The following is a 56,403-nucleotide window of genomic DNA, read 5'->3' as shown; positions in this document are numbered from 1 at the left end:
CATCGGTCACGGCGCCGGGCGTATTGGTGACCTCCACCCCCGCACCCCGGGCCGCCTCGACATCGATATGGTTGTATCCGACGCCGAAATTCGCCAACAGCCGGCACCGCGGCGCCTGCACCTCGGCAAAGATCCCGGCCCCATAGGCATCCCCCAAAGTCGGCACCACCACGTCAAATTCCCGCAGGCTGGCGACCATCTCGGCCGGGCTCATCGGGGCGGTGTTCTGGCGGATCTCGACGTTGAAGGCAGCCCGCGCCCGCGCCTCGACCACCGCCGTCATCGGTCGGGCAATCAACACCCGCAGTTCCTGATCCTGTGTCATCAGTGCATCCGCCCCCCCAACGGCACCGGCGCCAGAACCGCCTCATCCGGACCGATCAGAACGATCTCACCCGTCTCGTCCGGCAGACCCAGAACCAGCACCTCTGACATGAACCGCCCGATCTGGCGCGGCGGAAAGTTCACCACCGCCATCACCTGCTTGCCGACCAGGCTCTCGGGCGTGTAATGAGCCGTCACCTGCGCCGAGGTCTTTTTCTCGCCAATCTCCGCGCCGAAATCGATCCACATCTTGATCGCCGGCTTGCGGGCCTCGGGATAGGGTTCCGCGCGCAGGACGGTGCCCACCCGCACGTCCACCTTCAGGAAGTCGTCAAAACTGATCTCAGCCACGGGATAACTCCTCCGAGCGTCTGGCCGCAGCGGCGACGGCCCGTTTCAAAAGCGGCGCAAAGCCCGCGGCCTCATCCATCAAGACCTCCAGCGCCGCCTGCGTGGTGCCATTGGGGCTGGTGACATTGACCCGCAGCTGCGCCGGGCTGTCCTCTGCGGTCTCGGCCAGCGCACCGGCTCCGGCAACGGTTGCCTTGGCCAGCTGCATCGCCAGATCCTCCGACAGGCCCTGCGCCACACCCGCCGCCGCCAGCGCCTCGATCAGATGAAACACATAGGCCGGACCGGAGCCGCTGACGCCCGTCACCGCATCCATCTGCGCCTCATGGTCGAGCCGAACGGTCTGGCCGACCGCCTGCATCAGCGCCTCGGCCTGTGCCATATGCTCCGGCGTCGCCTCTGCGTTGCCGATCAGCGCGGTGATCCCGCGCCCGACCGCCGCCGGCGTGTTCGGCATCGCCCGGATCACCGGCGTACCGGCGCCGATCAGACGTTCATAGGTTGCAATCGACGTGCCTGCCGCGACCGAGATGAACAGGGTAGAGCCGCCGCCATGGGACTTCAGCGTCGGCAGCGCCTCCTCCATCACCTGCGGCTTCACCGCCACCAGCACGATGGCAGGCTGCTCCGGCATCGCGGCGTTGAGATGAACCCCGGTCGCACGGAGCCAGTCAGAGGGGTTCGGATCCATCACCCAGACCGCCTCGCGCGGCACTCCGCGCTCCAGCCAGCCCGCCAGCATGGCCGATCCCATCTTGCCGCAGCCCAAAAGCACCAGCCCCCGCGCCGCGATCTGTTCCATAGTCATGATTTCCCCCATCTGTTGCGGTCTGTGCCGTCCTGATGGGGCCCAGACTTACGCGCGGCCATAGGCCTCTGCAATGGCGACCTGCATGGCCTCCGCTGCGGAACGCTCGCCCCAGACCATCAGCTGGATCGCCGGGTAGTAGCGTTCGCAGCTGCTGACGGCGGCCTGCACCATCGCATCCACCTGTTCCGGGCTGGCCATCTGGCCGCCCGACAGCACCAGGCCGTATTTGAACAACATCAGCTTGTGCTCGGCCCAATAGCTGAACGCCCCGGCCCAGCACTGATCGTTCATCAGGTTGACCAGCTCATAGAGTTTTTGCACCTTGGCCTCTGGCGGCTCCATCTCGAAGCTGCAGACCATACGCAGGGTCTCGTCATAGTCTGACCACGCAAGGGTCAGGGAGTAGGTCCGCCACTGCCCCTCGACGGCCATCGCGATCTGGTCGTCCGCGATACGGTCGAAATCCCAGTCATGAAACGATGCCAGGTTCTCGACAATGTCGATGGGGTGAATGTCGTCCTGCAGGTGATGCTCGGAAAGTGCCATGATGCCACCTCTCTGGTCTCTAGCTTTGGGACCCGCAGATGGCCCCTATTGCTAGCTATAGGATCTAAGAACCGGGGGAGATCCCCGCTCCTATACTAAATATGGTGCTTAGGTCTGGCGCCGGAGGCAACCCTTTATTTGGGGACAACTGCAATAAGTTGTGGATGACTTGAAATTCTATGCAAAATGTCGATATTTCGATGAGCTGGCGATGGGCTGACATGAGGGCGTTACCAAAAGACGTCAGACTATGGTCTGCCCCTGTCCCCAGCCAGCCCTTTTGCCAGCCGCTGACCCCGCTTCTGCGCGGGAGAATCTGCCGCTGATTTCCGCCCTGAGCGCAGCCGTCGCGACATGGTCCGGGACATGGTCCGGGCGCTCTTCACCCGCTGGCGACTCAGCTGATTTCGGTGCAGCATCAGCCACGGCTTTGCCACGCATCCCGTCGCCCAGCAGCCGCACGCGCGCATGCTGACGGCCGGACAGATTGCCTGCCTCTTTGCCTGTCTCTGCGGTGAGAAAGAGAGACCGTCAGCGCCTGCCCCGAGGTCTCGGCTGCGGCTGTCGCGCAGCATGGGTTTGCGGGCGGCCATCATCTGGCGAGGAACGATCACGGGATGGTGGCACGCCTGACGGAGCTGGCCCGGGGCGCGCGCTCAGGCGGACCACCCCGCGCCCCACAGACATCCGGCCTCACAGACATCCGACAGACGACGAAACGAGACCGGCCACGAAACGACACTAGACGCTAAACGAGGCTGGTCGCTAAACCAGCCCTCCAACTCGGCAACACCTGAACGCGGCAGCCCCAACCGAGCCGGGCCAGTCCCAATGGGGCCACCCCCATCGGCCAGTCCCCTCAACCCCCGCTGTCCGCCTCGGGATCCGGACGGAGACTGAGGGGGCCGTCAGCTTCCTTCTGATTACTTCTGCGCGGCCTCAAGGGCATCGAGGCGTGTCTTCAGCACCTCGTTTTCTTCGCGCGCCTTCTGGGCCATGGCCCGCACCGCGTCGAATTCCTCGCGCGTGACGAAATCGCGGTCCGCCAGCCAGCGGTCGATGACCCCTTTCATCGCGGTCTCGGCTTCGTCTTTCGCCCCCTGCGCCACGCCCATCGCGTTCGTCATGAGCTGCGAAATATCGTCCATAATCTTGTTGCGGGTCTGCATGGCCATCTCCCGTTGCATGTCTTACCTCTGTGAGGCTCATCCCTTATATGGGGGCAGAGGACGCAAACGGCAAGCCGTTGACAGGACTTGCCCAAAACAGGCACAGAGACCCCCATGCAGGCGCAGATGATCCCCTTCCCGAACCTATCGCCCGAGATTTTCTCGATATCCCTCTTCGGGACGGAATTTGCGCTGCGCTGGTATGCGCTGGCCTATATCGTCGGCATCCTGATCGCCTGGGCCCTGGCGACGCGGGCGGTGAAATCACCGGCGCTCTGGCCCGCTGCGACGCCCCCGATGGCGCCGCGTCAGGTCGAGGATCTGCTGACCTGGATCATCCTCGGCGTGATCCTTGGCGGGCGGCTGGGCTATGTGCTGTTCTACCAACCGGCGGTCTATCTCGAGAATCCGGCGCAGATCCTGCGCGTCTGGGAAGGCGGCATGGCCTTTCACGGCGGCTTGCTCGGCGTGATCGTCGCCGCCTGGGCCTATGCCCGTGCGCAGGGGATCGACCGGCTGGCGATGGCCGATCTGGTGGCCCATGCGGTCGCTCCGGGATTGCTGCTCGGGCGGCTGGCCAATTTCGTCAATGCCGAACTCTGGGGCCGGGCCACGGACCTGCCCTGGGGCGTTGCCTTTCCGGGCGCGACCGCGCAATCCTGCGGTCAGGCTCTGGGCGAGATCTGCGCCCGCCACCCAAGCCAGCTCTACGAGGCGGCGCTGGAGGGGCTGCTGCTCGGTGCGCTGATCCTGTGGATGGTCTATCGCCGTGCGGCCTTTCAGGCCCCCGGCCGCATCCTCGGCACCTTCCTCGCGGGCTATGGCATCGCGCGCTTCACGGTGGAGTTCTTCCGCCAGCCCGATGCGCAGTTCATCACGGACGGCAATCCATTGGGGCTGGCCTGGCAGATTGGCGGCTATGGCCTCACGCAGGGGCAGGCCCTGTCGGTGCCGATGATCGCCCTCGGCCTGTGGTTCGCCCTGCGCGCCCGCCGCAGCCTGCCTGCACAGGTGGCCCCATGACCCTCAAGGCCTCCCTCAAACGCCGGATCCTGCTGGACGGGCCGATCAGCATCGCGGACTACATGTCCGACTGCCTGCTGCACCCGGAGTTCGGCTACTATACCACCGGCACCCCCATCGGCACCGAGGGCGATTTCATCACCGCGCCGGAAATCAGCCAGATGTTTGGCGAGCTGCTCGGCCTTGCGCTGGTGCAGGCCTGGCTGGATCAGGGCAGCCCGGCCCCCTTCACGCTGGCCGAACTCGGTCCCGGGCGCGGCACGCTGATGAGCGACCTGCTGCGTGCCACCGCCTCTGTGCCGGGGTTTCACACAGCAATGGATCTGGTGCTGATCGAGGCCTCTCCCCGCCTGCGCGCCCGGCAGGCAGAGGCCCTCTCCGCCCATGCCCCCCGCTGGCTGCCCTCGGTCGAGGACCTGCCGCAACAGCCGCTCTATCTGGTGGCCAACGAATTCTTCGACGCCCTGCCGATCCGCCAGTTCCAGCGCGCGGGCGAAGGCTGGCGCGAGCGCCGTGTCGGGTGGGATGACGCGGGCAACACCCTGATGTTCGGCCTCGGCGCCGAGGTGCAGCAACCCGCATTGGCCCACCGGCTGCAGGACACGCGCGAAGGCGATCTGGTCGAGACCTGCGAGGTTGCCTGCGTCGTGACCGAGGCGATCGCCCAGCGCATTGCCGACCATGGCGGCACGGCGCTGCTGGTGGATTATGGCGACTGGCGCTCCCTTGGCGACACGCTGCAGGCCCTGCGCGCCCAGGCCCCCGCCGATCCGCTGCAAGATCCCGGACAGGCCGATCTGACCGCACATGTGGACTTCGAGGCCCTCGCCCTGGCGGCGCGCGCCGCAGGCTGCGCCCATACCCGGCTCAGCCCGCAGGGGGTCGTGCTGGAACGGCTCGGCATCACCGAACGCGCCCGGACCCTGGCGGCTCCTCTCGACGGAGATCCGCTTGCCGCGCTGATCGCCGCACATCGGCGGTTGACGCACCCCGAGGAAATGGGAAACCTGTTCAAAGTGCTCGGCCTCTATCCCGCCCAGAGCGCGCCCCCTGCAGGACTGGAACCATGACGCTTGAAATTGTCACCTCCGACCTCCTGAACCCGGTGAAACACGGGTTCTTCACCCGCAAGGGCGGCGCCTCCTCCGGCATCTTTCACGGCCTGAATTGCGGCGTCGGCTCCTCTGACCAGCGCGAGGCGGTTTTGCTGAACCGCACGCGGGTGGCCGCCGCCATGGACGCCGCGCCAGAGGCCCTGATCGGCATCCATCAGGTGCATTCCGCCACGGTTCATGTGGTGGAAACCGCGCCCTCAGACCCCGCCGCCCCGCGCCCACAGGCCGATGCGCTGGTGACGTCCACACCGGGGCTGGTGCTCTCGGTGCTGACCGCCGACTGCCAGCCGGTGCTGTTTGCCGACCCCGCCGCCGGGGTCATCGGCGCGGCCCATGCCGGCTGGCGCGGGACGCTCGACGGGGTGCTCGAAGCCACCATCGAGGCGATGCTCTCTCTCGGCGCCACCCGCGAGGGGATGCGCGCCGTGATCGGCCCCAGTATCTCACAGCGCGCTTATGAGGTCGGCCCGGACTTCTTTGACGACTTCATGATGCAGGATACCGTGAACGCGCGGTTCTTTGCGCAGGGCGAAGGCGACCGGATGATGTTCGACCTGCCGGCCCTCGGTCTCAGCCGTCTGCGCGCGGCCGGCATCAGCCAGAGCGAATGGACCCGGCACTGCACCTACAGCACCCCGGACCTGTTCTATTCCTATCGCCGAACCACCCACGCCAGAGAGGCCGACTACGGGCGTCTGATCTCCTGCATCCGGCTCTGAGTCGCCCCGCCTGCCGCAGGTCTCAGCAGGCTGACGACACAGGTCCTGCGCAAGGCAGGGGTGACCCAGACGGCACAGGTGGTACAGGTGGCACAGGTTCAAAAGGCTAGTCGCCCGCTTTATGGCAGTGGCGCAGTTTTCTGCCATATTCCGCGCGAGACCCCGCCGCGCCGACGCGCGGCCGTGACCCAAACCAGCCCCTCAACAGCCCTGTTTTCAACGCCTTTTCAAGCGGCTGCAGAGCGCGTCGCATTTTAGCATCTTTTTTCACGCTTTCCCGCGGTGTTTCCACCCGTTTGTCATATTCAGACCTCAATGCTCCGCGAAAAATGAATGTATGAAAAATTAATCCGCCGATCCGGTACTCATCCGGCACTCAAACGGCACTCAGGAGCCTCGATATGCCGTCACGGTCACGTTGCGTGACATTTCCTGCACCCCGCAGCGCGCGAAACGCGGCAGCGGCTTCGCGACAGGACGACCGGCGGGGCCGCCGTCTCATCGGCAGCCGGGACAGGACAGCACGCGCAGATCACCCGGTGGGGGCCGGGGTCTGGGCATAGCCAAAAAGGGCAAGGGACGATGACACTACCTCAATCGTTGCAGCGCGCTGCCGCAAATATCGCCGACACCACGCCGCTTCTGCGGGAGCAGCCCTCGGCGCGTGGCACACCGAAACCACAGCTGCGCCGGTATGAGGTCTGCAGCCTGCTTCCCAACGGCAGCCTGGCCGAAACCCGCCATATTGCCCCGGCGCTGCCGCTGTTCGAACAGGCCTATACCGCCTTCACGCGCGGCTCTCTGGTGGAGACGGACTACGGCCCGGTGGCGATCGAGGACCTGCACCCCGGCGACCGGCTGCTGACCATAGGCGGCTCCTTCGAGACGCTGCTGTGGAAAGGCATGACGACGGTGATTCCCGGGCGCAAGGCCGCCACAGGGTCGCGCCTGTCGCTGACCAGCTTCATGGCCGACAGTCTCGGCATGGACCGGCCTCGGTCCTGTGTGGTGACCGGCCCCTCTGCCCGGCTGCTGCGCACGCCCGCGCATCTGCGCCACGCCGAGGGCAACTGCGGCCTGCTGACGCCGGTGCAGGAATTTCTCGATGGTATGAATATCGTGGAAACCGCGCCGCCGGCGCCGGTGGACATGTACCACCTGTGTCTGGCGCGCCATGCGGTGATCCGTGTGGGCGGGCTCGATCTGGAGACCTATCATCCGGGACCGGATGCGCTCCGTCTGGTGAGCTACCCGATCAAGACGTTGTTCCTGAACATGTTTCCGCACGCGGACTCGATTTCAAAATTCGGCCCGCTCGCCTTTGATCGCGCCCGCGAGATGCAGGCGTAATCGCCGCCCATTCTGCCTGCTGTGCCTGTGCTGGCTGCTAGGCCCGTGCCGACCCGCCTGGGCTGAGCCGACTAGTCCGCCCAGCCCTGCCCAGTCTTGACCTGCCCAGTCTTCACCTGCCCAGTCTTGACCTGCCCCGCCAGCGCAGCCACAGCCTCAGGCGTTGCGCGCCAGGCGCTCTTCCAGCACGTCAAAGGGAACGCCCGGCTCATCCTTTGCACCCCGGATCACCAGCGAGGTCTTGACGCTGGCCACATTCGGGGTCGTCAGCAAGGCGCCGGTCAGAAAGCTCTGGAAGGTCGACAGGTCGGGCGCCACGCATTTGAGGATGAAATCCACCTCACCGTTCAGCATGTGACATTCGCGAACCAGCGGCCAGCCGCGGCATTTCTCTTCAAAGGCCGACAGTTCCGTCTCCGCCTGGCTTTCCAGCCCGACCATGGCAAAGACCTGCACCTCAAACCCCAGCTCGCGGTCATTCACATCCGCATGATAGCCACGGATCAGCCCCGCCTCCTCCAGCGCGCGAACGCGGCGCAGACAGGGGGGCGCGGAAATACCGACCCGCTTGGCCAGTTCAACGTTTGTCATGCGCCCATCGGCCTGCAGTTCCGACAGAATCATGCGGTCAATCGGGTCTAGGCGTGTGGTGACCATTTCGGTTCTTTCTCTTGAGGTTGGTAATTCTTATAGCAGCGACGCGTCATTGCGCAATATTATTTCATGAACTCGCAACAATCATGTGTCGTGCCGGCTCCTTGGCGCGTAATCGTGATGCACCGGGGGGCAGACGGGCTTGCAGCGGACGCAAGAACGAGGGGCTTTAAGCAGGCGCGCGACGCAGTTATATGCAGTCTCCGACGGCGGCAAGACCGCAAGACCACAGCACCTGGGGAAATCACATGAGCGAAACGCGCCACACAAAGGTCCTGATCATCGGCTCCGGGCCCGCGGGCTATACCGCCGGCGTCTATGCCAGCCGGGCCATGCTGGAACCGATCCTGGTTCAGGGCATCGAGCCGGGCGGCCAGCTGACCACCACCACCGAGGTGGAGAACTGGCCCGGTCATACCGAAATCCAGGGCCCCGATCTGATGGTCAACATGGAGGCCCACGCCCGCGCCATGGGCACCGAGATCATCGGGGATATCATCACCTCGCTCGATACCTCCGTACGCCCCTTCGTGGCGACCGGCGACAGCGGCGCCACCTACACCGCCGATGCGGTGATTCTCGCCACCGGGGCCCGCGCCAAATGGCTCGGCCTGCCGAGCGAGGAGAAATTCAAGGGCTTTGGCGTCTCCGCCTGCGCCACCTGTGACGGTTTCTTCTATCGCGGACAGGAAATCGTGGTGATCGGTGGCGGCAATACCGCCGTCGAAGAGGCGCTGTTTCTCACCAATTTCGCCTCCAAGGTGACCCTGATCCACCGTCGCGACACGCTGCGCGCCGAAAAGATCCTGATCGACCGGCTGATGAAGAACCCCAAGATCGAACCGCTGTGGTTCCATGAACTGGACGAGGTGGTGGGCACCGAAAACCCGCTCGGCGTCGAGGGCGTGCGCGTCCGCCACACCAAAACCGGCGAGATCACCGAGATCCCGGCCAAGGGCGTCTTTGTCGCCATCGGCCATGCCCCCGCCACCGAACTGGTCAAGGACGTGCTGGAGACCCACAACGGCGGCTACGTCACCGTGAAACCCGGCTCGACCGAGACTTCGATCCCCGGCATTTTTGCCGCGGGTGACCTGACCGACCACAAATACCGCCAGGCGGTGACCTCGGCCGGCATGGGCTGCATGGCCGCGCTCGACGCCGAACGGTTCCTCGCCGAACAGGACGACTGATCAGGTCATCAGGGGCACAGGTGAGGCCACAGGCCCAGTCACAAGTCGGGCCACAGGTCGGGCCAGAAGTCGGGTCACAGGTCGGATCACACGCCGGCCAAACGGATTGAAAGAACTGCATGGGAAATGCCCCGCGCGGGGCATTTTCCAAACACCATCGCCGGTTTTCCCTGCTGAAGGTCGGTGTATGGCTGCTGTTTGCACCGTTTCCTCCTCTGTATCCTCTCCTGCGTCCCCCCCTGCGCGCCACCGCCCTTGACCGGCAGGGCGCGGAGCCGTCACTCTGGCGCGACGGGACTGCCCGGTGCGCCGGGTCACCGAGCGGATGACCGGGCCGCGTCGAACGCCAAACCGAACCGGAACAGGACAGGGAAAACACCACCGTGGCGCAGGCACTCTGGCAGGGCAACTGGATCCACCGCAGCCGTCTGGCCTCCGGGCTGGTGCTGTTCACCTTTGCCCTCTTCCACTTCCTCAATATCGCCGCCGGGCTGGTATCGCCCGAGCTGCTCGAATCGGTCCAGCATGCGCGCAAGGCGGTCACCTCCAACCCGCCGGGTCAAATCGTGCTTTATGGCGCGTTTGTGGTACATGGGGGTCTGGCGCTCTGGCAGGTGGCGATGCGGCGCACCCTGCGGATGGCCTTCAGCCAATGGCTGCAGATGGTGCTCGGCATCCTGATCCCGGTGCAGCTGATCCAGCATGTGGTGAACACGAATTACGCCGACCGGGTGTTTGACGTCGAGGACGAGATGTCCTCCGTGATCCTGATGCTCTGGAGCTCACCGGAGGCGTTGCAGCAATACCTGCTGCTGCTGGTGGTCTGGGTCCATGGCTGCATCGGTCTGCATATGTGGCTGCGGCTGGCCCGTTGGTGGCGGCCGCTGGTGCCCTATATGATCGGGCTTGCGGTGCTGATCCCCAGCCTCGCCCTCGCCGGTTTCGTGACCGAAGGCCGCCGCATGTGGTCCCTCTTCGCCGAAGACGGATTAGCGGCCCAGATCATGGAAGATTACAACTGGCCCGACGCCACCGAGATGGCGCATCTGGCCGCCCTGTCGCGCACCTCGCTCTGGGTGTTCGCGGGATTGCTGGCCTTTGCCCTCAGCCTCTACTACCTGCGCCGCCTGATCCAGCGCAGCCGCTCGGTCCGGGTCACCTATGTGGACGGCCCCCAGATCACCGCGGACCGCGGCCTCACCCTGCTGGAAATGTCGCAGATGAAGGCGATCCCGCATCCGTCGCTCTGCGGGGGCAAGGGGCGATGCACCACCTGCCGTGTCGCGGTGCTCGCCGGGCTGGAGGATCTGCCCGCCCCCAGCTCTGCCGAGGCCCGCAGCCTGATGGCGGTCAATGCCGCCGACAATGTGCGCCTCGCCTGCCAGATCCGCCCCACCGCCGCACTCACCGTGAAGCGCGTCTATTCGCCAAAGGGGCGCCGCCGGGTCCACTCTGCCCAGGGCGAGGAAAAGACCATCGCCATCCTGTTTCTCGACATCCGGGGGTTCACCGCGCGGTCGGCCGGGCTGCTGCCCTATGATGTGGTCTTTCTGCTCAACCGGTTCTTTGACGCGATCGTGCCCGAGGTCACCCGCGCCGGCGGCACCGTCGACAAATACATGGGCGATGGCATGCTCGCCCTGTTTGAAACCCACGACCCGGCGTCCTCGGCCCGTTCGGCACTGGCGGCTGCGGCCAATATCGGCGTGGCGCTGGCCCGCTTCAACCGGGTGCTGGCCTCCGAGGGAGAAGAGCCGGTCCGCATCGGCATGGGACTTCATGCGGGCACGGTCGTGCTGGGTGAAATCGGCACCGTCGATAATGCGCCGCGCACCCTGATCGGATCGGCCGTCAACGCCGCCAGCCGTCTCGAAGCCATGACCAAGGAGCTGGGCGTGGAGCTTCTCGTCTCGCGCGAGGTTTTCGACACCGCCGGGCTGCCGGATCTGGCGGTGAGGTTTGAAACCTTCGAATTGCGCGGGGTCGACGAGCCAGTGGATGCCCTGCCGCTGCCCCGCGCCTCCAGTCTCGACGCGGTGGCCGGACCCCTGACTGATCCCCCTGACTGATCCCTCTGACTGATCCCTCTGACTGACCTCGAAGGCCGGTACCAAAACCTAGCCCCGAAGACACTAGAGCGATGGGTCCCCGTTGGCCCGGAATTGCCCCGAATTGGTGAATGTTGTTCTGCCTGCGGCCAATTTCGCACAACCATCGGTTACCTTGCGGCTAAACCAGCCCATAGCTTCCTTTTTCTGCAGTGCGGCTAGACATGTGTCCTGTTGAGCGGGTATTTCCGCCCAAGCTCTGCGATTGCGGGCGCGACGCCAGACGAGAGAGACCTCTATATGACTATGTTGAAAAATTTGGCTCCGATTTCGGAGCTCTATGTATCCTATGACTCTGCTCAGAAATTGAAGGTGGAAGCCGGCGACCTGACCAGTCACGATCTGTCTCCGCGCCAGATTTGCGATCTGGAGCTGCTGATGAACGGCGGCTTCAACCCGCTCAAGGGCTTCCTCAGCGAAGAAGATTATAACGGTGTGGTCGACAATATGCGCCTCGCCGACGGCCAGCTTTGGCCGATGCCGATCACATTGGACGTGACCGAGGATTTTGCCGCCTCGATCGAGATCGGCCAGGATATTGCCCTGCGCGATCAGGAGGGCGTCATTCTCGCCACCATGACCGTGACCGACCGCTGGGAGCCAAACAAATCCCACGAGGCCGAACAGGTCTTTGGCGCCGACGATCTGGCGCATCCGGCGGTGAACTACCTGCATCATACCGCGGGCAAGATCTACCTCGGCGGCCCGGTGACCGGCATCCAGCAGCCGGTGCACTATGATTTCCGCGCCCGCCGCGACACCCCGAACGAACTGCGCGCCTACTTCCGCAAACTCGGCTGGCGCAAGGTCGTGGCCTTTCAGACCCGCAACCCGCTGCACCGGGCCCATCAGGAACTGACTTTCCGCGCCGCGCGTGAAGCCCAGGCCAACCTGCTGATCCACCCGGTTGTGGGCCTGACCAAACCGGGCGACGTCGACCACTTCACCCGCGTGCGCTGCTACGAGGCGGTGCTGGACAAATACCCGGCCGCCACCACCTCCATGAGCCTGCTGAACCTTGCGATGCGCATGGCAGGCCCGCGCGAGGCGGTCTGGCACGGGCTGATCCGCAAGAACCACGGTTGCACCCATTTCATCGTCGGTCGCGACCACGCAGGCCCCGGCAAGAACTCTGCCGGCGAGGACTTCTACGGCCCCTATGACGCGCAGGACCTGTTCCGCGAGCATCAGGAGGAAATGGGCATCGAAATGGTCGATTTCAAACACATGGTCTATGTGCAGGAACGCGCCCAATACGAACCCGCCGATGAAATCGCTGACAAGGATGACGTCACCATCCTCAACATATCCGGCACTGAATTGCGCCGTCGTCTGGCCGAAGGGTTGGATATTCCGGAATGGTTCTCCTTTCCCGAAGTGGTGGCCGAGCTGCGCAAGACCAAGCCGCCGCGCTCGCAGCAGGGGTTCACCGTCTTTTTCACCGGGTTTTCCGGCTCCGGCAAATCCACCATCGCCAACGCCCTCATGGTCAAGCTGATGGAGATGGGCGGCCGCCCGGTGACGCTGCTGGACGGGGATATCGTGCGCAAGAACCTCAGCTCGGAGCTGGGCTTCTCCAAAGAGCACCGTGATCTCAACATCAAACGCATCGGCTATGTGGCCTCCGAGATCACCAAGAACGGTGGCATTGCGATCTGTGCACCGATCGCGCCCTATGCCGCGACCCGCCGTCACGTCCGCGAAGAGATCGAGCAGTTCGGCGCCTTTGTCGAAGTGCATGTCGCAACCACGCTCGAAGAATGCGAGCGCCGCGACCGCAAGGGTCTCTACAAGCTCGCCCGCGAAGGCAAGATCAAGGAATTTACCGGCATTTCAGATCCCTACGACGTGCCGGAGAACCCCGAACTGAGCGTGGAGACCGAAAATGTCGAAGTCGACAACTGCGCGCATCAGGTGCTGCTGAAGCTGGAAAGCATGGGCCTGATCAGCGCCAGCTGATCCCCCGTCAAGGCCGCCGCATGGCCCTGAACACCAACGGTACACACAAACGGTCCGCCCCCTGGCGGGCCGTTTTTCGTTTGCCCCAGAGATCAGAGCCGCGTTCAGGCGAGATACCGATCAGTCTTCGGGCCAGCGTCCGGGCCAGTGTTCGGGCCAGCGTCCGGGCCGAGCTTCAGGCGAGACGCTCCAGCTGCTCCGGCAGGTCGACCGTGCCACGCATCATGACATACCCCTTGCCCCCGACCCGCACGCCAGAGATCGCATCGGCAGGGCCAACCCGGCTCACCTCCGCCTGTCCCGGCCGCCCCATCAGATGGCCCTGTTCGGCGGTAAAGCGGGATTTCTGCATCAGGCCGTGGCGCCACAAATAGGCAGCCATCGCCCCCGTTGCCGAGCCGGTAAAGGCATCCTCCGGCGGGCTTGGCGGCATCAGCAGCAGTCGCGAAAACGTATCTCCCGTCGCGCTCATGCCCTGCAGCGTCACCAGAAACGGCTCCATCATATCGGTGCCCTCACTTCCAAGCGCGCGGCCGAGATCCGCCATCGCCGCGCCATCCAGCCGCGCGGCCCTCAGCGCCGCGTGATCCCGCAGGACGGTGATGCAAAACGGCAGCCCCGTGGACACCATCTGCGGCGGGGCCACAATCGCCGCGGGCGGCAGTGTGATGGCCCGTGCCACCAAATCCACAGCGGGCATGGGACCGAACTCGGGCGCCACCTGCTGCATGACGATCCGGTCCCCCTCCAGATCCACCGGCACGATCCCCGCGCCGGTCTCCAGCGTGATCCGGTCGCCCGCGATCATGCCCCTGTCGCGCATCGCCGCGACCGTTGCAATCGTGGGATGGCCGGCAAAGGGGATCTCGCGACTGGCCAGATAATAGCGCACCCGGATGTCGGCGACCTCCGACGGCCCCGTGAAGGTACACTCCACCAGAGAGGTCTCGCGCACATAGGCACAGGCCACCGCCTCCGGCAGATCCGCACCGCCATGCACCACCGCACAGCCGTTGCCGCCAAAGGGTCTGTCGGTAAAGGCATCGACCCAATCAAATTGAAATTCCGCCATCCTGCGCGCTCCCTGCCAGTGGATGTGTCAGCCTCTGCACAGGCAATCACCTGCGCCCAGGCGGGTCCAGCGATAGCTCCTGTGCCGATACAAAGTTGACGCAGACCCGGGGCGGGCAAGAAGCACAAAACCCCGCGCCTCTGATCAGAGGGCGGGGTCGGGTTCCGTGCATCTGGCATTGGCGGGCGCTTTTGTGCAGCGGCCTTGTTCCACAGATCTGCGTCCACTGACCTGTGTCACGGTCTGGAGATCGCAGGACCGAAACCGGGCGGATGCCGCTGGCCGTCGCGTGCCGGTCTAGTGAACGGGAACCGGCGCGTAGTCGTGCTGGCGCGCCAGCACGAAGGCCATGTGGCGATCCGCCACGAGGGCAAGCTGTTCGCCCGCCTCATCGTGCACGGCATAGAGCTGCTTGCGGCCGGGTACAGTGGCCTGCACCGTCTCTGGCAGATCGGCAACCTCCACGGTTTTCACGTAAACGGTCCGTCCGCCGGTTTCTGCGAAATCTACTGGTGTCTGCATGATTTACCCCTTTCTTATGTTGATTGTCTGGACAACGGTTTCTGGTCGCGAACGGGTCAGATCCACGTGCAGCAACCCGTTTTCCATCACCGCTTCGCCCACTTCGACGCCATCGGCCAGTACGAACATGCGCTGGAACTGACGCGCGGCAATGCCACGGTGCAAGAAGATGCGCCCATCGGAGTCGTCGCTCTGACGCCCGCGAATCACCAACTGCCGGTCTTCGATCGTGATGGCGAGATCCTGTTCCGCAAATCCGGCCACGGCCAGCGTGATGCGATAGGAATCATCGGATGTCTGTTCGATATTATATGGGGGATAGCCTTCATTGCCGGATTTGGCAGAGCGCTCCAGCAAGCGTTCGAGCTGTTCAAAGCCCAACATATGCGGATATGCGCCCAAGGTAAGTTTCGACACTGTTTTCTCGTCCTTAATTCGAAAGCGACGTTTTCTTTCGGTCCCATTCAGGCAACCGCTGTGTTATAGGATATGGGATGTATTTGCCGTTTCACAAGTCCCAGGTTCAGCTTTCCGAACAAAGGTGCCTCTGGCGCCCCTATCTGACTGAGCCTACTGCCCCTATCGTTTCACTGTCCTTAACAAGAGTCGCAAATGAACAAGCGGTCTGATTTGTCGATGGCCACCGACGACGTGCTGAAAGTCGAGCTGGAAGTCTTTCGCAGAGAACACAGGGACCTCGACGAGGCGATCCAGGCGCTCGAGGAAAAGGGCACAGCCGATCCGCTGACCATCCGGCGCCTAAAAAAGCAAAAGCTGAACCTCAAGGACAAGATCTCCCTGATTGAGGATCGGCTGCTGCCGGACATCATCGCCTAGGGCGCATCCCGGTCGCCCGGGTGGTAAAATGCAAACGCGGACGCATTGCCATTTGGGTCATTTTCGCTAAGGTGCGCGCTCCTTCCACAGAGAGGCGTAGAGATGGCCGAAATCAAAGTAGGGATCATCATGGGAAGCCAGTCCGACTGGCCCACGATGAAGGAGGCCGCCACGATTCTGGACGAGCTGGGCGTCGCTTACGAGACCCGAATCGTCTCGGCCCACCGCACCCCCGACCGGCTGTGGGACTACGGCAGGACCGCAGCAGAACGCGGCCTGCATGTGATCATCGCAGGCGCCGGCGGGGCCGCCCATCTGCCGGGCATGATGGCCTCAAAGACCCGTATTCCGGTGGTCGGGGTGCCGGTCCAGACCCGCGCCCTCTCCGGGGTCGACAGTCTCTATTCCATTGTCCAGATGCCCAAGGGCTTTCCCGTCGCAACCATGGCCATCGGAGCGGCCGGAGCCGCCAATGCGGGCCTCATGGCTGCAGGCATCCTCGCCGTCAGCGATCCCGATCTGGCCCTGCGCCTCGACACCTGGCGCGCCGCCCTCGCCGCGTCCATCCCGGAGTCCCCATCCGATGACTGATCTCGCCCCGCCCCTGGCCCCCGGTGCCACCATCGGCATTCTCGGCGGCGGCCAACTGGGGCGCATGCTCTCGGTTGCGGCCTCCCGCCTCGGCTTTCGGACCCACATCTTTGACCCGTCGGTGGCCCCGCCCGCAGGCCATGTGGCCGATCAGGTCACCACCGCCGGATATGAGGACGAGGCCGCCCTGCGCGCCTTTGCCGCGAGCGTCGACATCATCACCTATGAGTTCGAGAATATCCCCACCAGCGCGCTGGATGTGCTCGAAGCGCTGAAACCGATCCGCCCCGGCCGCGAGGCGCTGCGGATCTCGCAGGACCGCCTGACCGAGAAAACCTTCCTGCAGGATCTCGGCCTCGCCACCGCCCCCTTTGCCGAGGTCAGCGACGCCGCCAGCTTGGACGCCGCGCTCGAACAGGTCGGCACGCCCTCGATCCTGAAGACCCGCCGGTTCGGCTATGACGGCAAGGGCCAGGCCCGGCTGATGACCCCCGACGAAGCCCCCGAGGCCCTCGCAGCCATGCAGGGCGCCCCCGCGCTTCTCGAAGGGTTCGTGGCCTTTTCCCATGAGGTCTCGGTGATTGCCGCCCGCAGTCTCGATGGCAAGGTCGCCTGCTACGACCCCGGTGAGAATGTCCACCTCGAAGGCATCCTGCATACCACGACGGTGCCCGCCAACCTCAATACCGGACAGAGCATGGATGCGGTGTTGATGGCCGGCAAGATCCTGAACGCGCTGGACTATGTCGGAGTGCTTGGGGTCGAGATCTTTGTCACCGGCCACGGTCTGGTGGTCAATGAGATCGCGCCGCGCGTGCATAATTCCGGCCATTGGACGCAACAGGGCTGCGCGATCGATCAGTTCGAACAGCACATCCGCGCCATCGCCGGCTGGACGCTGGGGAACGGGCAGCGCTATGCGGATGTGGTGATGGAGAACCTCATCGGCGACGACATCGCGCGCCTTGGCGATCTGGCCCGCGAGCCCGATTGCGCCATTCACCTCTATGGCAAATCCGAAGCCAAGCCCGGGCGCAAGATGGGTCATGTGAACAGGCTGGTGCGCACAGAGGGCCGCGACGGCTGGTAGCGCGCGCCCGTTCTGTCGACCCGTCCGTTCGACCCGTCCGTTCGCGCCTGGCGGTTCGCCTCCTGTCCGTTCGCCGCAAGGCGGATGGACCGCGCCGCAAGGAGGGCCCGCAGGGCCTGACGCGCGGCGCACGCCCGCCCGCTGCAAGCGCATGCCTGCCCGCCGCAGGTGCCCCACCCTGGATCACATCCCTGCTCAGGCCAGAAACCGCGCCGCTGTCGCTCAGGCGAGAAACCGCGCCGCGACAGGGCCACTCATATAGCTCACCCGACCGCCCGACAGCGTGGCAGCCACCTGATCCTGCGCATCCAGAATCACCAGATCCGCACGTTGCCCCGTCCTCAGATCGCCCCGATCCGCAAGCCCCAGCACCCGGGCCGGGCCAGAGGACACCAGCCCCCAGGCGGCCTCCAACGGCACAACGCCGGTGCGCGCCAGCATCAACGCTGCCCGGCGCGGGCTCGGGTAGTGATAGTCTGACGCCAGCGCATCACACAGCCCCATCGCGATCAGCTCGATCGCCGAGGCATTGCCCTTGTGGGATCCCCCCCGCACCACATTGGGCGATCCGAGGATGATATCATCCCCCCCGGCCCGCGCGGCCTCTGCCGCCTCCGGGGTTTCGGGAAACTCGGAAATCGTCGCCCCCCGCGCCCGCCAGGCGGCACGGTCCGCCGCCGTCCGGTCATCGTGGCTGCCAAGGCGCACACCGGCCGCGCGCAGCTGCGCACAAAGCCCATCCAATGCCCCCGGCACCTCGCCCCGGCGCGCATGCAGCTCCAGCAACATCTCGAAATGCCGCTCTGGGTTGCGCCCGGCCTTCAGCGCCTGTCCGGTCAGACGCGGCGGCTTTTTCCCCTCCGCCAGCTTGTCATGCGGCAGATGATCGTTGAACACCACATAGGGCACGCCGCACTCCGCGATCTCCGCCGCCAGCCCCTCATAGGCCTCCAGCAGATGGATTTCGAACCGCAGCTGCGGCAGCAGATCGGTGACCAGTTGATGCCGCACCCCGGCGATCCCCGCAAACACCTGCCGGGCAAAGTCCGGCCCGCGCAAGCCCCCCTCCCAGGAACAGAACTGCGCCAGAACCCCGGTGGTGATGCCATTGGCGGCCAGTTCGGCCTCGGTGGCGCGGATCCCTTCCGCCATCTGCTTCATCGCCCCCCGGCGCGGGGCCACATGGCGCTCGAAGCCGTCACCGTGCAGATCGACAATACCCGGCAGGATGCGATAGCCGCGCAGGTCCACCTCACGGCCACCAGCCGCGTCCTGCAATACGCCCTCTGCAAGGCACAGCAGGCCCCCACGCTCCACCCCGCCGGGCCGCAGCACATCCGCACCGGTCAGCCGCAGTTCCACCCTTCCCCCGGCGTCCCGGTCTCTGTCCATTGTCGCTACTCCGCTCCGTTCAGTCCGCTGTCCCAATCCCGCCCCAACAGCCCGTCCAGCCACCCCAGCGAGGTGTCAAACCGCCCGGTTTCGAGGAATTGCACAACCTGAGCAATGACCCGCGGGTTGTTCATCATATAGGTATGCGTCACCGGCAGGATCAGCTGTGATGTCATGCCCTCGACCCGGGTGCTCTCGACCGAGACCTTGCCGTCGTCCTTGCCAGGGATCAGCGCCGAGAACACCGGGTTCAGCGATTGGCTGCCCGCGATGATGCCAACCGGGTAATCCACCGGCGGCAGGCGATTCGGCAGGCTGGACGGGCCGGTGCCCAGCTCCTGCCCCGCCGGTCCATGCAGCAGATCAAAGACCGCCCAGTCGCCCATTTCATCGACCAGCTCGCTGCCGCTGTTCGGCGGCGACAGCATCACCACCCGCCCCAGCGTCACCGGCCGCGTATGGGCCAGCCAGTATCGCACCAGAATGCCGCCCATGGAATGGGTCACCAGATGCACCGGCGTCTGGGTGCAGGCGTCAAAGGCCCGCGGCATCACCGCATTGGCCAGACGCTCCACCGTGTGTTCGGTGGACGGGTAGCCGGGGCGGACCACCTCGTAGCCGCGCGCCGTCAGCGCCTCTTCCATCAGCAGAAAAGAGGTCTCTGTCCGCGCCAGCCCGTGCAACAGGATAACACAGCCCGAGCCCGCCGCCGCCGCCATCGGCAACAGCGCAACGAGGATCGGGATCAGGAACCGGGCGAACGCAATAGATGTCATGGAGCAGCACATAAGCGCTGCATGCGGCCGCGAAAAGCCCCCGCGTATAGTCAGCTGCTGCGGATTTTGCGCGGCGGACACAGGATCACCACGGCAATCCCGCCCAGAACCGCCACCGTTCCCAACAGCAGCCGCGCGCCGACCGGCTCCCCCAGGATCACCGTGCCCGCCAGAATCGCGATCACCGGCACGCTCAGCTGCACCGTGGCTGCCACCGGGCCGGGGATCTGCGGCAGCACCCGATACCAAAGGGCATAGCCCAGCCCCGAGGTGCCCGCCCCCGACACCACCGCCAGCAGGCAGCCCAGCGGCGTCACCACCGCAGCGCCGCCGAACCACCAGACGGCCGGCAGGATCATCCCCGTCGCGAGGGCAAAATTCACCGCGCTTGCGGCGACCGGCCTCTGTGCGCCGCGGCCCACCAGGCTATAGATGCCCCAGCCCAGCCCGGCGGCCCCCATCCACAGCACCGCCCAGAGCGGGGCCTCCACCGCGCCGCCGGGCCAGACCACATAGGCCAGCCCGGACAGCGCCAGCGCCGCGCCCAGGATCTGCAGCGGCGCCGCCGGCTGACGGCGGATCAGCCCCCAGCCGAACATCGACACCTGCACGACCCCAAACAGCACCAGCGCCCCGAGCCCCGCGTCCAGCGCCACATAGGCCACCGAAAACCCCACCATATAGAGAGTCAGCGCCGCCCCCCCGGCCAGCGACCGCCGCCAGCTTTCGGCCAGAGGCTGCCTCTGCAGCAGGCACAACAGCCCCAGCATCACCGCCCCGGACGCCAGCCGCAGGAGGCCGAAACCGGTGGCATCCATATGCCCCGGACCAATCGCCCAGCGACCAAGGATGGAATTCGCCGCAAAGGCGATCATGACGACAACAGTGAGAGCAATCAGGCGCATAGGGTCTCTTCTTTGCGAATTCCGAGCCGCCTTTGCGTTGACATGAGGGCCAGGCAGCAGCCGCCAGACAGCAGGCCTGCCGCCCCAAGTCAAGGCACGACCCGTCACAACCGGGTGCGCGCTGCGGTCAGGGCCGCGCCAGCCCTGACCGCGCCCCTAGTAGAACGGCGGAGGATACCAATGCGGCGGCTCCACCCGCTCATAGGCGCAGGGCAAGCCGATATCGGCGCGAATATGGGCGCTCAGCCCGACGCCGACAGTGCCCAGCGGTTCGTCCCGCCTGCCCCGCCTGCCCCGCCTGTCCCGCGCTGCCCGGCGGATCGTCACCAGCCGCAGGGCGAGCCCCAGACGCCGGAGCAGGCTGAGATTGCGGAAATGCTCCTCGGCCACGAGACGGGCGAGAGCGGGATTGGCCAGAGCGGGATTGATCGGCAAGACGCCGGCTGTGGATGAAATCTGTGTCATATCGTTTGTCCGCCCGGCCTGGGCGGTCCCTTGTAATATGGATCGGAACGAACGACAGACGGGCGCCCCCGGGGTGGTCTGATGCGACCGGATGGAGGTCGGAAATCAAGGCCCCACCCGCAGGGCGCGAAACGCGACCGACACAGGTGAAAGCAGTCACCCGATCGCAAAAGAGGCGCAGGGGAACCAGTCTGTCAGGTTTGGAAAATGTGTATCAGCCGGAGCATGCACAGCAGGCAGGCCCCAAGCACGAGCGATCAGCGCTGCGACGGATCGGCAAGGTCGGTCGTCAGCCGGTAATGGCGTAAACCGGACCCGCGTTGAAGCAGCCTAGATATGAGATGCCTGCAGCAGGGCGCAGGGCCCCCGATTGCACCGCATCCACTCGTACGGCGACGGAGCGCATTGAATTCTGAAACTTGGTCATCTTTGCCTCCATCTACCCTTGGTTGAACACATAAATTTCGTAACACAGGGGTACAAAAAACCAGAAGAAAAAAATTGTGCCCATACAAAGCGGGCCGGTCCTAAGCCTGCCCCCCTGATCCGAGGACGCAACGGACTGCCCCGCCGGCGGGAAACCGGCGGAGCAATCGGACACATCAGACAGGTCCCCTCAGAGGGAACAGGCCAGTGTAAAGAACAGGTCAGTGTAAATCAGGCCGGTGTAAATCAGGCCACGATCTTGAATTTCTTGAACATCTTCGCCATCCCGCCGGCATTTGTATTCGCCGCCAAAGAACCCGGTTTTTCAAGCTTCATCAGCACCTTATAGGTCCGGATAATCATCGCATTATCGGTCAGCGCGACGGCCTGGGCAAACTCGAGCGCCGCCGCCTTGACCTTTGTGTCCTTGACGTTTTCAAAGCCACAGAGCAGCAGTTTCTTCGTGCTGACATCGACATTGGCAGCCGGATCGGCGGCCGGCGCGTCTGCCGTGGCAAGTTTCTGACGTTTCACCAGCGCCTTCACCAGGGTATTTGCATCGCACCCAAGGTTGTTATCCTGGATCACCAGGCGGCAATAGGCGGCGATTTTCTTCTTGTCCTGCGAGGTGATCGCCATCATCAACTGCTCAAGATCATAGGCGCTGCTTTTGACCCCGAGCCGTTTGGCCGCCTCTTTCGTATCCCCCATGACCGTGCGGGTGCGCTCGAACAGTTTGATCTTGTGATCTTCCGCGAAGGCCTTGCTGGCAAAATAGTCGGGCAGTTCCTTTTCGTTCATCCTGCGGGTGACCTGATTGGTCACTTTGGTGAGGATCGGCGGCCAGTTTTTGCCGTCATCTGCGCGCGCGCTCATCATCGCCTCCTGCATCATGGCGACGGTCATCTGGTCCACCCCGAACGGGTGCGATGCATTGGGGCCGAGGAATTTGTCGTAGGCCTTCAACCCGTTGGTCGGAGCCTCCATGAGGAAGGCGACCATATTGCGCAGCTCTCCGGCGCCCACGGCCGAGAGATAATCCTTGAGGAAGGGTTTGAATGCAATAACTTCATCAATTGTAGAAGGATAGGAAAGACCATCGATTTTCTGCGGCATGACTGGGACCTTGTTTCCGGAGTGACGGCGGTATTTCATCCGCCTCTCACATGGAAACACCCGGGGTGTCGATATTATTCACCAGGCTTGCCGAAAAGTTTTGCGCAAACCCTCAGGCCGCCACAAAACCCTCAGGCCATCACGCGGTTTCATGCTCAGCCGCAGCACTGTATGATTATGTATTCCGGAGTGCATTCGTTTTCGCGCGCCAATTCTGCAACTTTGGCAAGTTCTGACATCGGCAATTGCACCCGCACGCGCCGCATGCCGTCCGGCACGAGACCCCGATCCACGTAGCCTGCCTGCAGTTTTTCCTGCACCAAAACCCTGGCCGCATCCGAATAGCTGTTGCTGCGTCGCCTGTCCCGTCTCTCAAGAACCATGAGATGCGCGGGCTGCGGGAAGCGAACTTCGGTGCTTTTGCTGCTACTTTTACGACTCATCGCTGCTCTCATCCTTCTTATCTGTTTCGAGGTAGTGTCCCCAGTATTCCCTGACATCCTGACCAGCTGCGCGGGCAAGAAGACTGGACAGGACACGGGTCCGCTGATCCCGGTCCCGCGGCAACAATGGCATAATCAGCCGCAGGGTCTCTTCGTCAATTTTAACATCCTCCTTTTCAAGTGGCCGGATCGGTTCCGGGCGAGGCTGCATCGGAACCGGCTTGGGGTCACGCACCGGAACCTCTGCCGGATAGGACTCCAGTCTGAAGTAGGCCGCAAAATCCGTATCATCTTTATGCGTGGAGACAAAAACCTCTATGATGCGGGCAATTTTTCGCTGACGTTTGGCCCGGTTTTTGTAATTTGAGGTCCAGTCCAATTTATCTGCCCGCCAGACAATCCGGCTTTTATTCTCATTTCTCATATTCAAATCCGTCGCACTATTTCGTCCAATGCAAAAAAACTAAGGGGCAATTCCCGGCTCGCAAAAGGAAAATCTCTATAATTCGGCATATCTTCTTGATTTTCCGACGCCTGTCCGCCATATGTCATACCTGTGTCATAACGCACCCCCATCCCGCCGCTTGAGCGCGGCTCGCGCCGGGTGGGGGAGCAGAATCAAAGCCAGAACCAACGCCAGAACCAACGCCAGAACCAACGCCAGAACCAACGTCAGACTCAAAGAATGAAATCCGGAGAACGAAAATGAACGCGCAGGCAGCCGCAGAGACCCCCTCCCGCACAGATCAGGCGGCCCCCAAAGAACCGACGGAAGAGCGGATTTCCGTCCGAATTTCCCCCAAAACGCGTCAGTTGATGAATGAAATCAAAACGGCCTTTGGTTTCAAGACCGACGCCGATGTCATTCGCTATGCCCTCAGCACGCAGCATCGGATCGGCCAGTCGCTGCAGAGAAATGAGAGGATCTATGTCGGGGATCAAGACAACAACATTCTGTCGGAACTGGTTTTTGTCCACCAGTGATCGCCACGCCCCCGAACCCTGTGACCATTACGTCAGCGGCCTGCGCGGCTGTCAGACGCCGGACGGTCAGACGCCGGACGGTCAGATGGGTAACTGTCTGTTGCAGGACCGTCTGACGTGACGGGGTCCGGGGACGGCAGTGGCGACGACAGCATCCCCGGCGGCGCGGGTGACCGCATGCCGATGGGAGTAGGGAGCAAGTCCGGTGACACACCCGCCAGCTTCGCAGAAATCGACCTCACCGATCGGGCGCCTGCGGTAGAAATCGACCTGACCGATCCGGCGCCTGCGGTGACAGAGCGCGAAGTCGACGCGCGGATACGCGAAGGCGATGCGGATTTTCGCCGCAAATTCGCCCTGAGCATGCTGTCGCTGTTCAGCGCGATTATCCTGGTTGCATTCGCGACCTATATGGTCGCTGCATTCATTGAAATGACCGGTGAAGATCGCCCCATTGCGGCGGCCATGGTCACAGCCGTCAAAGACCTGTTCGGCATCGTCTTCAGCGGCGTCATCGGAATTTTCGGCACTGTTGTCGGCTTCTACTTCGGCAAGGCCGACAAATAACCCGCGGCCTTGCTATACTCGCCCGCCCTGCCGGTAGCCCCGCAGAGCTCGCCCTGTGTCAGTCCTGCTGACCGTTCGTCCATCAGCCCCGCTGGCTGGTCGTCCGTCAGGCCCGCCGTGGCCCCCAACCGCCCCGAAGACATCAGCCTCACCTGCATCAGCCTCACCTGCATCAGGTCATCAGGTCATCAGGCAGGACTTGCCGCCAGACAAAAAAAGAGCCGCGCGATGGCGGCTCTTTTCTCGATGTCACGCAAATGCGCGGGATGATTACATCATGCCGCCCATGCCGCCCATGTCGGGCATGCCGCCACCTGCAGGCGCGCCTTCTTTGGCGGGCTTGTCTGCAACCATGGCTTCGGTGGTGATCAGCAGGCCCGCGATGGAGGCTGCATCTTCCAGAGCGGTCCGGGTCACTTTGGCCGGATCGATCACGCCGAAGGAGAACATGTCGCCATATTCTTCGGTCTGTGCGTTGAAGCCAAAGTTCTTGTCTTCGGATTCACGGATCTTGCCTGCAACCACGGCGCCGTCGACGCCTGCGTTTTCAGCGATCTGACGCAGCGGCGCTTCGAGCGCACGACGCACGATGGCGATACCGGCGTTCTGATCGGCGTTGATGCCGGTCAGACCGTCGAGGGATTTGCCGGCCTGGATCAGAGCAACACCGCCACCGACGATCACGCCTTCCTGCACAGCAGCGCGGGTCGCGTTCAGAGCATCGTCCACACGGTCCTTGCGCTCTTTCACTTCGGTTTCGGTCATGCCACCGACGCGGATCACGGCAACACCGCCTGCCAGTTTGGCAACGCGTTCCTGCAGTTTCTCACGGTCGTAGTCAGAGGTGGTTTCTTCGATCTGGGCGCGGATCTGGGCAACACGTGCTTCGATCTCGGCTTTTTCGCCCGCACCGTCAACGATGGTGGTTTCGTCTTTGGTGATCTGGATCTTCTTGGCGGAGCCGAGCATGTCCATGGTCACGGACTCGAGCTTCATGCCGAGATCTTCGGAGATGACCTGGCCGCCGGTCAGGATCGCGATGTCCTGCAGCATGGCCTTGCGGCGATCGCCGAAGCCCGGTGCCTTGACGGCTGCGATTTTCAGGCCGCCGCGCAGTTTGTTGACAACCAGAGTTGCCAGCGCTTCGCCTTCGACGTCCTCTGCGATGATCAGCAGCGGTTTTTGCGACTGGATAACCTGCTCGAGCAGCGGAACCATCGGCTGCAGGGAGGAGAGTTTCTTCTCGTGCAGCAGGATGATGCAGTCTTCGAGTTCGGTGGTCATCTTGTCGGCGTTGGTCACGAAGTAGGGTGACAGGTAGCCACGGTCGAACTGCATGCCTTCGACAACATCGGTTTCTGTTTCCAGACCTTTGTTCTCTTCGACGGTGATGACGCCGTCGTTGCCGACTTTCTGCATCGCGTCCGCAATCTGGCGGCCGATTTCAGATTCGCCGTTGGCGGAGATGGTGCCAACCTGAGCAACTTCGTCAGAGTCCTTGACTTCACGCGCCATGGCTTTGATCGCGTCAACAACCGTGTTGGTTGCCAGATCGATGCCGCGCTTCAGATCCATCGGGTTCAGGCCCGCTGCAACCTGCTTCAGGCCTTCCTTGACGATGGACTGAGCCAGAACGGTGGCGGTGGTGGTGCCGTCGCCGGCTTCGTCATTGGTGCGGGAAGCAACTTCCTTCACCATCTGGGCGCCCATGTTCTCGAACTTGTCTTCCAGTTCGATTTCCTTCGCCACGGATACACCGTCTTTGGTGATGCGCGGGGAGCCGAAGGATTTTTCCAGAACCACGTTGCGGCCTTTGGGGCCGAGGGTCACTTTAACCGCGTCGGCGAGGATGTTCACGCCTTTGAGCATACGGTTGCGGGCATCGGTGTCGAATTTGACGTCCTTAGCAGCCATTTTTCATTCTCCTTGAGAATACAAACTTACAGTTGCGAGATTAAAGATGTGTCGGAGCGGTTGGCTCAGACGATCACACCCATGATGTCGCTCTCTTTCATCATCAGCAGCTCTTCGCCGTCGACGGTGACTTCGGTGCCGGACCACTTGCCGAACAGGATGGTGTCACCCTCGTTCACGGCCATCGCGATCAGCTCGCCGCTGTCTTTGCGGGCGCCTTCGCCACAGGCAACAACAACGCCCTCGGACGGTTTCTCTTTGGCGCTGTCGGGAATGATAAGACCACCGGAGGTCTTCTCTTCGCTTTCGGTACGGCGTACCAGTACGCGATCATGAAGCGGTTTCAATGCCATCTTTGCAGCTCCTCAAAAGGCTCAAAGTGTTTTATATTTCCCCACACCCTTCATGGGCCATGGAGACGTTAGCACTCACCTCAGTCGAGTGCTAACTGCGGAATAGTTAGGCAGTGCGAAATCCTGAGTCAACAACAATGGCTCGGAAATTCCGATGAATTTTTATGACAGCCCGCCGGTCTCCGGCTCATCCGCCTCATCCGCGCCCGACTCACCTGTTTCCGGCCCGCCTGTTTCCGGCCCGCCTGCTTCCGACCCGCCTGTGCTCGGCTCACCTGTGCGCGGCCCATCTCCGGCGCGGCCGGTCAGCCAGATGACATGGTCGGCTTCTCCGGCGGCGGTAATGCCATACGCACCTTTGCCGAGACGTTCGAACCAGCCGTAGTGGTTGGAATACATCACCTGTGTTGCCCGCGTGACCCCGGTCGAGCGGGCCACCTCAGCGCCTCGGGATGGCCCCGCCGACGCCAGGTAGGCCGCACAGGCCAGCGCGTCCTGCCGGTAGCCGGTCATCAGCCCGCCCCGCGTGGCGCCGCCAGTGTTGGGGTCTCCCTTGATGCGGTCAAATTCCCGCAGCAGCCGGGCGGCCTTTGATTTCGATTTGCGCGGCGTAAAGGGTCCGGGGTCGCAATGGACCTCGGCGCGCCCGTCGCTGCGCACGGTGATCAGCCCGAGACCCAGACGGCGGCACAGGCCGAGATTGTCCTTCAGCGCCCGCCGCGCCGTCTTGCCGCCGGGGCGCGGCACCGCGAGATAGACCAGATCCGTCACCGCCAGCCGCGCCACCGCCTGATGAAACAGCGCCAGGGAAAACCGCAGCTTCAGCTCGACCACCACCGGCGGCTCGCTGCCGCGACGGGCCACCACGTCGGCCGCGCCGACCTCGCCCTTGACGGTGTAGCCCTGCGACTCAAGCAGGGATTTGACCGGGGCATAAAGTTCCTGTTCGCGCTTCATGGTGGCCATGCTTGCCTCGCCCCGGCGGCAATGGCAATGTGGCGCAACAGGAAAAACAATCGAGCGGTGAACCATGACCGGACTATACACTCGCCTGCGCCGCCTCCGTGCCGCGCGGGCACTGGCCGGACCATCGCGCGCGGGCTCTGCCGGACAGGCGCCCGATCCCGGCCTGCAGTTTGGTCGGTGGATGGGTCAGCGGTTGGGATCGCAGGCGGGCCGGTGGATGGGGCTGCCGCTGGCGGAGCGGCTGAGCCGCCGGCTGGCAGTGGCCGCGGTCTGCGGTGCCTCTGCCGCCCTCACCGTCGCAGCGGGCCCCGCCGCAGCCGCCTGTAGCGGCACCGACCTGCGTCAGGACATTCCGCCCGCGCTGCAGGCCGAGATCGACGCCGAAATGGCCCGCACGCCCTTTGCCCATGGTCTGAGCTGGATTGCCACACGGGGCGCGCGCCGCCTGCACATCATCGGCACGATGCATCTGAACGACCCCCGCCATGGCCCGCTGGTCGCCCATATGACGCCCGCGATCGAGGCCGCCGATGCGCTGCTGGTCGAGGTCAACCAGGCCGACAAGCGCGTCATGGACAAGAGCCTCGCAGACCAGCCCGCGATGGTCTTCATCACCGAAGGCCCCACCCTGATCGACCGGATGCAGCCGCAGGACTGGGATCAGATCGCCGAGCTGGCCCGCAGCGCAGGCATCCCCCCCTTCATGGCCGCCAAGATGCGGCCGTGGTTCCTCGGCATGTCGCTGGCGGTGCCCCGCTGCGCGCGAACGAGCCCAGATGTGTCGGACGGGCTGGACATGCAGCTCTTGCGGGTGGCCGCCGATGCGGGGGTCCCTGCCCTGTCGCTTGAGGATCCGCTGAGCGTCTTCCGGACCCTCAACGCCGACCCGCTGGAAGATCAGATCGAAGAGCTGCGCAGCTATATCACGCTGATGCGGGTGGGACCGGATGAGTTCCACACCATGCTGGAGAGCTATTTCGAGGGCGAGATTCAGGCCTTTGCAACATTGCGGATCAGGCAGTATCTGGCCGCCGACCTGCCGATCCCGGTGGCCGAGCGGCAGGCCCAGATCGACGAGGCGATGGCCGCTTTGCTCTATGATCGCAACCGCGCCTGGATACCGGTCATCGAGGCCACGGCGGGAGATTTGCTCGTGGTGGCCGTCGGCGCCGCCCATCTGCCGGGCGAGGCCGGTCTGCTGGCGCTGCTGCAGGCGCAGGGCTATGTGATCGAAGAGGCCCCCCTGTGAGGGCTGTGGCGGCGGGCCTGCGCTCCCGTCTTGCCGGGCTGCGGACCGGCGGGTTTGGGGCTGGCGAGTTCGGGGCTGGCGGGGTCAGGACTGGCGGGGTCAGGACTGGCGCATTCAAGCCTGGCAGGCTATCGGCCGGAATACGGCTGGCCGCTGTGGCCTTTGCGCTGGCGCTGAGCCCCAGTCTGTCGGGCCTGTCTGGTCTGACAGATGCCGGCATGGCCATGGCGCGCTGCAGCGGGATCGACCTGCGCGACCACCTGACCGCCGAGGCCCGCACGCGGCTGGATGCCGAGATGGCAAAGATCCCCTTCAGTCGCGGCAATCATTGGATCGCGACCAAGGGCAACCGGCGGCTTCATGTCATCGGCACCCAGCACAGCGGCGACGCCCGCATGTTGTCCATGATGGGAGAGATCCGCCCGCTGATCCGGCAGGTGGATGCGGTTTTCCTGGAAGTCACAGAGCCGCAGATGCTGGCGGCCGACAGCGATCAGGAGGCCTTTGGCCGGTATTTTCTACTGCCCCCCGGTCAGCGCCTGGACCGGATGATGCCCGCCGCCGACTGGACCCAGCTGAGCGCCCGGCTCGCCCAGCTTGGCATTGCCCCCGGCACCGCCGCCCAGATGCAGCCGTGGTATCTGTCTGATTTCCTGACCGGCACCGACTGCCGCAAACGGGGGTTCGGCACCCGGCGCGGGCTGGATGACCGGATCGAACGGGTCGCGCGGCTCAATGGCATACCAGCCATGGGCCTTGAAAAACCGGAGGCCGGTCTGGCGGCGCTGGCGGCGATGCCGATGGCCGATCAGGTGCAGATGCTGCTGCTGGACCTCCGGAGCGAGACCCGCCACGCGGATCTCTATGTCACCCTGTCGGAATCCTATTTTGACGGGCGCCTCAGCGAGGGGCGCATCGTCATGAGCTGGATGATCTATCGCGATCTGCCGGTGCCGCGGCGTCAGGTGCAGCGGTTGCTGCGCAGTTTCGACCGGTCGGTTCTGGATCAGCGCAACCGGGCCTGGGTGAAGCATCTGGACGCGCGGCCTGAGCAGCGCCTTCTGGTGGCGGTCGGCGCAGCCCATCTGGCCGGTGACGCGGGCCTGCTGAACCTGCTGGCCGCGCGCGGCTATCAGCTGACGCCCCACACCGGGCGGTGACGTCGCCGCCCCTGGCCCGCCTCCCCCCGTATCACTCCTATCCCCCGTGTCCCCCCGTCAATACAGTCAGTTCAGTCAGTTCAGTCCGGGCAGTTTGGGCAGTCTGGCGGGCGCGGCCCGACGTCGGCGCTGAATGCACCGGCAGGCACTGGGAGGCACTGGGAGGCACCGGAATAATGCACTGGGGCTATGCAGTGCGGTCAATGCCGCATCCCGTATCGATCCGGGCCGCGCCCTGGTGCCTCTGGCGGGGTGACAAACCACACGCCGCTGGTATAACGCGCGGCAACAGACTCGTCAGACAGGATTGAGCAAATGACCATTCAAGTTTTCGGCCACAAATCTCCCGACACCGATTCCACCGGCTCCGCCATTATCTGGTCCTGGTACCTGAACGAGGTGAAGGGCGAGGCGGCGAAGCCCGTGCTGCTGGGCGAACCCAATACCGAAGCGGCCTTCATGCTGCAGCGCTGGGGCTTTGAAAAGCCCGCGATCATCGCCGATGTCGAGGCGGAGGCCCCCGTGGTGATCGTCGACACCAACAACCCGGCCGAGCTGCCCGCCTCGATCAACTCTGCCGATATCCGCGCCATCATCGACCACCACAAGCTGGTCGGCGGCCTGGAAACCAAGGGCCCGATCGACATCACCGTGCGCCCGCTGGCCTGCACCGCCACCATCATGCACGATCTGATGGGTGACGACGCGGCAAAGATGCCCGAGGCGATCAAGGGCGCGGCGCTGACCTGCATCCTCTCCGACACGCTGGAGTTCCGCTCGCCCACCACCACCGCGCATGACCGCGCCGTGGCCGAGGCGCTGGCCGCCGACCTCGGTCTCGACATTGCCGCCTACGCCGCCGAGATGTTTGCCGCCAAATCCGACGTCTCCGCCTTTTCCGACGCCGAGCTGATCCGCATGGATTCCAAGGAATACGAAGTCGACGGCACCAAGTTCCGCGTCTCGGTTCTGGAGACCACCGCGCCCGAGATCCCGCTGGGCCGCATCGACAGCCTGATCGAGACCTTCGCCACGGTGCAGGCCGAAGACGGCGTCGATCAGGTGCTGCTGTTCGTGGTCGACATCCTGAAGGAAGAGGCCACGCTGCTGGTGCCCAACGATCTGGTGAAAACCGTGGCCGAGAAATCCTTTGGCGTCACCGCCAGTGGCACCACCGTGGTGCTGCCGGGCATCATGTCGCGCAAGAAACAGATCATCCCGAACCTCAAGGTCTGAACCCGATCTGGTCCCGGTCTTCTGATCACCACAGCGCCCCCTCTCGCGAGGGGGCGTTTTGCGTTTGCAGGCCCGGTGGAGCGGTCCAGTTGAGCGGCCCTGCGACTGTGCCAGTCTACTGAGCCCGTCTACTGTGCCCGTCTACTGCGCCCGGCGCAGGTCGATCCGCGCGTCGATTTCTGCCTTGGTGGCCAGCACGGTGGCCACGCGCTTTTCATCCGGCGGGTGGGTTCCCCAGAAGGAATAGCGCCCCGTGGCCGTCCGGGTGGGTTCCGGGCGGGCAAAGAACTTGGCGCCTTCGACCGGGTCGTAGCCCGCCGAGACCGTGATACGGGTGCCGAGCGTGTCGCTCTCCAGCTCATAGGCCTGCGAATAGGCGACCGAGCCCGCCGCTGCACCGATTCCCAGACCGACCTCGACCGCGCTGCGATCATACTCGCCCGCAGCCGCGGTTGCAGCGCCGGCGATGGCGCCCACCAGCAGCGCCCCCACAAGCACCTGTTGCTGTTGCTTTTCGATGTGGCGGCCGATCAGGTGACCGTATTCATGAGCCAGCACAAAGGCGACTTCGTCATCGCTGGCCGTGTCGCGGATCAGCGGCAGCGAGATCCGGATCGTGGGCTGCGCCCCGGCATAGGTGAAATAGGCGTTGCGCTCTGCCATCTCGTGGTCGATGGCGATATCGACGTTGCAGTTGAACCCGGCCCGATCCGCCGTCAGCCGCTGGCAATATTGGCGCCCCCCCGCCGAGATATGCGGCTCCACCCGGTTGAAGCGCGCCTGCGCCGCTCCCGCCGAGAGCGGCGCGCGGGCCGGTTGCCGACGGGCCTCGGCAAACATGCGCCTGGCATCCTCGGTATAGGCGCCGCCACTGTCGGGCAGCTGATAGGTGGTGCCACAGGCCGCGACCAGCGCCAGCGCCGCAGCCCCTGGCAGGCGCATGAAACCACGGAGTGTTTTGAAACCTGTCATCTGAACATGCCTGTTGTTGTGTTGTCCTGGTGTCCTGTTGGTCTGCCGCCGGTCCCTGACGCCGAGAAACGGACGGGGCCGCCCGTCCCCCCCTCTGATGCCAACCTCATGCCCATTTGATGCCAGTCTGATGGCCATCTGATGCGGCTCAGTTGCCCGGCTGCAGCCTGCAGGGGAGCTTATCATGCTTGCGGTCTGCGACAAGGCCGCGTATGTCCGCGCCAATGTCACAGGTCTGCGTTCAGGTCTGCGTTCGGCAAGGCTTTACCGCCTGACGCGGTGTCGCCGGTCTGCGCAGAGGCCCGGTTCTGCCGCCTGACGCAAGGCAGCCATGCGCGCGCTCTACGCCGGTTATGCTATACAAAGCCATCGACCTGCGGTATAGGCGCGACCTTCACCCATACAGCGGCGCCTCGTTCGCCCTTCTGCCCATGATCGGAATGCCCACTTTGAAACCCTCCCTGCAACAGGCGCTCGAGCGCCGTGGATACACGTCCCTCACCCCCGTGCAGGAGGCCGTGTCCGACCCGGAGCTGGCGGGCCTGGATCTTCTGGTGTCCGCGCAGACAGGATCGGGCAAGACCGTGGGCTTTGGCCTCGCCATTGCGCCGACCCTGCTGGGCGAGGACGACCGGTTCGACCGCGCAGGCGCGCCGCTGGCCCTGGTGATCGCCCCCACGCGCGAGCTGGCGCTGCAGGTCAAACGCGAGCTGAGCTGGCTCTATGGTGAGGCGGGCGCGGTGCTGGCCTCCTGCGTCGGTGGCATGGACATGCGCGATGAACGCCGCGCGCTGGACCGGGGCGCCCATATCGTCGTGGCCACCCCCGGCCGCCTGCGCGACCACATCACCCGCGGCTCCATCGATCTGAGCGGCGTTGCGGCCGTGGTGCTGGACGAGGCGGACGAGATGCTGGACCTCGGTTTCCGCGAGGATCTGGAGTTCATCCTGCAGGAGACCCCCGAAGAACGCCAGACCCTGCTGTTCTCGGCCACGGTCTCCAAACCCATCGCCGCACTGGCAAAAACCTACCAGCGCGATGCGCAGCGGATCTCGACCATTTCGACGGGCACCCAGCACAGCGACATTTCCTATCTGGCACATGTGGTTGCGCCGCATGACGCGGAAAACGCCATCATCAACGTGCTGCGCTATCACGAAGCGCCCAATGCCATCGTCTTTGCCAATACCCGCGCCGCCGTGAATCGGCTGCTGACGCGGCTGTCGAACCGTGGCTTTCAGGTGGTGGCGCTCTCGGGCGAGCTGAGCCAGGCCGAGCGCGCAGGCGCGTTGCAGGCGATGCGCGACGGGCGCGCCCGGATCTGTGTGGCCACCGATGTGGCGGCCCGTGGCATCGACCTGCCGAACCTGGATCTGGTGGTCCATGCCGACCTGCCGTCGAGCCACGAGACCCTGTTGCACCGCTCGGGCCGTACCGGTCGTGCCGGGCGCAAGGGCGCCAGCGCGCTGATCGTCACGCCCCGGTCGCGCCGCAAGGCAGAGCGTCTGCTGCGCGAGGCGAAACTGAACGCCGAATGGCAGGACGCCCCCTCGGCCGATGCCGTGCGCGACCGCGATATGGAGCGGATGCTGGCCGATCCGGTCTGGACCGAGGACGGCCCCGAGAGCCAGGTTGACACGCTGGCGAAACTGGTCGAGAGCTTCTCGGCCGAACAGCTCGCCGCAGGCTACCTGCGCCTGTGGTCCGCCGCCCGCTCCGCCCCGGAAGAGCTGACAGAGCCCTCCGAGGCCGACCGCAAACCCAAGGAGCCCCGCGCCCCCTTCGGCCCCTCGGTCTGGTTCTCCATTGCCGGCGGCTACAATGCCGGTGCCGACCCGCGCCGCCTGTTGCCGATGCTCTGCAAGGCCGGTGGCATCGACAAGACCGCAATCGGCGCCATCCGCATCCAGGATGACGTCAGCTATGCCGAGATCGTCGAGACCAAGGTCGATGGTTTCGTGACCACTCTGGGCAGTGACATGGCGCTGGATGACGGCTCCGTGCTGGAACGGCTGGCGACGGCTCCGAACCTGCCCGAACGCCAGAAACCGCCCTTCCGCAAGGGCGGCCCCAAGGGCGGCTTTGGCGGTGGCAAAGGCGGCTACAAGGGAGGCGACCGCGGGGATCGCGGTGACCGAGGTGATCGGGGCGGCGACCGGGACTTCAACCGGGGGCCAAAACCGAACCGCGGCCCGCGCCCCGAACGTGGCGGCGACGCGGCGGAACGCACCGTGAAGGCGCGGCCCGCAAAGCCCCGCGCGGCCGGCGACAAGCCTGCGTTCGACAAGCCCCGCTCTGACAAGCCCCGGTCGGATAAACCCCGGTCGGACAAGCCACGCTCCGACAAACCCTGGGCCGACAAACCACGCTCAGACAAACCCCGTTCGGACAAACCCAAAGGCCCGCCGCCGCCGAAGGGCAAGCCTAGCAGCAAGAAGAACAAGGCCCGCAGCGCCTCGGATACCTCCAAGCGCTTTACGCCGCCCAAAGCCAAGGGCTGAAGATCTGGTCAAAGCGGGCTGCCTCTGCCATAGGAGGGACACCAATCGTGTCCCCCATGAGGCAGCCCCATGACCCAGATCGTTTCGACCCTTTCCGAGATATCCGCCCCCTACAAGGCACTGTTTGTGGACCTCTGGGGCTGTGTGCACAACGGCATCACCGCCTACCCCGAGGCGGTGGCAGCCCTACAGGCCTATCGCAAATCCGGCGGCGTGGTGGTTCTGGTGACGAACTCGCCCAAACCGCGCGCCGGTGTCGCCGAGCAGATGACCCAGTTCGGCGTGCCACAGGATGCCTATGACACCATCGCCACCTCGGGTGATTCCGCACGCGCGGCAATGTTCACCGGCGCGGTGGGGAACAAGGTCTGTTTCATGGGCGAACCGGAGCGCGACGCAGGCTTTTTCGAGCCGATGAACGTGATCCACGACCCGGTCGAGATCACCCGCGTCCCCCTCAAGGAGGCCGAGGGCATTGTCTGCTGCGGCCCCTTCGACCCGATGGCCGACCCGGACGTGAACCGGCCGGATTTCCTCTATGCCAAACAGATGGGGCTGAAGCTGCTCTGCGCCAACCCGGACATTGTGGTGGACCGTGGCGAGGTGCGTGAATGGTGCGCCGGCGCCCTGGCCCGGCTCTACACCGAAATGGGCGGCGAGAGCCTGTATTTCGGCAAGCCCTATCCCCCGATCTATGATCTCGCCCGCAAGCGACTGGCGGAACTGGGGCATGAGTTTGCCGATCGCGACATCATGGCCATTGGCGACGGTCCCCACACGGATATTTCCGGCGGTATGGGCGAAGGGCTGGACACGCTGTTCATTACCGGAGGTCTGGCCGCGAAAGACACGCAAACCGACCGCCACCCCGATCCGGATGCGCTGGAGACCTACCTGGCGCAGGAACAGGTTGCCCCCACCTACGCCATCGGCTTCCTGCGCTAAGATCCGCCCGGACGCCCCTCGGACCCGCTTTCTCCTGCAGGAGAAGGCGGGTCTTTTGCTGTCGCCCGTCAGGGCGCCCATTGGATCACCGGCGGGGCACGGGCAAAGCACAGGACCAGCATGAGCCCCGTTGAGGATCCCGGTTGCAATTCAACGCGCCAGCGCTTGACTTTCTGCATTCGCGAGGTAATAAAATTACCGAAACGAAAACACGGTGGTCTTTTTATTGCCGCCACAATCCCCGAGGGACGAGGATGTTGGATAATTTTACCCGCGGCACGATCTGTATCGAGGACATTGAGATGGGCATGACCCGCTACCTGCGCAAACAGGTGACGGACCGCGACATCGAGCTGTTTTCCGAGGTCTCGACCGACCGCAACCCCGTGCATCTCGACGAGGACTATGCCCAGGAGACGATGTTTCACGGCCGCATCGCCCATGGGATGCTGACCGCCGGTCTGGTCTCTGCGGTCATCGGTGAGCAGCTGCCCGGCCATGGCACCATCTACATGAGTCAGAACCTGAAGTTCCTCGCCCCGGTGCGCCCGGGCGACATGGTCCTGGCCGAGGTCGAGGTGACCGGGATCGAGATCGACAAACGGCGGGTCAGGCTGGATTGCCGCTGTCTCGTTGAGGGCAAGAAGGTTCTGGTGGGGGAAGCCATGGTGATGGCCCCATCGCGCAAGTTCGACTGACCCCCGGCGGTTGCAGCGGGAGGGTGGCACGCCGGGTGGCGACAGGCTGCGTCAGTCCTTGATCCTTGACCGCCAGGGCACCACAACGGGCCACGACAAACACGGATCGGGGCGCGGATCTGGACGGCGGCGTCTGGCATTTCAGTTGCTTCGGGTCGCTGTCTGCGTCCGTCCGGCCCGAAACTCAGTCCCGAAACTCAGGCCCAAAACTCACTCCCAAAACGCGGGCCCAATAGAAGGGAAGCGGTACCGCTTGGTGCATGGAGGATGGACAACCCCCGCGAGGGTTGCTCGGTTCAACATCTGCTGAACGACCCCCTTTTCATCGGGGCCGGTCTCCGTTCGTCTGACGCATAGCTGCCCACAGCACCCTATGCGTCCCCTCTGGCTTTGATCGATCCGCCCCACCCTAGCAGCGCGATCTGTAGGGCGGATTAAACGGGCGCACGGGGATTGCGCAACATCATGCGCGCGCGCGGGCCTGCGTCGGCGCAGGCCGCCTCCGGCGGAGGTATTTGGGAAAAGATGAAAGCGGCTGCGGTGGCTGACCCTTGTCCGTAGCGCTTGCCCTCCCGGTTTATGGGCCGCCTTCGCGGATCCCACCGCCCATGCCCCTTGCGCCGCCCTGCCCCTGCAGCTAGGGAAGCGCCATGCGCATCATCCGGGATTATCATTACGTGGAACAGCAGGATCGCGGGGCAACCGTCGCGATCGGCAATTTCGATGGCGTGCACCGGGGCCATCGTTCTGTGATTGAGCTGGCCCGCAAGGCCGCCCCGGATGCGCCGCTTGGCGTGATGACGTTCGAGCCGCATCCGCGCGCCTTCTTTGCCCCTGATGCGCCGCCGTTCCGCCTGATGTCGGCGGAGGCGCGCGCGCATCGGCTGGAGAAGATCGGTGTCGAGAAGCTCTATCAGCTGAATTTCAATCAGGCCTTGTCGTCGCTCTCGCCCGAGGATTTTGCCCGCAAGGTGATTGCCGAGGGCTTGGGACTGGCGCATGTGGTAGTGGGTGCGGATTTCTGTTTCGGCAAAGGGCGCAAGGGCACGGCGCAAGACCTGCAGCGGTTCGGGGCCGAAATGGGATTTGACGTCACCATCGCCCCCTTGATGGAATATTCCGAACACACCGTATCCTCGACCGCGATCCGCACTGCACTGAGCGAGGGCCGTCCGCGCGATGCCGCCGCCATGCTGGGCCATTGGCACCGGATCGAGGGGGAAGTGATCGGCGGCGAGCAGCGCGGTCGCGAGCTGGGATTTCCCACTGCCAATCAATCCATCGACGGGCTGCATCCGCCGGCCTTTGGCGTTTATGCGGTGCTGGTCGATGTGCTTGATGGGCCGCACAGGGGCAGCTATCACGGGGCCGCCTCGGTCGGGGTGCGACCGATGTTTGACGGCGAGCACCCCAACATCGAGACGTTTCTCTTTGATTTCAAAGGCAACCTCTATGGGGCGAGGCTCTCTGTCGGGCTGGTCGAGTATCTTCGTCCGGAGTGGACCTTTGACGGGCTGGAGCCCTTCCTGGCGCAGATGAACGCCGACTGCGCGCAGGCCCGGGCAATCCTGGCCGCGCTCTGATCGACCAGCGAGCGACCACCGAGGCAGCAGCGAGGGAGCACCACATGACCAACCAGATTGACCGAACCGACCTTGCCCCTCGGTTCTGGGAGAAGAAACCGCTGCGCCAGCTGTCCCCCCGCGAGTGGGAGGCGCTGTGTGATGGATGTGGCAAATGCTGCCTCAACAAGCTGGAGGATGAGGACACCGGCGAGGTGGCCCTGACCCGTGTGGCCTGTCGGTTGCTGGATGACAACAGCTGTCAGTGTGCCCATTACGAGACGCGCCACAGCTTCATCCCTGAATGTATCGTTCTGCGCCCCGACAACCTCGACACCCACGCCTATTGGATGCCGCAGACCTGCGCCTATCGCCGTCTGTGGGAGGGCAAGCCTCTGCCGCAATGGCACCCGTTGCTGACAGGAGATCCGGACAGCGTGCACCGCGAAGGCATTTCGGTGCGCGGGATCACGGTCTCGGAGTTCGACGTCCCGCTGGAAGAGTGGGAAGACTACATCATCGACGAGCCGGGCTGAGGCGCAGCCCGCGTCGGAGCCGGTCGATGCCGGTCGATTCAGGCGCCTCAGCCCACCTGGTCCCGGCTGTGTTCGCGCGCCCGTGCCCGACCGGTTTTCGCCCAAAAGTCAGTGAGAAGCGTCGCCGTCTCAGCGGCATGGGTGACCGGCACCATATGGCCCGCGCCGTCGATGACAGCCACCCGGGCCGTCGGCATGCGGGCGGCGAGCGCCCGGGTAACCGATGCCATGATCGGCTGTGTCTCTGCCCCCTGCAGCAGCAGGACCGGCATTGTCAGCGCCTCCAGTCGGCCGGGGGCGAGCAGGCCCGCTTCGTCGTCGTAGACCTGACCGTCACAGTCCATCACCGCCGGAAAGGACCGCATCATCGCGGCCCGGGCGCTCTCGGGCAGATCGGGCCATTTCGGATGCCCCGTCCCCCAGGCCCGGTTGAAAAGCCGGGTGGCCTGTTCCACATCGCCTGCCGCATAGGGCGCGCGCACCCTCTCGTGATCGGCGCGCATCTGTGCCAATGCGGCCGGGTCCAGGCCCCCAGCAGCGGCAAACAGGACCGGTTCGATCAGGGTCAGCGAGCGCACCAGATCGGGCCGTGCCTGCGCCATCGCAAGCGCCACCGTCGCGCCAAAGGAATGCCCCAGCAGATCCACCGCGCGGCCCTTGGCGGCGGCCACCTGTGCCTCCAGCAGGACCAACCCGGCCTCGGCATTGCGCATCTGCAGGATCCCCTGCCCGTCCCAGTCGGGGCTTTTGCCGTGAGACAGCAGATCGAACCCCTGCAGGGTCACCCGGTCCGCGCCCAGGGCGGCGGCCAATCCGCGCCAGGCGCCGGTATGCGCCAGCGAGCAATGCACCGCGAAAACCGCCTGCGGCCCGTGGCCGAAGCTACGGTGATATACTTCCTGCGCCAGCACCGGGCGGTCGAGGCTCAACCGGCAGCCCCGGGACGCCCCGAGAGATGCCAGTCGAGATCGTCCAGCCGGTCCTGCCCCCAGAATGTCGCCCCGTCCTGGGTGATATAGAACGGCGCACCGAAGACGCCCGCCTTGACTGCCTCCTCGAGGTTTTGCGCATAGATCTCCGCGCCGGTCAGCAGACCGCTATCCGCCAGACCGGGGTCGAAACCGGCGCCTTCCAGCAGTGACCGCACCACGCTGTCCTCTGCGATTTCACGGTCCTCCGCCCAGACCGCCCGGAGCGTCGCATGCACAAGCGCGCCCAGATCGCCGCCGCCAGCCTTTTGCGCCGCGATGATGGCGTAGGAGGACGGCGCCGCGTTGGTGGGCCAATGGGCAGGCTTCAGGTTCAGCGGCAGACCGGTGCGGGCCGCCTGGCGTTCCATCTCCACCAGACGGTAGGCCTGGCGGGAGGGATGGCGGTCCTTGGGCGGTGTGCCACCGGTGCGGGCGAACAGCGACATGATGTCGAGCGGCTTGTAGGTCACCTCGGCGCCGTGTTTGGCGGCGATCTCCTCCAGCCGCTGACCGGCAAGATATGTGAAGGGGGACAGGGTCGAGAAATAATAGTCGATCGCGGGGGTCTGGCTGGCCATGGGACGAAATCCTCTCGCTTAGAACTAGGCCTGACCCTATGCGCATGTTAAGCGGGGTTCAATATCACGAATCTGTCACATTGCTGCCTGGGGAAAAACAGCCAATGCCGACCTTGAACGAACCCAAGTTAATCTCTGGGAACGCCAATCTTCCGCTTGCCAAAACAATCTCTCGCCGCATGAGTTTGCACCGCGGGGTCGATCAGGACCTCGTCAGCGCAAGGGTCGAACGGTTCAACGACGGCGAAATCTTTGTCGAAGTCTATGAGAATGTCCGCGGCGAGGATATGTTCATCATCCAGCCGACCTCCAATCCGGCCAACGACAACCTGATGGAGCTGTTGATCATCGCCGATGCGCTGCGGCGTTCGTCGGCCTCGCGCATCACCGCCGTGATCCCGTATTTCGGCTATGCCCGTCAGGACCGCCGCACCAAGGCGCGGACGCCGATCTCGGCCAAGCTGGTGGCGAATATGCTGACCGGCGCGGGCATTGAGCGGGTTCTGACCATGGATCTGCACGCTGCCCAGATTCAGGGGTTTTTCGACATTCCCGTCGACAACCTCTACGCCTCGCCGATCTTTGCACTGGATGTGAAATCGCAGTTCAAGGGCCAGATGGACGACCTGATGGTGGTCTCGCCCGATGTGGGGGGCGTGGCCCGCGCCCGCGAATTGGCCAAGCGCATCGCCGCTCCGCTGTCGATCGTGGACAAACGGCGCGAGAAGCCCGGCGAGATCGCCGAGATGACCGTGATCGGCGATGTCACCGACAAGATCTGCCTCATCGTGGACGATATGTGCGATACCGCCGGCACGCTCTGCAAGGCGGCTCAGATCCTGCTCGACAACGGAGCCCGGGAAGTTCACGCCTACATCAGCCATGGCGTCATGTCCGGCCCTGCGGTCGAGCGGGTCACCAATTCGGTGATGAAGTCGCTGGTCCTCACCGATACCATCCAGCCGACCGAAGCGGTTCTGAACGCACCCAACATCCGCATCGTGCCCACCGCGCCGCTGTTCACCCAAGCGATCCTGAACATCTGGCACGGCACCTCGGTGTCATCGCTGTTCGAGGACAAGACCCTCGGCCCGATCTACGAATCGCTCTACGCCTCCGGCAGCCTCTGAAGCGGATCGCGCGGCCAGCCGGTCGCGGCTGAATGACGTACAAGGCCCTGCCGGACTGGCGGGGCCTTTTTCATGTGGTCCTGTGCCCGCCTGCGTTGCGCACGCCGGCCTGCGGCTCGCGCGGGCCGGCCGCTCGCTCTGGGGCCGCGGCTGTCATGCGCCGCAGACGCAGCGCATTTGCCAGCACCGAAACCGAAGAGAGCGCCATGGCGGCGGCGGCAAAGACGGGCGACAGCAAAATGCCAAAGGCCGGATAGAGCGCCCCCGCCGCCAGCGGGATCAGGGCCGCATTATAGACGAAGGCCCAGCCGAGATTCTGATGGATATTGCGCAATGTCCGGCGCGAGACCTCCAGCGCGGTGACCACCCCGCCCAGATCGCCGGACATCAGCACCACGTCGCCGGCCTCGATTGCCACATCCGTGCCGGTGCCGATGGCGATGCCCACGTCTGCCCGCGCCAATGCGGGCGCATCGTTGATACCGTCGCCGACAAAGGCCAGCCTGCGCCCGCGCGTGCGCAGATCCTCCAACGCCGCGACCTTGCCGTCGGGGGCGACCCCTGCCACCACATGGGTGATCCCCAGATCGCGCGCGATGGCCTCGGCGGTGGCGGGCGCGTCGCCGGTGATCATGGCAACGTCCCGGCCCATGGCCCGCAGCGCGCTGAGCGCCGCCGCGCTGGTCGGTTTGACCGGGTCGGCCACCGCCAGCAAGGCCGCCAGATGTCCGTCGATGGCCACATAGAGGACGCTTTCTCCCCGGCTGGCGCGGCTCAGCGCATCGGCGGCCAGAGCCTCCAGGCCGATACCGGCTTCGGCCATCAGCCGCGCGCTGCCGACCCGGATCTCGCGCCCCTCGACCGAGGCCAGAACCCCGCGGGCGGTGAGGCTCTGAAATCCATGGCACGTCAGCAGCGACAGCCCCTCCGCCTGCGCTGCGGCGACCAGCGCGCGGGCGATGGGATGTTCGGAGCGGCTCTCGACGCTGGCAACCACTGTCAGAACCTCGTCGCGGTCAAAGCCGGTGGTGGGCTGCAGCGCCACCAGCTTTGGCTTGCCCTCGGTCAGGGTCCCGGTCTTGTCAAAGGCGATGACATCGACCTCGGTCAGCGATTGCAGCGCATCGCCCTTGCGAAACAGCACCCCGAGTTCCGCAGCCCGGCCGGTTCCCACCATGATCGAGGTGGGAACCGCCAGCCCCATGGCGCAGGGGCAGGCGATGATCAGGACCGACACCCCCGCCACCAGCGCATGGGTCAGCGCAGGCTCCGGTCCGACCGCGAGCCATACCGCAACGGTCAGCACCGCCAGCCCCATGACCACCGGCACAAAGCGCAGGGTCACCCGGTCCACCAGGCTCTGGATCGGGAGTTTGGCCCCCTGCGCCTCTTCGACCATGCGGATGATCTGCGCCAGCGTGGTGTCGGCTCCGGTGCGGGTGACAGCCACGGTCAGGCTGCCTGCGCCATTGACGGTGCCGCCGGTCACGGTGCCGCCTGCGGATTTCTCGACCGGCAGGGGCTCGCCGGAGAGCATGCTCTCGTCCACGTGGCTGCTTCCTTCGGTGATCTCGCCATCGGTGGGGATCCGCTCGCCGGGGCGGATCAGGATACGGTCGCCGGGCGCCAATGCGTCGCTCTCCACATCCTCGGGCTGCCCGTCGGGGCCCAGCCGCCGCGCCCTGCGGGACTTGAGACCGATCAGAGCCTCGATCGCCGCGCCCGTACGCCCCCGGGCGCGGGCCTCCAGCCAGCGGCCCATCAGGATCAGGGTCACGATCATCGCGGCGGCCTCGAAGTAGACGGCGCGCAGATCGCCGGGCAGCGCTGCCGGCAGGACGGTCGCGACCAGCGAATAGGCCCAGGCGGCCCCTGCCCCGACCGCAACGAGGCTGTTCATGTCAGGCGCGCCTTTGAACAAGCCAGGCAGGCCGCGCGCAAAGAACAGACGCCCCGGCCCCAGCAGCACAGCCGTGGTCAGCACCGCCTGCAGGAGCCAGGAGGTCTGCGTGCCGAGGGTGGCCGCGATCCAGTGGTGCAGGGCCGGCACCATATGGCCGCCCATTTCCAGCAGGAACACAGGCAGGGTCAGCGCGGCCGCGAGAAAGAGCTGGCGGCGCAGGTCCTGCGCCTCGCGGAGCTTGCGCGCCGTACGCTCCGTGCGATCCTGGGCGCCGGTGGCGGTGGTGGGACGCGCGCGATAGCCGGCCCGGGTACTGGCGGCGGCGGCCTCGGTGGGCGTCACGACACCCTGCAGCAGCTCAAGCAGCGCGGTTTCATTGGCGAGATTGACCTGGGCGGACAGAACCCCCGGCACCGCCGTCAGCGCCTGCTCCACCCGGCCGACGCAGCTGGCGCAGCTCATACCCTCGATCGTGAGGGTGACGCTCTGGTGGCGAGCCGGTTTGCCGAGGCGGTGCAGGGCCGCGTCCACCTCGGCGAGCTGCACCGCGCCATCGACCTCGACCCGGGCGGTTTCGGTGGCGAGGTTCACCGCCACCTGACGGATACCGGGCAGCGCCGCCAGCGCATGCTCCACCCGGCCGACGCAACTGGCGCAGCTCATGCCGTCGAGAGAAAGGGTGGCAGTGACAGGAGTAGACATGGCGGGGCCTCGGGTCAGTCGGTATCGGGTTTGTCGGTGTCGGGTCAGTCGGTATCGGGTCGGAACTCGGGTATGCACCAGCCATATAGAGGTTCCGGTCACTGGAAGCTCAAGCCCCGGGGGTGATTATTTTCGAAATGAAAGTCCATTGAGGCATGCCGATCCCCTATTGAGGCTTGCCGGTAGCCGCCTGGGGTTGCATCATGCAACCATGATACAGACATCCGATATCGATACCCTCCGCGCCGCGTCCCGCAATGTCGTGCGCAGGCTCGGCTTCATGCGCAGCGATCTGGCGGCGACGGGGCTCGCACCCTCCGCCGTGCATGCCGTGCTTGAGATCGGCGGCAACACCGCCACGACCGCCCGGGATCTGAGCGAGGCGCTGGGGTTGGAAAAATCCACCGTCAGCAGGATGCTGGCTCGGCTGCAGAGGCAGGGGCTGATCACCGCCACGGCCGCCAAACCGGATCCGCGCCTCAAGACCCTGCAGCTGACAGAGGACGGCCAACGCCTGTTTGCCCGGATCGAGACCTTTGGCCGCAGACAAGTGCGGCGGGCTCTGGAGAGGCTGACCACGGAGGAGCGGAACACGGTGTATCAGGGGATGCTGAGCTATGCGCGCGCCCTCGGAACATCAGAGGCCCCCATCGGCGCGGGCGATCCCTTGGCGGCACAGGCACAGGACCTGCAGTTGGGAGCAGGCTATCTTCCGGCGCTTCTGGGTCGGGTGACGGAGCTGCACGCCCGCTACTACAGCCGCGCGGTCGGGTTTGGCGCCGCGTTCGAGTGCTGTGTTGCAGGCGAAATGGCGGGATTTCTCGCGCGCCTGGACGAGACGCCCGTCAATGCCACGTTTCATGCCCGCATCGGAGCAACCGTGCATGGCTCGGTCAGTATCGAGGCCCGCCCGGAAGGACAGGCCGCCCTGCGCTGGTTCATTCTGTCAGATGAGACCCGCGGCTTGGGCCTGGGACGGCGGCTGCTGGATCGGGCGATGGCGCATGTGGACGACCAGAACGTCACCCGTACCGAGCTGTGGACCTTTCGCGGGCTCGACGCGGCCCGTCATCTCTATGAGGCTGCGGGATTTGAGCTGGTGGAGGAAACCCCAGGCACCCATTGGGGCAAGGATCTGGTGGGGTTACGCTACGCACGCAGCCACCCGGACCTTGGATGAAGGGACCTGTCCCCAAAGCGGTCAGTCGACCTGCCAATCGTCCTCGAAGGGCAGATTGCCGATGGCCAGCCACGCCGCCCGGACCCGTGCGATGCGGCTGTCGGACCAGGTGCGGAACACCACGTCAAAGCCGGTCGGGCTGATGTCATCGGCCACCAGCTCGGCGCGATAGGCGGTGGCGTGGTCCACATCCATCAGCGACACCGACAGATGTACGGCGGGCGGATCGCCAAAGGGCGTGTCGAATTCCACGCGCAGCCGTCGTTCGCGTTCGCCGGTGCCGGTCCACATATCGCCGCCGCTATCAAATTCAGAGAACACCTCGACATCGCCCTGGGCGATGCCGGTGCGGGGATTGCGGAGCCGAAATGAGCGCAAGAGGGTGCTCCCTGTTCCTGAAAGGCGATGAGACCAGATTTGTCACAAGATCCTTAAACAAAGGAAACCGGCCCGCAGGTCTGGGGCCGGTTTCAAAGCATGTGACACTGACGGCACTGCGCCAGTGGCTCGTTCAGAGACCCGATCAGAGGCTCATATGAGTTCCGAGCGCTTCCATATCGGCAAGCAGCTTGGCCGCATCTTCCACCAGACCGTGCTCGGAGTCATCTTCCTGAGCGGTCTTGTACATGGTGCGGGCCTCTTCGATCAGCTCGTCCAGATGGGCACGGGTCATCTCGTCCATTGGGACTGCCTTTTCTGCGAGCACCGAGAGGCCCTCTGCAGAGATCTGGGCAAACCCGCCGGTGACGAGATATTCCGATGTGCCTTCCGGTGCTTCCACCTTCAGAATGCCCGGACGCAGGGTGGTGAGGGTCGGCGCATGCTGTGGCATGGCCGTCATATCACCCTCGGACCCGGGGATCTGGACCGCGCTGGCCTGAAGCGAAGCCAGGCTTCGCTCCGGGCTGACGAGGTCGAATTGCATCGTATCAGCCATAAGGGCCCTCCTTAGGCCGCGTCAGCAGCCATTTTCTCGGCTTTTGCGATCACTTCCTCGATGCCGCCAACCATGTAGAAGGCGCCTTCGGGGAGGTGGTCGTATTCGCCGGCCACAACGGCCTTGAACGACGAGATGGTGTCTTCGAGCGAGACCTGAACACCGTCAGAACCGGTGAAGACCTTCGCAACGTCGAAGGGCTGGGACAGGAATCGCTGGATTTTACGGGCACGGGCCACGGTCAGCTTGTCCTCTTCGGACAGTTCGTCCATGCCGAGGATCGCGATGATGTCCTGCAGCGACTTGTAGCGCTGAAGGATCTGCTGCACGTCGGAGGCCACTTTGTAGTGCTCTTCGCCAACGATCTGCGGGTCCATCAGACGCGAGGAGCTGTCGAGCGGGTCAACGGCCGGGTAGATGCCCAGCTCGGAGATCGCGCGGTTCAGAACCGTGGTTGCGTCAAGGTGGGCAAAGGTGGTCGCAGGCGCCGGGTCGGTGAGGTCGTCCGCAGGCACGTAGACCGCCTGGATCGAGGTGATCGAGCCGTTCTTGGTGGAGGTGATACGCTCCTGCATCGCGCCCATGTCGGTGGCCAGCGTCGGCTGGTAGCCCACAGCGGAGGGGATACGACCCAGCAGAGCGGACACTTCGGAACCGGCCTGCGTGAAGCGGAAGATGTTGTCCACGAAGAACAGAACGTCGGTGCCGGACTGGTCGCGGAACTGCTCGGCCAGGGTCAGGCCGGTCAGGGCCACACGGGCACGCGCACCCGGAGGCTCGTTCATCTGGCCGTAGACCAGAGCCACCTGCGATTCTTCCAGGTTATCGGGTTTGATAACGTTGGATTCGATCATCTCGTGATAGAGGTCGTTGCCTTCACGGGTCCGCTCGCCAACACCGGCGAACACGGAGTAGCCCGAGTGCACTTTGGCGATGTTGTTGATCAGTTCCATGATGAGAACGGTTTTACCCACGCCCGCACCGCCGAAGAGACCGATTTTACCACCCTTGGCGTAGGGCGCCAGCAGGTCGATGACCTTGATGCCGGTTTCCAGCACTTCGGATTCGGTGGACTGCTCGGAGAACTCCGGAGCAGGCTGGTGGATCGCACGGGTTTCGGTCGCGACGATCGGCGCGCCTTCGTCGACGGGCTCGCCGACGACGTTCAGGATGCGGCCCAGGGTTGCGTTGCCGACGGGGATGGTGATCGGGCCGCCGGTGTCAGTCACGGCCTGACCGCGCACGAGACCCTCGGTGGCGTCCATAGCGATGGTGCGGACAGTGTTCTCGCCGAGGTGCTGCGCAACCTCAAGAACGAGCTTCTTGCCGTTGTTGTCGGTGGTCAGGGAGTTCAGGATCGCCGGCAGGTCGCCGTCGAACTGGACGTCCACAACGGCGCCGATGATCTGAACCACCTTGCCTTTTGCATTTGCCATTTGTTCGTCTCCGGTTGTCTCTTAAAGCGCCTCGGCGCCCGAAATAATTTCAATCAGCTCGTTGGTGATGACGGCCTGACGCGAGCGGTTGTACTCGATGGTCAGCTTGTCGATCATGTCGCCCGCATTGCGGGTGGCATTGTCCATCGCGCTCATCCGCGCCCCCTGTTCGGAGGCTCCGTTCTCCAGCAGCCCCGCAAAGATCTGCGTGGCCACACCGCGCGGCAGAAGATCCGCAAGGATCGCCTCTTCGCTCGGCTCATAGTCCACCAGACCGGACACTTCTTCGGCGCCGTCGGCGTCGAATTGTGCCGGGACGATCTGCTGTGCCGTCGGGATCTGGGTCACAACGTTCTGGAACTTCGCGTAGAAGATCGTCGCAACGTCGAATTCCCCGGCATCAAAACGGGCCAGCACATCCTTGGCGATGCCCTGCGCGTCGCCGTAGCCCACGCGTTTGACTTCGGTCAGATCCACATGGCCGACAAACAGATCGGCAAAGTCGCGCTTCAGCACGTCCCGGCCTTTTTTGCCCACGGTCAGGATTTTCACCACCTTGCCGGCGGCCTGCAGTTCGAGAACTTTCTGGCGCGCCAGTTTGGCGATGTTGGAGTTGAAGCCACCGCACAGTCCGCGTTCGGCGGTCATGACCACCAGAAGCTGAACCTGATCAGAGCCGGTGCCCGCGAGGAGCTTGGGCGCGGTATCGCTGTTTCCGACAGAGGCCGCCAGCCCTGCGAGAACGGCATTGAACCGTTCTGCATAGGGACGCGCATCCTCGGCCGCTTCCTGGGCGCGGCGAAGTTTCGCCGCCGCGACCATCTGCATGGCTTTGGTGATCTTGCGGGTGTTCTTGACACTCGAGATCCGGTTTTTGAGGTCCTTGAGAGAAGGCATGTGCTGTCTCTCTCCTTATGCGAAGTCTGCGGCGAATTCGTCCAGAACAGCTTTCATCTTCTCGACCGGCTCACCCTTCTTGAACTTGGGATCTTCGTTGGTGATCCATGTCAGGAAGTCGGCTTTCTTGGTGCGCAGGAAGGTCAGCAGTTCCGCCTCGAAGCGGCCCACGTCCTTGACGTCGACCTTGTCGAGATAGCCGTTGGTGCCCGCGAAGATGATGCAGACGATTTCGGAGTTGGACAGCGGCGAATACTGCGGCTGTTTCATCAGCTCGGTCAGACGGGCGCCGCGGGCCAGCAGCTGCTGGGTGGCGGCGTCGAGGTCGGAGCCGAACTGCGCAAAGGCCGCCATTTCGCGATACTGCGCGAGGGACAGTTTCACCGGACCGGCAACCGAGGACATCGCGTCGGTCTGAGCCGAGGAGCCCACACGCGAAACCGACAGACCGGTGTTCACCGCAGGACGGATGCCCTGGTAGAACAATTCGGTTTCCAGGAAGATCTGGCCGTCGGTGATCGAGATCACGTTGGTCGGAATAAACGCGGACACGTCGCCGCCCTGGGTTTCGATGATCGGCAGCGCCGTCAAAGAGCCGGAGCCATTGTCTTCGTTCAGTTTCGCAGAGCGTTCCAGCAGGCGGGAGTGGAGGTAGAACACGTCACCAGGATAGGCTTCGCGGCCGGGCGGACGACGCAGCAGCAGGGACATCTGGCGATAGGCCACGGCCTGCTTGGAGAGGTCATCATAGACGATGAGCGCGTGCTTGCCGCTGTCGCGGAAATATTCGGCCATTGCGGTCGCGGCATAGGGGGCCAGGAACTGCAGCGGCGCCGGCTCGGAAGCGGTGGCCGCCACGACGATGGAATATTCCATGGCGCCGTTTTCTTCGAGCTTTTTCACCAGCTGCGCCACGGTGGAGCGCTTCTGGCCGATTGCGACATAGACGCAGTAGAGCTTCTTGCTCTCGTCGTCGCCAGCGGCATCGTTGTAGGTTTTCTGGTTCAGGATCGCGTCCAGAGCCACGGCGGTCTTGCCGGTCTGACGGTCACCGATGATCAGTTCCCGCTGGCCACGGCCAATCGGGATCATCGCGTCGACGGACTTGAGGCCGGTCGCCATCGGTTCGTGCACGGATTTACGCGGGATGATGCCCGGCGCCTTGACGTCGGCAACCTTGCGTTCCTTGGCGTTGATCGGGCCCTTGCCGTCCAGCGGGTTGCCGAGACCATCGACCACGCGGCCGAGCAGTTCGGGACCGGCAGGCACGTCCACGATGGAGTTGGTGCGCTTGACGATGTCGCCTTCCTTGATGTCCCGGTCGGAACCGAAGATCACCACACCGACGTTGTCGGATTCGAGGTTCAGCGCCATGCCCATGATGCCGCCGGGGAATTCGACCATTTCGCCCGCCTGGACGTTGTCGAGGCCGTAGACACGCGCGATACCGTCACCGACGGAAAGCACGCGGCCGATTTCGGCCACTTCGGCTTCTTGACCAAAATTCTTGATCTGGTCTTTCAGGATCGCAGAAATTTCTGCCGCTTGGATACCCATTTATCCGACCTCTTTCATTGCGTTCTGTAGGGAGTTGAGCTTGGAGCGGATCGAACTGTCGATCATCTTCGAGCCCACTTTTACGACGAGACCACCGATGATGCTTTCATCAACGGAGGCATTGATCTTGACCGTCTTGCCGACATTCGCGGCGAGGGTCTTGGCCAGTTTTTCGCTCTGGGTCTTGGTCAGCGCCTTGGCAGAGATAACCTCGGCCGTGACTTCCCCTCGGGCTTCGGACAGGCGGGTCCGCAATGCGGAGATCAGCGCCGGCACCACAAACAGGCGGCGTTTGGCCGCCATCACGGAGAGGGCATTGCGCAGCACCTCATCCGTCCCCATCTTGGTCGCCACGGCGGTGATTGCAGCTGCCTGTTCGTCGCGAGACACGAGAGGGGAGCTTATCAGCGTGCGCAGGTCTTCGCTGTCAGCCAAAGCGGCTGCCAGGTCATTGATGCTGGTTTCGAGAGACTCGAGAGTCGCGCTCTCGGCAGCGATGTCAAAAATCGCGGTGGCATAGCGGTCAGCAATGCCTGCGGAAATCGAAGCTGGTTCGGACACGTCCACCCTTCCGATATTATTTTGGCCCCGGTTTTAATGCGTCCTGGCAGGTTGCATCCGGGGGCGTGAGGTCAGCCCGATTGTGGCCGGGCGTCGAAATCAGCGTGGATGTAGCAGAGCAATGCAAACCTAGCAACTCCCTCTCTCGCCACCCGCAAAAACCGATTTCACGGTTTTTCAATGACTTACCAAAAGTGTGACGCTTTGCAGCGGGCCCGTACGCAAAAAAATTACCGCGCGCTCCGCCCGAAAGGCGATTCCAGAGACGTAAATGGGGCGTTAACGGTACACAAAGGTACACAATGTCGAATCTCCCCTCAGAGATTCAGCAGAGACTCAAAGGGGAGACTCAGCAGAGACTCGGCGGCCGCGCGTCAGGCCGGTTCGGCGCTGGGATTGGACAGTCCTTCGAGCACCCGGATCGGGTTCGGGGCCCGCGATGTGATCATGTGGCCCTTCTGCGGGTGTGTCTGTTTTGACACCTCCACCAGAAACACCCCCGCCGCCATCATCGCCGGCAGGCGACGTCCGACCCGCTCCATCATGGCGCCGGATTTGAGCCAGAACCGGCGCGGGCTCGGCAGACGATAGAGCGCGGCTGTATGCTGCTCGATCGCGAATTGATGCCCCCTCAGCTGGTTTTCCACCTGGGTCAGCGTATAGGGGCGCCCGTAGCCAAAAGGCGTCCGGTCCGACCGCGCCCAGAACCCGCCGCGATTGGGCACGATAAAGATCGCCCGCCCCCCCGGCCCCAGAACCCGCCAGCATTCATCGAGCAGGTGCGAGGGTCGCTCCGAGGTTTCAAGCCCGTGCAGCACCACAAGCCGGTCAATGCGTCCGGTCTCGATCGGCCAGTTGGTTTCCTCGCACAGCACCGAGACATTGGGCTGCCCGGCCGGCCATTGCATCACCCCCTGCGGCCCCGGCATCAGGGCGATGACCCGCCGGGCCTCGTCCAGATAGGGCCGCAACAGGGGCGCTGCAAAGCCGAAGCCTGCCACCGTATCATTGGTGGCATCGGGCCAGATTTGCAGCAACTGCCCCCGGATCGCAGCCTGCGCCGCGCGGCCCAGCGTACTGCGATAATAGAAATTCCTCAGATCCTGCACATCCAGATGCATTGCAGACGCCCACTGGTTCGGTCACTCTGGGGCCAGTTTAGCTATGTGAAAGCGAATGACCATGCCCGATCCGATCCCCCCGGCTGCAAAGCCTGCTGCGACGCTCGAAATTGTCACGGTCCCCTGCCTGAGTGACAATTATGCCTATATCGTCAACGGTCCAGACGGCGTCGCCATCATCGACGCCCCCGAAGCAGGGCCGATCATTGCCGCCCTGGAAAGCCGGGGCTGGACACCCGGCGTGGTGATGATCACCCATCACCACCACGACCATGTAAACGGTGTGGCGGCGCTGCGGGAGCGATATGGCTGCATGGTGATGGGGCCCAAGGCCGAGGCCGACAAGATGCCGCCGCTGGATATGGAGCTGGTGCCAGGCTTTGAAGGCGGCAGCGGCGTCGGGCTGTGTCAGGTCATTGCGGTCCCCGGTCATACGCTCGGCCATATCGCCTATTACTATCCCGAAGGCCAGGCGCTGTTTTCGGCGGACAGTCTGATGGCGCTTGGCTGCGGACGGCTGTTTGAAGGCACCCCGGCAATGATGTGGCGCAGTCTGCAGACCCTCGCCGCCCTGCCGGACGACACGCTGGTCTATTCCGGACACGAATATACCGAGTCCAACGCGGCCTTTGCCCTCAGTATCGACCCCGACAACCGGGCGCTTCGGCAACGGGCCGAGGAAATCGCGGCCTTGCGCGTAAAAAATGTTCCAACGGTGCCCGCCTCTCTCGGTCTTGAGAAAGCCACCAACCCGTTTTTGCGCGCAGGTGCGGCGGATCTGAAGAAAACCCTTGGCATGGCAGGGGTTGAGGATGTCGAGGTCTTTGCCCATATCCGGAGCGCCAAGGATAAATTCTGACGCAGCCCAGGGGCTTTCTGACCATTTAACGGCCCCTTGCACGCATAATGTTGGCAAATGTGACCGCAATAGCAAAGAAAGCCCTTGAAGGTTACGCTCTATCAACCAAACTCTATCAGTATGAGGACATGATCATGGGACAGGACCGGACCGCCCGGTGGCGGCTGATCCCCATGACCCAAGACAGAGGAGCACGCCCGTGCCTTCATTCTCGAGCACTTTAGAACAAGCCATTCACGCAGCGCTGGCGCTTGCGAATGAAAGGCGGCATGAATTTGCCACTCTCGAACATCTGCTGCTGGCACTGATCGAGGAACCGGACGCGGCGCGCGTGATGCGGGCCTGCAGCGTCAGCCTGGACGAACTGCGATCGGCGCTGCTGGAATTCCTGGACGAGGATCTCGCGAACCTCGTGACGGATATCGACGGCTCAGAAGCGGTCCCGACCGCCGCCTTTCAGCGGGTGATCCAGCGGGCCGCGATCCACGTTCAATCCTCGGGACGCACCGAGGTGACCGGCGCCAATGTGCTGGTCGCGATCTTTGCCGAACGGGAAAGCGATGCCGCATTCTTCCTGCAGGATCAGGACATGACCCGCTACGACGCGGTGAACTTCATCGCCCATGGCGTGGCCAAGGATCCGGCATATGGGGAAAACCGACCGGTGAGCGGCGCCCCTGAATCCGAAGAGGAAATGCCCGGCGGCGGCAGTCTCGGCGGCAATGCTGCGGATGGCGACCAGAAAGAAAGCGCGCTGGCCAAATATTGCGTCGACCTGAACGCCAAATCCCGCGAGGGCGACATCGATCCGCTGATCGGGCGCGATTCCGAGGTGGAGCGCTGCATTCAGGTGCTGTGCCGCCGCCGCAAGAACAACCCGCTGCTGGTCGGCGACCCCGGTGTCGGCAAGACCGCAATCGCCGAAGGTCTCGCCCGCAAGGTCGTGCAGGGCGAAGTGCCCGATGTGCTGTCCAACACCACGATCTACTCGCTCGACATGGGCGCTCTGCTGGCGGGCACCCGCTACCGCGGCGACTTCGAGGAACGGCTGAAGGCTGTGGTCACCGAATTGGAAGATCACCCCGATGCGGTGCTGTTCATCGACGAAATCCACACGGTGATCGGTGCCGGCGCCACATCAGGCGGCGCGATGGACGCCTCCAACCTGCTGAAACCTGCCCTGCAGGGCGGCAAGCTTCGGACCATGGGCTCCACCACCTACAAGGAGTTCCGCCAGCATTTCGAAAAGGACCGCGCCCTGTCGCGGCGGTTCCAGAAAATCGATGTGAACGAACCCTCGGTCGAAGATTCCATTGCAATCCTGAAGGGGCTGAAACCCTATTTCGAGGACCACCACTCGATCAAGTTCACCTCGGATGCGATCAAATCCGCCGTCGAGCTGGCCGCGCGGTACATCAATGACCGCAAGCTGCCGGACAAGGCCATCGATGTCATCGACGAAGCAGGCGCTGCCCAGCATCTGGTCGCCGAGAGCAAGCGCCGCAAGACCATCGGCGTCAAGGAAATCGAGGCCGTGGTGGCCAAGATCGCCCGCATCCCGCCGAAAAGCGTCTCCAAGGACGACGCCGAAGTGCTCAAGGATCTGGAGAACTCTTTGAAACGGGTCGTCTTTGGCCAGAATGATGCCATCGACGCATTGTCGAGCGCCATCAAACTGTCCCGCGCCGGTCTGCGCGAGCCGGAAAAACCGATCGGCAACTACCTGTTTGCGGGCCCCACCGGCGTCGGCAAAACCGAGGTGGCCAAACAACTGGCGGATACGCTGGGCGTGGAATTGCTGCGGTTTGACATGTCCGAGTACATGGAAAAGCACGCCGTCTCCCGTTTGATCGGCGCACCTCCCGGCTATGTCGGGTTCGATCAGGGTGGTCTGCTCACCGATGGGGTTGATCAGCATCCGCACTGTGTCCTGCTGCTGGACGAGATCGAAAAGGCCCATCCCGACGTGTTCAACATCCTGCTTCAGGTCATGGACAACGGTCAGCTGACGGACCACAACGGCCGCACAGTGAACTTCCGCAATGTGGTCTTGATCATGACCTCCAATGCGGGCGCGGCGGATATGGCCAAAGCGGCCATCGGATTTGGTCGCGACCGTCGGGAAGGCGAAGATACCGCCGCGATCGAACGGACCTTCACGCCGGAATTCCGCAACCGCCTGGATGCGGTGATTTCCTTCGGTGCACTTCCGAAAGAAGTGATCATGCAGGTTGTCGAGAAGTTCGTACTGCAGCTGGAAGCGCAACTGATGGACCGCAACGTGTCGATCGAGCTGACGCGCAAGGCGGCCGAGTGGCTTGCTGACCGCGGCTACGACGAGAAGATGGGCGCCCGCCCATTGGGCCGGGTCATTCAGGAACACATCAAAAAGCCACTGGCAGAGGAGCTGTTGTTCGGCAAGCTCGCCAAGGGGGGTGTAGTTCAGGTCGGCATCAAGGATGGCAAGCTCGATCTGCGCATCGAGGGTCCCGGAAAACCGCGCCTGTCCGGCAACAAGCCGCCGCTGTTGACGGCAGAATAGGAGCAGGCCGGACCAGGCGGTGGTGGGGCGACGCCGGAGCCAAGCAGGCTTCGGCAGCGCAGGTGGTGCGGCGGTGTAGGTGCGTCAGTCTAGGCTGTGCCTCGCGTCGCAGGCCTCCGTCACCCTCCGCCGCCGCTATGTGGGATGAGATCGCAGGGGGCCCTGACTCGTTTCACCTGTCCCCCGCCCCGATTGCGCCTCACTTGGGATCGCCGGGGGGTTGAATCCTTCCAGGCTCGGGTTGAGCAGGGCTGAGGTTTTGACTTGCCCTGTCTCCGTGCTGGCCTGTCTCAGTGCAGGCCTGAGTGCGGCCTTGCCCCCATATGAGGGCTTTGAGCCGGAGGATCAGCAGGATCTCATCTGGGTATGCGACCCTCCGCCCTCCCTCAGGGAAGCAAACGATTGCAAATTTCGCAGGCCAGCTGCTGCCCCCTCTCAGGATTGTTGTGCCATCGGCTGACCGACCGAGGTCAAGCCGGATCGGAACCGGGCCCGAACCGACAGGATCTGTCGCGGTTTGATGCCGATTTTGAGAGCACTTCCTGCCACAAAGGAGGCAGGCTATGGGACCGAAACGGACGGTCGCGTCCCAAAGGCTGTGGTACGGATCTCATCGGCGAGTGGGCGGATATGGTGCCGAAAGAGGATTTCAGCCTCGACCAGGAGACTGACTGTCTGCGACGAGAGACACGCAATCTCAGAAGAACGTGAACCGGAGAAGGCGCCAGTCCGAGGGCTTACTTGCCCGCTGAAGAAGAAAATCCCCGAAAAAAGGTCACTCAGTTCTTTGCGGGCCAAAAGCCGTGAGATTCAGCTTCGGCGGCGAACAAACATCAGTTTCCAACGGCGCGCATATATAGGGGGCTGGCCGTTATTTGACGTGCCTTGACGTGCTGCGGCGCCTGTTGACGGCGGGTTCAGACCCGCGAGACAGGGCGCGGCATCAGCTCCGCTCCGCAAGTCTGCGCACAGAGCGGAACACCATCATCAGACCAATCATGGTCACGGCCTGCCCGATCATGTCTCCCAGCGCGTAGGTCACCACAACGCTCATCTGGTCGCCGGGCGAGATCACACCAGCGAAGACGATCGTCTGCCCGATCGAATTGAACACCGAGGCCAACACCCCGACCAACATCAATTGCCGCCAGTCCATCCGGCGGCTCTGGCCCGCGTAGACAGAATGTCCGAACAGGTGAAACAGCTCGAACGCCAAATACGCAGACAGCGCGCCAACCGGGACGGACAGCCACAGGGCATAGCTGGTCAATTCCAGAACATGGGCCTCTGTAAACAAGAATTCCGAGAGCAAGGCCGCCATCATCAGGGGCAGCAGCGCGCGCCAGCCGCAGAGCCAGATGCTGAGGACCCGCACCCCATGGGGCAGGTACAAAAGGCTCGCAAATATGGTGATATCGCCGAGAAAGTA

55 protein-coding genes and 1 pseudogene (2 of these 56 running past the window's edge) are annotated in these 56,403 nt (G+C 64.0%); 24 read left to right on the top strand and 32 right to left on the bottom strand.

The genetic code is table 11. The annotated features are described in order from the left end of the window. From FGE21_RS00745 to FGE21_RS00725, 5 genes are all read right to left on the bottom strand, one after another. Positions 1-325, bottom strand: the beginning of a protein-coding gene (locus tag FGE21_RS00745; protein WP_139660817.1) for a D-glycerate dehydrogenase. It extends 644 nt beyond the left edge of the window; the window shows 325 of its 969 coding nt (coding positions 1-325); the start codon lies at positions 323-325; the stop codon falls past the left edge of the window. Then, positions 325-675, bottom strand: a complete 351-nt coding sequence (locus FGE21_RS00740; protein WP_139660815.1) for a tRNA-binding protein — start codon at positions 673-675, stop codon at positions 325-327. Before FGE21_RS00740 ends, FGE21_RS00745 begins: the two co-directional genes overlap by 1 nt. After that, entirely contained in the window at positions 668-1,483 is an 816-nt protein-coding gene (gene proC / locus FGE21_RS00735) for a pyrroline-5-carboxylate reductase (RefSeq protein ID WP_139660814.1), read from the bottom strand. The genes FGE21_RS00740 and proC overlap by 8 nt, the downstream gene beginning before the upstream one ends. Positions 1,484-1,531: 48 nt before the next feature. Further along, on the bottom strand, positions 1,532-2,032 hold the full coding sequence (locus FGE21_RS00730) for a YbjN domain-containing protein (RefSeq protein ID WP_139660812.1): 501 nt from the start codon (positions 2,030-2,032) through the stop codon (positions 1,532-1,534). A gap of 923 nt (positions 2,033-2,955) precedes the next feature. Next, complete coding sequence (locus FGE21_RS00725; RefSeq protein ID WP_139661042.1) at positions 2,956-3,201, bottom strand: accessory factor UbiK family protein; 246 nt, start codon at positions 3,199-3,201, stop codon at positions 2,956-2,958. Between the two features lie 114 nt (positions 3,202-3,315). Here FGE21_RS00725 and lgt point away from each other — a divergent pair, with 114 nt between their 5' ends. The 4 genes from lgt to FGE21_RS00705 all read left to right on the top strand — a co-directional run bounded on the left by lgt (position 3,316) and on the right by FGE21_RS00705 (position 7,408). Next, positions 3,316-4,224: a prolipoprotein diacylglyceryl transferase gene (lgt, locus tag FGE21_RS00720; protein ID WP_139660811.1), complete on the top strand. Its 909-nt coding sequence runs from the start codon at positions 3,316-3,318 to the stop codon at positions 4,222-4,224. Beyond that, positions 4,221-5,294 (top strand): class I SAM-dependent methyltransferase, encoded by a 1,074-nt coding sequence (locus FGE21_RS00715; RefSeq protein WP_139660809.1) that lies wholly within the window; start codon positions 4,221-4,223, stop codon positions 5,292-5,294. The genes lgt and FGE21_RS00715 overlap by 4 nt, the downstream gene beginning before the upstream one ends. Next, positions 5,291-6,058 (top strand): peptidoglycan editing factor PgeF, encoded by a 768-nt coding sequence (gene pgeF, locus FGE21_RS00710; RefSeq protein ID WP_139660807.1) that lies wholly within the window; start codon positions 5,291-5,293, stop codon positions 6,056-6,058. The genes FGE21_RS00715 and pgeF overlap by 4 nt, the downstream gene beginning before the upstream one ends. Before the next feature lie 582 nt (positions 6,059-6,640). Then, positions 6,641-7,408 carry a Hint domain-containing protein gene (locus FGE21_RS00705; protein ID WP_139660805.1) on the top strand — a complete coding sequence of 256 codons (768 nt, stop codon included), beginning with the start codon at positions 6,641-6,643 and terminating at the stop codon, positions 7,406-7,408. A 156-nt stretch (positions 7,409-7,564) separates the two neighbouring features. Here the strand turns inward: FGE21_RS00705 and FGE21_RS00700 are convergent, their stop codons facing one another. Then, a complete protein-coding gene (locus FGE21_RS00700; RefSeq protein WP_139660804.1) occupies positions 7,565-8,065 on the bottom strand; it encodes an Lrp/AsnC family transcriptional regulator in 501 nt (166 codons plus the stop codon). 245 nt (positions 8,066-8,310) lie between these two features. On the opposite strand from FGE21_RS00700, the gene trxB reads away from it, so the two are divergent. The 3 genes from trxB to FGE21_RS00685 all read left to right on the top strand — a co-directional run bounded on the left by trxB (position 8,311) and on the right by FGE21_RS00685 (position 13,322). Further along, entirely contained in the window at positions 8,311-9,255 is a 945-nt protein-coding gene (gene trxB, locus FGE21_RS00695) for a thioredoxin-disulfide reductase (protein WP_139660802.1), read from the top strand. A gap of 383 nt (positions 9,256-9,638) precedes the next feature. Then, the gene (locus tag FGE21_RS00690) at positions 9,639-11,324 is read left to right on the top strand and encodes an adenylate/guanylate cyclase domain-containing protein (RefSeq protein ID WP_139660800.1); all 1,686 of its coding nucleotides are present in this window, start codon (positions 9,639-9,641) and stop codon (positions 11,322-11,324) included. Positions 11,325-11,603: 279 nt separating this feature from the next. Continuing rightward, positions 11,604-13,322, top strand: coding sequence for a bifunctional sulfate adenylyltransferase/adenylylsulfate kinase (locus FGE21_RS00685; RefSeq protein ID WP_139660799.1), 1,719 nt, complete (start codon positions 11,604-11,606; stop codon positions 13,320-13,322). Between the two features lie 175 nt (positions 13,323-13,497). On the opposite strand, the gene FGE21_RS00680 is transcribed toward FGE21_RS00685, so the two are convergent. From FGE21_RS00680 to FGE21_RS00670, 3 genes are all read right to left on the bottom strand, one after another. After that, positions 13,498-14,394: a PhzF family phenazine biosynthesis protein gene (locus FGE21_RS00680; RefSeq protein ID WP_139660797.1), complete on the bottom strand. Its 897-nt coding sequence runs from the start codon at positions 14,392-14,394 to the stop codon at positions 13,498-13,500. 297 nt (positions 14,395-14,691) lie between these two features. Continuing rightward, positions 14,692-14,916: a DUF1150 family protein gene (locus tag FGE21_RS00675; RefSeq protein ID WP_139660795.1), complete on the bottom strand. Its 225-nt coding sequence runs from the start codon at positions 14,914-14,916 to the stop codon at positions 14,692-14,694. 3 nt (positions 14,917-14,919) lie between these two features. Continuing rightward, positions 14,920-15,333, bottom strand: a complete 414-nt coding sequence (locus tag FGE21_RS00670; RefSeq protein WP_139660794.1) for an Hsp20 family protein — start codon at positions 15,331-15,333, stop codon at positions 14,920-14,922. Between the two features lie 195 nt (positions 15,334-15,528). Here FGE21_RS00670 and FGE21_RS00665 point away from each other — a divergent pair, with 195 nt between their 5' ends. The 3 genes from FGE21_RS00665 (at position 15,529) to FGE21_RS00655 (ending at position 17,434) form a co-directional block, all read left to right on the top strand. Continuing rightward, positions 15,529-15,753, top strand: coding sequence for a YdcH family protein (locus tag FGE21_RS00665; RefSeq protein ID WP_139660792.1), 225 nt, complete (start codon positions 15,529-15,531; stop codon positions 15,751-15,753). Between the two features lie 102 nt (positions 15,754-15,855). Further along, the gene (gene purE / locus FGE21_RS00660) at positions 15,856-16,344 is read left to right on the top strand and encodes a 5-(carboxyamino)imidazole ribonucleotide mutase (RefSeq protein WP_139660791.1); all 489 of its coding nucleotides are present in this window, start codon (positions 15,856-15,858) and stop codon (positions 16,342-16,344) included. Beyond that, the gene (locus FGE21_RS00655; RefSeq protein WP_139660789.1) at positions 16,337-17,434 is read left to right on the top strand and encodes a 5-(carboxyamino)imidazole ribonucleotide synthase; all 1,098 of its coding nucleotides are present in this window, start codon (positions 16,337-16,339) and stop codon (positions 17,432-17,434) included. The genes purE and FGE21_RS00655 overlap by 8 nt, the downstream gene beginning before the upstream one ends. A 222-nt stretch (positions 17,435-17,656) precedes the next feature. Here FGE21_RS00655 and FGE21_RS00650 read toward each other — a convergent pair whose 3' ends face one another. The 8 genes from FGE21_RS00650 to FGE21_RS00620 all read right to left on the bottom strand — a co-directional run bounded on the left by FGE21_RS00650 (position 17,657) and on the right by FGE21_RS00620 (position 23,381). Beyond that, positions 17,657-18,826 carry an alpha-D-ribose 1-methylphosphonate 5-triphosphate diphosphatase gene (locus tag FGE21_RS00650; RefSeq protein WP_139660787.1) on the bottom strand — a complete coding sequence of 390 codons (1,170 nt, stop codon included), beginning with the start codon at positions 18,824-18,826 and terminating at the stop codon, positions 17,657-17,659. A 5-nt stretch (positions 18,827-18,831) separates the two neighbouring features. Next, on the bottom strand, positions 18,832-19,545 hold the full coding sequence (locus FGE21_RS00645) for an alpha/beta fold hydrolase (protein WP_255731219.1): 714 nt from the start codon (positions 19,543-19,545) through the stop codon (positions 18,832-18,834). A gap of 107 nt (positions 19,546-19,652) precedes the next feature. Next, the gene (locus tag FGE21_RS00640; protein WP_139660784.1) at positions 19,653-20,507 is read right to left on the bottom strand and encodes a DMT family transporter; all 855 of its coding nucleotides are present in this window, start codon (positions 20,505-20,507) and stop codon (positions 19,653-19,655) included. A gap of 156 nt (positions 20,508-20,663) precedes the next feature. Beyond that, positions 20,664-20,972, bottom strand: coding sequence for a hypothetical protein (locus FGE21_RS00635; protein WP_139660782.1), 309 nt, complete (start codon positions 20,970-20,972; stop codon positions 20,664-20,666). A gap of 289 nt (positions 20,973-21,261) precedes the next feature. Further along, a complete protein-coding gene (locus FGE21_RS19990) occupies positions 21,262-21,399 on the bottom strand; it encodes a hypothetical protein (RefSeq protein ID WP_176695334.1) in 138 nt (45 codons plus the stop codon). Between the two features lie 245 nt (positions 21,400-21,644). Continuing rightward, positions 21,645-22,514: a hypothetical protein gene (locus FGE21_RS00630; protein WP_139660781.1), complete on the bottom strand. Its 870-nt coding sequence runs from the start codon at positions 22,512-22,514 to the stop codon at positions 21,645-21,647. A 155-nt stretch (positions 22,515-22,669) separates the two neighbouring features. Then, the gene (locus tag FGE21_RS00625) at positions 22,670-22,957 is read right to left on the bottom strand and encodes a hypothetical protein (protein ID WP_139660779.1); all 288 of its coding nucleotides are present in this window, start codon (positions 22,955-22,957) and stop codon (positions 22,670-22,672) included. After that, positions 22,947-23,381 (bottom strand): hypothetical protein, encoded by a 435-nt coding sequence (locus tag FGE21_RS00620; protein WP_139660777.1) that lies wholly within the window; start codon positions 23,379-23,381, stop codon positions 22,947-22,949. Before FGE21_RS00620 ends, FGE21_RS00625 begins: the two co-directional genes overlap by 11 nt. A gap of 281 nt (positions 23,382-23,662) precedes the next feature. Here FGE21_RS00620 and FGE21_RS00615 point away from each other — a divergent pair, with 281 nt between their 5' ends. Next, positions 23,663-23,941 carry a hypothetical protein gene (locus FGE21_RS00615; RefSeq protein WP_139660776.1) on the top strand — a complete coding sequence of 93 codons (279 nt, stop codon included), beginning with the start codon at positions 23,663-23,665 and terminating at the stop codon, positions 23,939-23,941. A gap of 117 nt (positions 23,942-24,058) precedes the next feature. Next, complete coding sequence (locus tag FGE21_RS00610) at positions 24,059-24,508, top strand: hypothetical protein (protein WP_139660774.1); 450 nt, start codon at positions 24,059-24,061, stop codon at positions 24,506-24,508. Between the two features lie 270 nt (positions 24,509-24,778). Here the strand turns inward: FGE21_RS00610 and groL are convergent, their stop codons facing one another. The 3 genes and pseudogenes from groL to FGE21_RS00595 all read right to left on the bottom strand — a co-directional run. After that, positions 24,779-26,422, bottom strand: coding sequence for a chaperonin GroEL (groL, locus tag FGE21_RS00605; protein WP_139660772.1), 1,644 nt, complete (start codon positions 26,420-26,422; stop codon positions 24,779-24,781). Between the two features lie 65 nt (positions 26,423-26,487). Then, positions 26,488-26,775, bottom strand: coding sequence for a co-chaperone GroES (locus FGE21_RS00600; RefSeq protein WP_139660771.1), 288 nt, complete (start codon positions 26,773-26,775; stop codon positions 26,488-26,490). Positions 26,776-27,084: 309 nt separating this feature from the next. Next, a pseudogene (locus FGE21_RS00595) lies at positions 27,085-27,732 on the bottom strand (DUF2161 domain-containing phosphodiesterase); the annotation flags it as partial. 73 nt (positions 27,733-27,805) lie between these two features. On the opposite strand from FGE21_RS00595, the gene FGE21_RS00590 reads away from it, so the two are divergent. The 3 genes from FGE21_RS00590 (at position 27,806) to FGE21_RS00580 (ending at position 31,386) form a co-directional block, all read left to right on the top strand. Next, positions 27,806-28,990: a TraB/GumN family protein gene (locus tag FGE21_RS00590; protein WP_255731198.1), complete on the top strand. Its 1,185-nt coding sequence runs from the start codon at positions 27,806-27,808 to the stop codon at positions 28,988-28,990. Further along, positions 28,987-30,150, top strand: coding sequence for a TraB/GumN family protein (locus FGE21_RS00585; RefSeq protein WP_255731197.1), 1,164 nt, complete (start codon positions 28,987-28,989; stop codon positions 30,148-30,150). The genes FGE21_RS00590 and FGE21_RS00585 overlap by 4 nt, the downstream gene beginning before the upstream one ends. A 315-nt stretch (positions 30,151-30,465) precedes the next feature. Next, positions 30,466-31,386 carry a manganese-dependent inorganic pyrophosphatase gene (locus FGE21_RS00580; protein WP_139660767.1) on the top strand — a complete coding sequence of 307 codons (921 nt, stop codon included), beginning with the start codon at positions 30,466-30,468 and terminating at the stop codon, positions 31,384-31,386. 141 nt (positions 31,387-31,527) lie between these two features. On the opposite strand, the gene FGE21_RS00575 is transcribed toward FGE21_RS00580, so the two are convergent. Beyond that, complete coding sequence (locus FGE21_RS00575) at positions 31,528-32,358, bottom strand: M48 family metallopeptidase (protein ID WP_139660765.1); 831 nt, start codon at positions 32,356-32,358, stop codon at positions 31,528-31,530. Positions 32,359-32,798: 440 nt separating this feature from the next. On the opposite strand from FGE21_RS00575, the gene FGE21_RS00570 reads away from it, so the two are divergent. From FGE21_RS00570 to FGE21_RS00550, 5 genes are all read left to right on the top strand, one after another. Next, on the top strand, positions 32,799-34,859 hold the full coding sequence (locus FGE21_RS00570) for a DEAD/DEAH box helicase (RefSeq protein WP_139660764.1): 2,061 nt from the start codon (positions 32,799-32,801) through the stop codon (positions 34,857-34,859). 69 nt (positions 34,860-34,928) lie between these two features. Then, positions 34,929-35,804 (top strand): TIGR01459 family HAD-type hydrolase, encoded by an 876-nt coding sequence (locus tag FGE21_RS00565; RefSeq protein ID WP_139660762.1) that lies wholly within the window; start codon positions 34,929-34,931, stop codon positions 35,802-35,804. A 254-nt stretch (positions 35,805-36,058) separates the two neighbouring features. Beyond that, positions 36,059-36,502, top strand: coding sequence for a MaoC family dehydratase (locus FGE21_RS00560; protein WP_139660760.1), 444 nt, complete (start codon positions 36,059-36,061; stop codon positions 36,500-36,502). 650 nt (positions 36,503-37,152) lie between these two features. After that, positions 37,153-38,085, top strand: a complete 933-nt coding sequence (locus tag FGE21_RS00555) for a bifunctional riboflavin kinase/FAD synthetase (RefSeq protein ID WP_139660759.1) — start codon at positions 37,153-37,155, stop codon at positions 38,083-38,085. A gap of 44 nt (positions 38,086-38,129) precedes the next feature. After that, positions 38,130-38,600, top strand: a complete 471-nt coding sequence (locus FGE21_RS00550) for a YcgN family cysteine cluster protein (RefSeq protein ID WP_139660757.1) — start codon at positions 38,130-38,132, stop codon at positions 38,598-38,600. 47 nt (positions 38,601-38,647) lie between these two features. Here FGE21_RS00550 and FGE21_RS00545 read toward each other — a convergent pair whose 3' ends face one another. Next, on the bottom strand, positions 38,648-39,529 hold the full coding sequence (locus FGE21_RS00545; RefSeq protein WP_139660755.1) for an alpha/beta fold hydrolase: 882 nt from the start codon (positions 39,527-39,529) through the stop codon (positions 38,648-38,650). Then, positions 39,526-40,149, bottom strand: a complete 624-nt coding sequence (locus tag FGE21_RS00540; protein ID WP_139660754.1) for a 2-hydroxychromene-2-carboxylate isomerase — start codon at positions 40,147-40,149, stop codon at positions 39,526-39,528. Before FGE21_RS00540 ends, FGE21_RS00545 begins: the two co-directional genes overlap by 4 nt. 104 nt (positions 40,150-40,253) lie before the next feature. Here FGE21_RS00540 and FGE21_RS00535 point away from each other — a divergent pair, with 104 nt between their 5' ends. Next, positions 40,254-41,279, top strand: coding sequence for a ribose-phosphate pyrophosphokinase (locus FGE21_RS00535; protein WP_139660752.1), 1,026 nt, complete (start codon positions 40,254-40,256; stop codon positions 41,277-41,279). Between the two features lie 70 nt (positions 41,280-41,349). Here the strand turns inward: FGE21_RS00535 and FGE21_RS00530 are convergent, their stop codons facing one another. Beyond that, entirely contained in the window at positions 41,350-43,884 is a 2,535-nt protein-coding gene (locus FGE21_RS00530) for a heavy metal translocating P-type ATPase (protein ID WP_139660750.1), read from the bottom strand. Positions 43,885-44,095: 211 nt separating this feature from the next. Between FGE21_RS00530 and FGE21_RS00525 the strand changes: the two genes are divergently transcribed. Then, positions 44,096-45,064, top strand: a complete 969-nt coding sequence (locus FGE21_RS00525) for a MarR family winged helix-turn-helix transcriptional regulator (protein WP_139660749.1) — start codon at positions 44,096-44,098, stop codon at positions 45,062-45,064. Between the two features lie 21 nt (positions 45,065-45,085). On the opposite strand, the gene FGE21_RS00520 is transcribed toward FGE21_RS00525, so the two are convergent. The 7 genes from FGE21_RS00520 to FGE21_RS00490 form a co-directional block, all read right to left on the bottom strand. Continuing rightward, entirely contained in the window at positions 45,086-45,442 is a 357-nt protein-coding gene (locus FGE21_RS00520) for an H-type lectin domain-containing protein (protein WP_139660747.1), read from the bottom strand. 145 nt (positions 45,443-45,587) lie between these two features. Beyond that, positions 45,588-46,001, bottom strand: coding sequence for a F0F1 ATP synthase subunit epsilon (locus FGE21_RS00515; protein ID WP_139660746.1), 414 nt, complete (start codon positions 45,999-46,001; stop codon positions 45,588-45,590). Between the two features lie 11 nt (positions 46,002-46,012). Further along, positions 46,013-47,437, bottom strand: a complete 1,425-nt coding sequence (gene atpD / locus FGE21_RS00510) for a F0F1 ATP synthase subunit beta (RefSeq protein WP_139660744.1) — start codon at positions 47,435-47,437, stop codon at positions 46,013-46,015. Positions 47,438-47,458: 21 nt separating this feature from the next. Further along, the gene (locus tag FGE21_RS00505; protein ID WP_139660742.1) at positions 47,459-48,334 is read right to left on the bottom strand and encodes a F0F1 ATP synthase subunit gamma; all 876 of its coding nucleotides are present in this window, start codon (positions 48,332-48,334) and stop codon (positions 47,459-47,461) included. A gap of 15 nt (positions 48,335-48,349) precedes the next feature. Next, complete coding sequence (atpA, locus tag FGE21_RS00500) at positions 48,350-49,891, bottom strand: F0F1 ATP synthase subunit alpha (RefSeq protein ID WP_139660741.1); 1,542 nt, start codon at positions 49,889-49,891, stop codon at positions 48,350-48,352. Further along, positions 49,892-50,452, bottom strand: a complete 561-nt coding sequence (locus FGE21_RS00495; protein ID WP_139660739.1) for a F0F1 ATP synthase subunit delta — start codon at positions 50,450-50,452, stop codon at positions 49,892-49,894. 374 nt (positions 50,453-50,826) lie between these two features. Continuing rightward, positions 50,827-51,573, bottom strand: a complete 747-nt coding sequence (locus tag FGE21_RS00490) for a class I SAM-dependent methyltransferase (protein ID WP_139660737.1) — start codon at positions 51,571-51,573, stop codon at positions 50,827-50,829. A gap of 55 nt (positions 51,574-51,628) precedes the next feature. Here FGE21_RS00490 and gloB point away from each other — a divergent pair, with 55 nt between their 5' ends. Together gloB and clpA are read left to right on the top strand one after the other, a co-directional pair. Next, positions 51,629-52,432, top strand: coding sequence for a hydroxyacylglutathione hydrolase (gene gloB / locus FGE21_RS00485; RefSeq protein WP_139660735.1), 804 nt, complete (start codon positions 51,629-51,631; stop codon positions 52,430-52,432). A 199-nt stretch (positions 52,433-52,631) separates the two neighbouring features. Further along, positions 52,632-54,974, top strand: coding sequence for an ATP-dependent Clp protease ATP-binding subunit ClpA (gene clpA, locus FGE21_RS00480; protein WP_139660733.1), 2,343 nt, complete (start codon positions 52,632-52,634; stop codon positions 54,972-54,974). A 943-nt stretch (positions 54,975-55,917) separates the two neighbouring features. Here clpA and FGE21_RS00475 read toward each other — a convergent pair. Next, positions 55,918-56,403, bottom strand: partial view of a hypothetical protein gene (locus FGE21_RS00475; protein WP_139660732.1) — the 3' portion only. 111 nt of this gene lie beyond the right edge of the window; only the last 486 of its 597 coding nucleotides appear in the window; its start codon lies off the right edge, out of view; it ends in the stop codon at positions 55,918-55,920.

This window comes from Phaeobacter sp. B1627 (genome assembly GCF_006265095.1).
In the GTDB taxonomy this organism is placed as follows: Bacteria; Pseudomonadota; Alphaproteobacteria; order Rhodobacterales; family Rhodobacteraceae; genus Epibacterium.
Note: the sequence above shows the minus strand (reverse complement) of the source record. Positions and strands in the feature narration are given on the sequence as shown.

What these genes read in the sequence shown, in the direction of transcription:
- proC (WP_139660814.1), bottom strand. Translation starts at nt 1,483, where the DNA reads ATGACTATGGAACAGATCGCGGCGCGGGGGCTGGTGCTTTTGGGCTGC.
- FGE21_RS00730 (WP_139660812.1), bottom strand. Translation starts at nt 2,032, where the DNA reads ATGGCACTTTCCGAGCATCACCTGCAGGACGACATTCACCCCATCGAC.
- FGE21_RS00725 (WP_139661042.1), bottom strand. Translation starts at nt 3,201, where the DNA reads ATGCAGACCCGCAACAAGATTATGGACGATATTTCGCAGCTCATGACG.
- lgt (WP_139660811.1), top strand. Translation starts at nt 3,316, where the DNA reads ATGCAGGCGCAGATGATCCCCTTCCCGAACCTATCGCCCGAGATTTTC.
- FGE21_RS00715 (WP_139660809.1), top strand. Translation starts at nt 4,221, where the DNA reads ATGACCCTCAAGGCCTCCCTCAAACGCCGGATCCTGCTGGACGGGCCG.
- pgeF (WP_139660807.1), top strand. Translation starts at nt 5,291, where the DNA reads ATGACGCTTGAAATTGTCACCTCCGACCTCCTGAACCCGGTGAAACAC.
- FGE21_RS00705 (WP_139660805.1), top strand. Translation starts at nt 6,641, where the DNA reads ATGACACTACCTCAATCGTTGCAGCGCGCTGCCGCAAATATCGCCGAC.
- FGE21_RS00700 (WP_139660804.1), bottom strand. Translation starts at nt 8,065, where the DNA reads ATGGTCACCACACGCCTAGACCCGATTGACCGCATGATTCTGTCGGAA.
- trxB (WP_139660802.1), top strand. Translation starts at nt 8,311, where the DNA reads ATGAGCGAAACGCGCCACACAAAGGTCCTGATCATCGGCTCCGGGCCC.
- FGE21_RS00685 (WP_139660799.1), top strand. Translation starts at nt 11,604, where the DNA reads ATGACTATGTTGAAAAATTTGGCTCCGATTTCGGAGCTCTATGTATCC.
- FGE21_RS00680 (WP_139660797.1), bottom strand. Translation starts at nt 14,394, where the DNA reads ATGGCGGAATTTCAATTTGATTGGGTCGATGCCTTTACCGACAGACCC.
- FGE21_RS00675 (WP_139660795.1), bottom strand. Translation starts at nt 14,916, where the DNA reads ATGCAGACACCAGTAGATTTCGCAGAAACCGGCGGACGGACCGTTTAC.
- FGE21_RS00665 (WP_139660792.1), top strand. Translation starts at nt 15,529, where the DNA reads ATGAACAAGCGGTCTGATTTGTCGATGGCCACCGACGACGTGCTGAAA.
- purE (WP_139660791.1), top strand. Translation starts at nt 15,856, where the DNA reads ATGGCCGAAATCAAAGTAGGGATCATCATGGGAAGCCAGTCCGACTGG.
- FGE21_RS00655 (WP_139660789.1), top strand. Translation starts at nt 16,337, where the DNA reads ATGACTGATCTCGCCCCGCCCCTGGCCCCCGGTGCCACCATCGGCATT.
- FGE21_RS00650 (WP_139660787.1), bottom strand. Translation starts at nt 18,826, where the DNA reads ATGGACAGAGACCGGGACGCCGGGGGAAGGGTGGAACTGCGGCTGACC.
- FGE21_RS00645 (WP_255731219.1), bottom strand. Translation starts at nt 19,545, where the DNA reads ATGGCGGCGGCGGCGGGCTCGGGCTGTGTTATCCTGTTGCACGGGCTG.
- FGE21_RS00640 (WP_139660784.1), bottom strand. Translation starts at nt 20,507, where the DNA reads ATGCGCCTGATTGCTCTCACTGTTGTCGTCATGATCGCCTTTGCGGCG.
- FGE21_RS00635 (WP_139660782.1), bottom strand. Translation starts at nt 20,972, where the DNA reads ATGACACAGATTTCATCCACAGCCGGCGTCTTGCCGATCAATCCCGCT.
- FGE21_RS19990 (WP_176695334.1), bottom strand. Translation starts at nt 21,399, where the DNA reads ATGACCAAGTTTCAGAATTCAATGCGCTCCGTCGCCGTACGAGTGGAT.
- FGE21_RS00630 (WP_139660781.1), bottom strand. Translation starts at nt 22,514, where the DNA reads ATGCCGCAGAAAATCGATGGTCTTTCCTATCCTTCTACAATTGATGAA.
- FGE21_RS00625 (WP_139660779.1), bottom strand. Translation starts at nt 22,957, where the DNA reads ATGAGTCGTAAAAGTAGCAGCAAAAGCACCGAAGTTCGCTTCCCGCAG.
- FGE21_RS00620 (WP_139660777.1), bottom strand. Translation starts at nt 23,381, where the DNA reads ATGAGAAATGAGAATAAAAGCCGGATTGTCTGGCGGGCAGATAAATTG.
- FGE21_RS00615 (WP_139660776.1), top strand. Translation starts at nt 23,663, where the DNA reads ATGAACGCGCAGGCAGCCGCAGAGACCCCCTCCCGCACAGATCAGGCG.
- groL (WP_139660772.1), bottom strand. Translation starts at nt 26,422, where the DNA reads ATGGCTGCTAAGGACGTCAAATTCGACACCGATGCCCGCAACCGTATG.
- FGE21_RS00600 (WP_139660771.1), bottom strand. Translation starts at nt 26,775, where the DNA reads ATGGCATTGAAACCGCTTCATGATCGCGTACTGGTACGCCGTACCGAA.
- FGE21_RS00590 (WP_255731198.1), top strand. Translation starts at nt 27,806, where the DNA reads ATGACCGGACTATACACTCGCCTGCGCCGCCTCCGTGCCGCGCGGGCA.
- FGE21_RS00580 (WP_139660767.1), top strand. Translation starts at nt 30,466, where the DNA reads ATGACCATTCAAGTTTTCGGCCACAAATCTCCCGACACCGATTCCACC.
- FGE21_RS00575 (WP_139660765.1), bottom strand. Translation starts at nt 32,358, where the DNA reads ATGACAGGTTTCAAAACACTCCGTGGTTTCATGCGCCTGCCAGGGGCT.
- FGE21_RS00570 (WP_139660764.1), top strand. Translation starts at nt 32,799, where the DNA reads ATGCCCACTTTGAAACCCTCCCTGCAACAGGCGCTCGAGCGCCGTGGA.
- FGE21_RS00565 (WP_139660762.1), top strand. Translation starts at nt 34,929, where the DNA reads ATGACCCAGATCGTTTCGACCCTTTCCGAGATATCCGCCCCCTACAAG.
- FGE21_RS00560 (WP_139660760.1), top strand. Translation starts at nt 36,059, where the DNA reads ATGTTGGATAATTTTACCCGCGGCACGATCTGTATCGAGGACATTGAG.
- FGE21_RS00555 (WP_139660759.1), top strand. Translation starts at nt 37,153, where the DNA reads ATGCGCATCATCCGGGATTATCATTACGTGGAACAGCAGGATCGCGGG.
- FGE21_RS00550 (WP_139660757.1), top strand. Translation starts at nt 38,130, where the DNA reads ATGACCAACCAGATTGACCGAACCGACCTTGCCCCTCGGTTCTGGGAG.
- FGE21_RS00540 (WP_139660754.1), bottom strand. Translation starts at nt 40,149, where the DNA reads ATGGCCAGCCAGACCCCCGCGATCGACTATTATTTCTCGACCCTGTCC.
- FGE21_RS00535 (WP_139660752.1), top strand. Translation starts at nt 40,254, where the DNA reads ATGCCGACCTTGAACGAACCCAAGTTAATCTCTGGGAACGCCAATCTT.
- FGE21_RS00530 (WP_139660750.1), bottom strand. Translation starts at nt 43,884, where the DNA reads ATGTCTACTCCTGTCACTGCCACCCTTTCTCTCGACGGCATGAGCTGC.
- FGE21_RS00525 (WP_139660749.1), top strand. Translation starts at nt 44,096, where the DNA reads ATGATACAGACATCCGATATCGATACCCTCCGCGCCGCGTCCCGCAAT.
- FGE21_RS00515 (WP_139660746.1), bottom strand. Translation starts at nt 46,001, where the DNA reads ATGGCTGATACGATGCAATTCGACCTCGTCAGCCCGGAGCGAAGCCTG.
- atpD (WP_139660744.1), bottom strand. Translation starts at nt 47,437, where the DNA reads ATGGCAAATGCAAAAGGCAAGGTGGTTCAGATCATCGGCGCCGTTGTG.
- FGE21_RS00505 (WP_139660742.1), bottom strand. Translation starts at nt 48,334, where the DNA reads ATGCCTTCTCTCAAGGACCTCAAAAACCGGATCTCGAGTGTCAAGAAC.
- atpA (WP_139660741.1), bottom strand. Translation starts at nt 49,891, where the DNA reads ATGGGTATCCAAGCGGCAGAAATTTCTGCGATCCTGAAAGACCAGATC.
- FGE21_RS00490 (WP_139660737.1), bottom strand. Translation starts at nt 51,573, where the DNA reads ATGCATCTGGATGTGCAGGATCTGAGGAATTTCTATTATCGCAGTACG.
- gloB (WP_139660735.1), top strand. Translation starts at nt 51,629, where the DNA reads ATGACCATGCCCGATCCGATCCCCCCGGCTGCAAAGCCTGCTGCGACG.